The organism is Micromonospora sp. Utrum1 (assembly GCF_057197805.1).
The window spans coordinates 5,370,989-5,428,659 of record NZ_CM170071.1 but is presented as its reverse complement, the minus strand read 5'-3'; the positions used below and the strand labels follow the sequence as shown (position 1 = coordinate 5,428,659).

43 protein-coding genes (2 of these 43 running past the window's edge) are annotated in these 57,671 nt (G+C 71.9%); 23 read left to right on the top strand and 20 right to left on the bottom strand.

The window, feature by feature from the left end; genetic code table 11:
- The 5 genes from AC0OLQ_RS25475 to AC0OLQ_RS25455 form a co-directional block, all read right to left on the bottom strand.
- Window positions 1-460, bottom strand: partial view of an amidohydrolase family protein gene (locus tag AC0OLQ_RS25475; RefSeq protein ID WP_484528378.1) — the 5' portion only. 470 nt of this gene lie to the left of the window's left edge; only the first 460 of its 930 coding nucleotides appear in the window; it begins with the start codon at window positions 458-460; its stop codon lies beyond the left edge, outside the window.
- Window positions 457-1,266, bottom strand: coding sequence for a metal-dependent hydrolase (locus tag AC0OLQ_RS25470; RefSeq protein WP_357340091.1), 810 nt, complete (start codon window positions 1,264-1,266; stop codon window positions 457-459). The genes AC0OLQ_RS25475 and AC0OLQ_RS25470 overlap by 4 nt, the downstream gene beginning before the upstream one ends.
- Before the next feature lie 199 nt (window positions 1,267-1,465).
- Window positions 1,466-3,352 (bottom strand): serine/threonine-protein kinase, encoded by a 1,887-nt coding sequence (locus AC0OLQ_RS25465; RefSeq protein WP_484528377.1) that lies wholly within the window; start codon window positions 3,350-3,352, stop codon window positions 1,466-1,468.
- 78 nt (window positions 3,353-3,430) lie between these two features.
- A complete protein-coding gene (locus AC0OLQ_RS25460; RefSeq protein ID WP_484528376.1) occupies window positions 3,431-4,756 on the bottom strand; it encodes a glycosyltransferase family 4 protein in 1,326 nt (441 codons plus the stop codon).
- A 128-nt stretch (window positions 4,757-4,884) separates the two neighbouring features.
- Window positions 4,885-6,828 carry an amylo-alpha-1,6-glucosidase gene (locus AC0OLQ_RS25455; RefSeq protein ID WP_484528375.1) on the bottom strand — a complete coding sequence of 648 codons (1,944 nt, stop codon included), beginning with the start codon at window positions 6,826-6,828 and terminating at the stop codon, window positions 4,885-4,887.
- A gap of 42 nt (window positions 6,829-6,870) precedes the next feature.
- On the opposite strand from AC0OLQ_RS25455, the gene AC0OLQ_RS25450 reads away from it, so the two are divergent.
- Entirely contained in the window at window positions 6,871-9,573 is a 2,703-nt protein-coding gene (locus tag AC0OLQ_RS25450; protein WP_484528374.1) for an MGH1-like glycoside hydrolase domain-containing protein, read from the top strand.
- 93 nt (window positions 9,574-9,666) lie between these two features.
- Here the strand turns inward: AC0OLQ_RS25450 and AC0OLQ_RS25445 are convergent, their stop codons facing one another.
- Complete coding sequence (locus tag AC0OLQ_RS25445; protein ID WP_484528373.1) at window positions 9,667-11,004, bottom strand: hypothetical protein; 1,338 nt, start codon at window positions 11,002-11,004, stop codon at window positions 9,667-9,669.
- Window positions 11,005-11,218: 214 nt separating this feature from the next.
- Between AC0OLQ_RS25445 and AC0OLQ_RS25440 the strand changes: the two genes are divergently transcribed.
- The 9 genes from AC0OLQ_RS25440 to AC0OLQ_RS25400 all read left to right on the top strand — a co-directional run bounded on the left by AC0OLQ_RS25440 (window position 11,219) and on the right by AC0OLQ_RS25400 (window position 28,748).
- Window positions 11,219-11,917: an HAD family hydrolase gene (locus tag AC0OLQ_RS25440; protein ID WP_484528372.1), complete on the top strand. Its 699-nt coding sequence runs from the start codon at window positions 11,219-11,221 to the stop codon at window positions 11,915-11,917.
- Window positions 11,918-11,939: 22 nt separating this feature from the next.
- Entirely contained in the window at window positions 11,940-12,731 is a 792-nt protein-coding gene (locus tag AC0OLQ_RS25435; RefSeq protein WP_484528371.1) for a DUF4184 family protein, read from the top strand.
- 381 nt (window positions 12,732-13,112) lie between these two features.
- Window positions 13,113-13,751 (top strand): L,D-transpeptidase family protein, encoded by a 639-nt coding sequence (locus tag AC0OLQ_RS25430; protein ID WP_484528370.1) that lies wholly within the window; start codon window positions 13,113-13,115, stop codon window positions 13,749-13,751.
- Window positions 13,752-13,790: 39 nt separating this feature from the next.
- Window positions 13,791-14,723 carry a rhomboid family intramembrane serine protease gene (locus AC0OLQ_RS25425; protein ID WP_484528369.1) on the top strand — a complete coding sequence of 311 codons (933 nt, stop codon included), beginning with the start codon at window positions 13,791-13,793 and terminating at the stop codon, window positions 14,721-14,723.
- Between the two features lie 74 nt (window positions 14,724-14,797).
- Complete coding sequence (locus AC0OLQ_RS25420) at window positions 14,798-15,580, top strand: S1 family peptidase (protein ID WP_484528368.1); 783 nt, start codon at window positions 14,798-14,800, stop codon at window positions 15,578-15,580.
- A 169-nt stretch (window positions 15,581-15,749) separates the two neighbouring features.
- Window positions 15,750-24,335 carry a golvesin C-terminal-like domain-containing protein gene (locus AC0OLQ_RS25415; protein ID WP_484528367.1) on the top strand — a complete coding sequence of 2,862 codons (8,586 nt, stop codon included), beginning with the start codon at window positions 15,750-15,752 and terminating at the stop codon, window positions 24,333-24,335.
- 192 nt (window positions 24,336-24,527) lie between these two features.
- On the top strand, window positions 24,528-25,187 hold the full coding sequence (locus AC0OLQ_RS25410; protein ID WP_484528366.1) for a hypothetical protein: 660 nt from the start codon (window positions 24,528-24,530) through the stop codon (window positions 25,185-25,187).
- Window positions 25,188-25,980: 793 nt separating this feature from the next.
- Complete coding sequence (locus tag AC0OLQ_RS25405) at window positions 25,981-27,852, top strand: AfsR/SARP family transcriptional regulator (protein WP_484528365.1); 1,872 nt, start codon at window positions 25,981-25,983, stop codon at window positions 27,850-27,852.
- A 206-nt stretch (window positions 27,853-28,058) separates the two neighbouring features.
- Complete coding sequence (locus AC0OLQ_RS25400; RefSeq protein WP_484528364.1) at window positions 28,059-28,748, top strand: AMIN-like domain-containing (lipo)protein; 690 nt, start codon at window positions 28,059-28,061, stop codon at window positions 28,746-28,748.
- 60 nt (window positions 28,749-28,808) lie between these two features.
- Here AC0OLQ_RS25400 and AC0OLQ_RS25395 read toward each other — a convergent pair whose 3' ends face one another.
- On the bottom strand, window positions 28,809-29,084 hold the full coding sequence (locus tag AC0OLQ_RS25395) for a hypothetical protein (protein WP_357340044.1): 276 nt from the start codon (window positions 29,082-29,084) through the stop codon (window positions 28,809-28,811).
- A gap of 47 nt (window positions 29,085-29,131) precedes the next feature.
- Window positions 29,132-29,563 carry a RusA family crossover junction endodeoxyribonuclease gene (locus AC0OLQ_RS25390; protein ID WP_357340042.1) on the bottom strand — a complete coding sequence of 144 codons (432 nt, stop codon included), beginning with the start codon at window positions 29,561-29,563 and terminating at the stop codon, window positions 29,132-29,134.
- Between the two features lie 252 nt (window positions 29,564-29,815).
- Between AC0OLQ_RS25390 and AC0OLQ_RS25385 the strand changes: the two genes are divergently transcribed.
- Entirely contained in the window at window positions 29,816-30,199 is a 384-nt protein-coding gene (locus AC0OLQ_RS25385) for a VOC family protein (RefSeq protein ID WP_484528363.1), read from the top strand.
- Window positions 30,200-30,293: 94 nt separating this feature from the next.
- Here the strand turns inward: AC0OLQ_RS25385 and AC0OLQ_RS25380 are convergent, their stop codons facing one another.
- Window positions 30,294-30,872 (bottom strand): DsbA family protein, encoded by a 579-nt coding sequence (locus AC0OLQ_RS25380; RefSeq protein WP_484528362.1) that lies wholly within the window; start codon window positions 30,870-30,872, stop codon window positions 30,294-30,296.
- Between the two features lie 231 nt (window positions 30,873-31,103).
- Here AC0OLQ_RS25380 and AC0OLQ_RS25375 point away from each other — a divergent pair, with 231 nt between their 5' ends.
- From AC0OLQ_RS25375 to AC0OLQ_RS25360, 4 genes are read left to right on the top strand one after another with little or no spacing between them, the layout of a single operon-like run.
- A complete protein-coding gene (locus tag AC0OLQ_RS25375) occupies window positions 31,104-32,390 on the top strand; it encodes an ABC transporter substrate-binding protein (RefSeq protein ID WP_484528361.1) in 1,287 nt (428 codons plus the stop codon).
- Window positions 32,387-33,382 carry a carbohydrate ABC transporter permease gene (locus AC0OLQ_RS25370; RefSeq protein ID WP_484528360.1) on the top strand — a complete coding sequence of 332 codons (996 nt, stop codon included), beginning with the start codon at window positions 32,387-32,389 and terminating at the stop codon, window positions 33,380-33,382. Before AC0OLQ_RS25375 ends, AC0OLQ_RS25370 begins: the two co-directional genes overlap by 4 nt.
- 1 nt (window position 33,383) lies before the next feature.
- Window positions 33,384-34,220, top strand: a complete 837-nt coding sequence (locus AC0OLQ_RS25365) for a carbohydrate ABC transporter permease (protein ID WP_484528359.1) — start codon at window positions 33,384-33,386, stop codon at window positions 34,218-34,220.
- Between the two features lie 11 nt (window positions 34,221-34,231).
- Entirely contained in the window at window positions 34,232-35,440 is a 1,209-nt protein-coding gene (locus AC0OLQ_RS25360; protein ID WP_484528358.1) for an ABC transporter ATP-binding protein, read from the top strand.
- A gap of 52 nt (window positions 35,441-35,492) precedes the next feature.
- Here AC0OLQ_RS25360 and AC0OLQ_RS25355 read toward each other — a convergent pair whose 3' ends face one another.
- Window positions 35,493-36,596 (bottom strand): winged helix DNA-binding domain-containing protein, encoded by a 1,104-nt coding sequence (locus AC0OLQ_RS25355; RefSeq protein WP_484528357.1) that lies wholly within the window; start codon window positions 36,594-36,596, stop codon window positions 35,493-35,495.
- Between the two features lie 112 nt (window positions 36,597-36,708).
- Complete coding sequence (locus AC0OLQ_RS25350; RefSeq protein WP_484528356.1) at window positions 36,709-37,434, bottom strand: YsnF/AvaK domain-containing protein; 726 nt, start codon at window positions 37,432-37,434, stop codon at window positions 36,709-36,711.
- Window positions 37,435-37,620: 186 nt separating this feature from the next.
- Between AC0OLQ_RS25350 and AC0OLQ_RS25345 the strand changes: the two genes are divergently transcribed.
- Window positions 37,621-38,016 carry a hypothetical protein gene (locus AC0OLQ_RS25345; protein WP_357340011.1) on the top strand — a complete coding sequence of 132 codons (396 nt, stop codon included), beginning with the start codon at window positions 37,621-37,623 and terminating at the stop codon, window positions 38,014-38,016.
- 192 nt (window positions 38,017-38,208) lie between these two features.
- Here AC0OLQ_RS25345 and AC0OLQ_RS25340 read toward each other — a convergent pair whose 3' ends face one another.
- Window positions 38,209-38,694 (bottom strand): GNAT family N-acetyltransferase, encoded by a 486-nt coding sequence (locus AC0OLQ_RS25340; protein WP_484528355.1) that lies wholly within the window; start codon window positions 38,692-38,694, stop codon window positions 38,209-38,211.
- A gap of 98 nt (window positions 38,695-38,792) precedes the next feature.
- On the opposite strand from AC0OLQ_RS25340, the gene wrbA reads away from it, so the two are divergent.
- Window positions 38,793-39,410 carry an NAD(P)H:quinone oxidoreductase gene (wrbA, locus tag AC0OLQ_RS25335; RefSeq protein ID WP_484528354.1) on the top strand — a complete coding sequence of 206 codons (618 nt, stop codon included), beginning with the start codon at window positions 38,793-38,795 and terminating at the stop codon, window positions 39,408-39,410.
- A gap of 72 nt (window positions 39,411-39,482) precedes the next feature.
- Here wrbA and AC0OLQ_RS25330 read toward each other — a convergent pair whose 3' ends face one another.
- The gene (locus AC0OLQ_RS25330; RefSeq protein WP_484528353.1) at window positions 39,483-41,402 is read right to left on the bottom strand and encodes a chorismate-binding protein; all 1,920 of its coding nucleotides are present in this window, start codon (window positions 41,400-41,402) and stop codon (window positions 39,483-39,485) included.
- 259 nt (window positions 41,403-41,661) lie between these two features.
- Here AC0OLQ_RS25330 and AC0OLQ_RS25325 point away from each other — a divergent pair, with 259 nt between their 5' ends.
- The 3 genes from AC0OLQ_RS25325 to AC0OLQ_RS25315 all read left to right on the top strand — a co-directional run bounded on the left by AC0OLQ_RS25325 (window position 41,662) and on the right by AC0OLQ_RS25315 (window position 46,218).
- A complete protein-coding gene (locus AC0OLQ_RS25325) occupies window positions 41,662-43,065 on the top strand; it encodes an FGGY family carbohydrate kinase (RefSeq protein WP_484528352.1) in 1,404 nt (467 codons plus the stop codon).
- Window positions 43,066-43,174: 109 nt separating this feature from the next.
- On the top strand, window positions 43,175-45,799 hold the full coding sequence (locus AC0OLQ_RS25320; RefSeq protein ID WP_484528351.1) for a sensor histidine kinase: 2,625 nt from the start codon (window positions 43,175-43,177) through the stop codon (window positions 45,797-45,799).
- The gene (locus AC0OLQ_RS25315) at window positions 45,796-46,218 is read left to right on the top strand and encodes a roadblock/LC7 domain-containing protein (protein WP_013287300.1); all 423 of its coding nucleotides are present in this window, start codon (window positions 45,796-45,798) and stop codon (window positions 46,216-46,218) included. Before AC0OLQ_RS25320 ends, AC0OLQ_RS25315 begins: the two co-directional genes overlap by 4 nt.
- Before the next feature lie 51 nt (window positions 46,219-46,269).
- Here the strand turns inward: AC0OLQ_RS25315 and AC0OLQ_RS25310 are convergent, their stop codons facing one another.
- Window positions 46,270-47,754: a GH1 family beta-glucosidase gene (locus AC0OLQ_RS25310; RefSeq protein ID WP_484528350.1), complete on the bottom strand. Its 1,485-nt coding sequence runs from the start codon at window positions 47,752-47,754 to the stop codon at window positions 46,270-46,272.
- 849 nt (window positions 47,755-48,603) lie between these two features.
- On the opposite strand from AC0OLQ_RS25310, the gene AC0OLQ_RS25305 reads away from it, so the two are divergent.
- Window positions 48,604-51,501, top strand: a complete 2,898-nt coding sequence (locus AC0OLQ_RS25305) for a glycoside hydrolase family 48 protein (protein ID WP_484532426.1) — start codon at window positions 48,604-48,606, stop codon at window positions 51,499-51,501.
- 287 nt (window positions 51,502-51,788) lie between these two features.
- Here the strand turns inward: AC0OLQ_RS25305 and AC0OLQ_RS25300 are convergent, their stop codons facing one another.
- The gene (locus tag AC0OLQ_RS25300) at window positions 51,789-52,472 is read right to left on the bottom strand and encodes a DUF3159 domain-containing protein (protein WP_484528349.1); all 684 of its coding nucleotides are present in this window, start codon (window positions 52,470-52,472) and stop codon (window positions 51,789-51,791) included.
- A 91-nt stretch (window positions 52,473-52,563) separates the two neighbouring features.
- On the opposite strand from AC0OLQ_RS25300, the gene AC0OLQ_RS25295 reads away from it, so the two are divergent.
- Window positions 52,564-53,445: a phosphatase PAP2 family protein gene (locus AC0OLQ_RS25295; protein WP_484528348.1), complete on the top strand. Its 882-nt coding sequence runs from the start codon at window positions 52,564-52,566 to the stop codon at window positions 53,443-53,445.
- Window positions 53,446-53,479: 34 nt separating this feature from the next.
- Here AC0OLQ_RS25295 and AC0OLQ_RS25290 read toward each other — a convergent pair whose 3' ends face one another.
- The 5 genes from AC0OLQ_RS25290 to AC0OLQ_RS25270 all read right to left on the bottom strand — a co-directional run bounded on the left by AC0OLQ_RS25290 (window position 53,480) and on the right by AC0OLQ_RS25270 (window position 57,279).
- Window positions 53,480-53,932 (bottom strand): YbhB/YbcL family Raf kinase inhibitor-like protein, encoded by a 453-nt coding sequence (locus AC0OLQ_RS25290; RefSeq protein WP_484528347.1) that lies wholly within the window; start codon window positions 53,930-53,932, stop codon window positions 53,480-53,482.
- Between the two features lie 103 nt (window positions 53,933-54,035).
- Window positions 54,036-54,464 carry a protein-tyrosine phosphatase family protein gene (locus AC0OLQ_RS25285; RefSeq protein WP_484528346.1) on the bottom strand — a complete coding sequence of 143 codons (429 nt, stop codon included), beginning with the start codon at window positions 54,462-54,464 and terminating at the stop codon, window positions 54,036-54,038.
- Window positions 54,465-54,541: 77 nt separating this feature from the next.
- Window positions 54,542-55,186 carry a response regulator gene (locus AC0OLQ_RS25280; RefSeq protein WP_484528345.1) on the bottom strand — a complete coding sequence of 215 codons (645 nt, stop codon included), beginning with the start codon at window positions 55,184-55,186 and terminating at the stop codon, window positions 54,542-54,544.
- Window positions 55,177-56,283, bottom strand: coding sequence for a sensor histidine kinase (locus AC0OLQ_RS25275; RefSeq protein WP_484528344.1), 1,107 nt, complete (start codon window positions 56,281-56,283; stop codon window positions 55,177-55,179). The genes AC0OLQ_RS25280 and AC0OLQ_RS25275 overlap by 10 nt, the downstream gene beginning before the upstream one ends.
- Window positions 56,284-56,442: 159 nt before the next feature.
- A complete protein-coding gene (locus tag AC0OLQ_RS25270) occupies window positions 56,443-57,279 on the bottom strand; it encodes a DedA family protein (RefSeq protein ID WP_484528343.1) in 837 nt (278 codons plus the stop codon).
- A 234-nt stretch (window positions 57,280-57,513) separates the two neighbouring features.
- On the opposite strand from AC0OLQ_RS25270, the gene AC0OLQ_RS25265 reads away from it, so the two are divergent.
- Window positions 57,514-57,671 carry the beginning of a maleylpyruvate isomerase N-terminal domain-containing protein gene (locus AC0OLQ_RS25265; protein ID WP_484528342.1) on the top strand. It continues 514 nt past the right edge of the window, so the window shows 158 of its 672 coding nt (coding positions 1-158); the start codon lies at window positions 57,514-57,516; its stop codon lies off the right edge, out of view.

Here is a 57,671-nt window from a genome sequence, read left to right as displayed (position 1 = left end):
AGCCGCCCACCTGGACGTGCACCTTGAACACCCGGGCGCCGGCCGCCAGGGCGTCCGCCACGTAGCGCGCGGCCGCCGGCTCCGGGAAGAAGGTCGCCGAGGGCAGGCAACCCGGCGTACGCGCCGCGAACTCCAGCGTCCAGGCGTTCAGCGACTCGGCCATGCCGGGCCGGTGCGGGTACGCCAGCGCGGTGAACGCCCGCACGCCGAGCCGGCGCAGGTGCGCCACCCGCGCCGTGTCGTCCCACCGGTAGCGGATCGGCCACTCGGTGCCGACCAGCGGCCCGGCCGCGTCGAAGTACGCCCACACCTTGCGCAGCATGCGGGGCGGCAGGAAGTGGGTGTGCACGTCGGCGAGCCCGGGCAACCCGAGCCGCCGCCAGAACTCCGGCACGGCCGCGTCCTCGGCCGGCGGCCCGGTGTGGTCCGCCGGCCCTTCGCCGTCCACCGGGTCCCTCATACCTCGATGTTGAACCGGTGCAGCACCGAGGGCGCGACCAGCCCCACCGCGGCGAGCACGGCGAGCACGGTCAGCGCCGCGCGCAGCACGATCGTCTCGGCCTTGCTCCCGGTACGCAGCGCGATGCCGTTGGGCAGCCCGATCATCAGCCACATCCGCCGCTTGATCGGGATGGGCCAGAGGATCGGCACCCCCGCCTTGGTGATCATGTCGCCGAGGATGTGCACGAAGCAGCCCACCCCGACCGCGGTGCCGATGAGCGGATAGCCGCGGTCGCCGGGCAGGTTGGCGAAGGTGAACCAGGCCGCGGCCGCCGACAACAGGGTGACGACCACCCAACCGGCCCGCTCGGCCCACTCGTCGAAGAGCCCGCGCAGCGCCAGACCGATCATGAAGAAGAGGATGCTGACCACCGCCCACTTGCCGTACGCGGCGCAGAGCGCGGTGGTGCCCCAGCCGACCAGCAGGGTGAACGGGAGGGTGTGGGTCAGCGTCCGGTGCCCGTTGTTGCGGCGCGGATCCCGGCTGAGCTTGGTCGCGTAGTAGACGCCCAGCGAGATCTTCTCCATCACCTCGGCGATGAAGAGGCTGAACACCCCGAACGTCCGGGCCACGGTGGCGCCGCCCTGGTTGCGGGTCACCTTGCCGGAGAGGTCGAGGTCGGGGAAGAGCGCCCCGCCCGCGCAGACCGCGGTGCCGACCGCCAGCGCCAGTGGCGTCTGGTGGTAGTCGGCGAACTGGTCCAGCGCCCAGGAGCCGGCCAGCCACACGGCCGCGCCGGACAGCGCGTGGGACGGTCCCATCATCTCGGCTCGCCCTCCCCAGAGGTCTTGATCGACAAAAACTACGCCACTGTAGTTAGGCATCGGGCCGCGGGGCATCACCCGGACGGTCCACTGGGGAGGGGCTCGCGGGACCGTCCGGCGGGTGCCCCCGGATCACCAGGAAGTATGTCGTCCCGACCCGGCGGGGCCGGGGGATCTGTCGGTGATGAGACGCCGCGTGTCAGCCGGCCGGGCGGGTGGAGCGGCCCGGCCGGAAGCTGTCCCGGATCAGCGCGAGCTGCCCGGCCGAGGCGGACCAGTCGGCGTCGGAGGTGGTCCAGCCGAGCGTCCACCCGCCGACGTCGCCGGGCAGCAGCCGCAGCGCGTGCAGCCGCTCCCCGTACGGCGCCGTCCAGCGGCACTCCCACTCCGCGCCGCCGCCGTCGGCGGTCAGCCGCACCTGCTGGTAGCCGGGCAGCCGGCCGCCGGTGGTCAGGTCCCGCTCGGCCGCCCGCAGCTGGCCCACCGGGTCACCGCCGCCCGGGTACGGCTCGACGCCGAGGATCCGCCGGGTGACGGGGTCCTGGAAACAGGTGGTGCTGCCGGAACGCAACCGCAGCCAACCGGCCGGCACGGCGACCCGGAAGCCGGCGGAGTCGGCGTACCAGTTCCAGCCCGCCGGCAGGGTGAGCGCCGCGTCGGGCGGCGGCGGACCGGCCCCCACCGGCGTGCCCGTCGCCTCGGGCCGAACGCAGGGGAAGGGGGGCGGTGGCGGAGCGCCGGGCGGCGGACCACCGGGCGGGCCGGGAGGGTGCCCCCAGGGCTCGTCCTGCGCCTCGGCGTGCGGGTCACCCTGCGGCCGCCTGTCGTGGTCGTCGGTGACGGCCAGCGCGGTGCCGATCCCCGCCGCCACGGCGAGCGCGGCGGCGGTGACGGCCGGAGCCGCCGGCCCGTGCGTGCCGGAGACGTCGGTGACGGCGGGCGCGGGCGCCACCGGCTCCGCGCTCCCGCCGCTTCCGGCTGCTTCCGGTACGCCCGCCGCCTCGTCGCCCGAGGCGCGGCCCGCGCCGGTGGTGTATGCCGCCCACTCCGTGCCCCCGTCGCCGTCCCGCCCGGTGGCGGGTGGAACGTCACGGGTGTGTCGGCCGCGCGCGGCCCGGCTCCACGCCCGGGCGGCGGCGGCCGGCGGCATCACGTCCGGGAACCCGTCCTCCGGCGGTGGCGGCACCGCGCCCGCGTCGGTGCTGTCCCAGCTCGACGGGTGTACGTGGGGCGGCGTGGCGGCGGGGGACGGCCGGGCCGGCACGTCGACGCTCGGTGCGGTGGCGGCGGCCAGCAGCCGAGCCGCGCCGTCGTGGCCGAGCCGGTGCCGCGGATCGCGGCGGAGCAGCCCGGCCAGCGCCGGCGCCAGCGGGCCGGCGTGCGGCGCCGGGTCCGGCGGCTGGCTGGCCAGCGCGGTCAGGGTGGCCATCGCGGTGCTGCGGGCGTACGGGGAACGGCCCTCCACCGCCGCGTGCAGGGTGGCGCCGAGAGACCAGAGGTCCGCCTCGATGCTGGACACCCCCTCGGCTGCCCGCTCCGGGGCCACGTACTGCGGGGAGCCGAGGACCAGGCCGGGTCGGGTCATCATCCCGTCGCCGCCGTCGAAGACGGCCAGCCCGAAGTCGGTGAGCAGCACCCGGTCGTCCCGGGCCAGCAGCACGTTCGCGGGCTTCACGTCCCGGTGCAGCACCCCCGCCTCGTGCGCGGCGCGCAGTGCGGCCAGCACCGCCAGCCCGATCCCGGCGGCCCGGCGCGGGTCCACCGGCCCGTCCGTCTCGATGATTTCCTGCAGCGACCGGGATGGGACGTACTCCATCACCAGCCACGGGTCGTCGTCGACCCGGACCACGTCGTAGACGCGGACCACGTTGGGGTGGCTGAGCCGGGCGGCGGTGCGCGCCTCGCGGAGTGTCCGGCCGCGCACCTCGTCGCGCTCGGGCGCGGCGAGCCAGTTCGGCGGCACCACCTGCTTCACCGCCACCTCGCGGTGCAGCATCTCGTCCCGGGCTCGCCAGACCCGGCCCATCCCGCCGCGTCCGACCAGGTCGAGCAGGCGGTACCGGCCGGCGATCACTACCTGCTGCACCGCACTCCTCACCGCTGGTGGATGTCCACAATAGCCAACGGATCGGACAACACCTATCGCCCGTCAGGGCGGCGCGGCTCAGCTCGCGGCCCCGGCCAGCAGATTTCCGTCCGGGATGGCGATGGCGGATCGGCCACCGGGCGGCAGGGCCGCCGACCGGCGGGCCTGGAACGCGCCGTGCTCACGGCGGGCGGTGGCGTAGCTGCCGGCGGTCCGGGCGGCGATGGCGGACCAGGCGTAGCGCTCGGCGACCACGCTGCGGGCCCGGCGGGCCACCCGGCGGGCGAAGACCTCGTCGCCGAGCAGCCGGTCGACCGCGCCGGCCAGCGCGTCCGGGTCGCCGTGCGGGAAGGTCACCCCGGTCACTCCGGGCTCGACGATTTCGGCGAGGCCGCCGGTCTCCGCCACCGCGAGGGGCGCGCCGGCGGCGGCCGCCTCCAGGGCGACCATGCCGAACGGCTCGTAGAGGCTCGGGACCACCGTCGCGTCGGTGGCCCCGAGGACCGCCGGGAGGTGGGCGGCGTCCAGGAAGCCGGCGAACCGGACGGTGTCGGTGAGGTGCAGCCGGCGCGCCTGGTCGACCAGCTCGTCCCGGTAGGGGCCGTCGCCGGCGATCACCACCCGCAGGCCCGGGTGCCGGTCGCGCAGGTACGGCACCGCGTGCACCAGGTGCTGCACGCCCTTCTCGTACACCAGCCGGCCGGCGTACCCGACCAGCGGGCCGGCCCCGGCGAACCGGGCCCGGGCGGCGGAGACGGCCCGGGGGCGGGCGTGCCAGGCCCGGTGGTCCACCCCGTTGGGCACCACGTCGATCCGCCCGGCCGGCACGTCGAACAGCCGGGCCACCTGGTCGCGCATGTAGCCGGAGCAGGCGATCACCCGGGCCGAGGCGTTGCTCAGCCAGTGTTCGACGCCGTGGATGGTGCGGTTCATCTCCGCCGGCAGCCAGCCCTGGTGCCGGCCCGCCTCGGTGGCGTGGATGGTGGTGACCAGGGGCAGGTCCAGGTGCTCGGCGAGGGTGACCGCGGTGTGCGCCACCAGCCAGTCGTGGGCGTGGACGACGTCGTAGTCGCCGGCTTCGGCGGCGCGCAGGGCGGCCCGGGTGAGGGTGTGGTTGAACGCCATGGTCCAGGCCAGCAGCGAGTCGGTGGCGAGCGGGAACCGCACCGGGTCCTCGGCGGCCCGCAGGACGCGCACGCCGTCGGCGTACTCCTCCAGAGGGGCGCCCTCGGCGTGCCGGGTGACGACGGTGACCTCGTGGCCGGCGGCGGCCAGCGCGACGGAGAGCGCGTGCACGTGGCGGCCGAGGCCACCGACGAGCACGGGCGGGTACTCCCAGGAGAGGATCAGCACCCGCTGGCGCCGGGCGGGCTGGATGTCGATCACTTCGGCGTCAGCGGACATGCGGCCCCCTCTGGGTTGTGGTTTCCGCACCGCGACGGCACCGCGTGGGGCGCGTCGTGGAGTCGCAGCCCATCCTGCCCAGCGGTCGATAACCAGCGGAGACGCGCCGGTTGCCGGTCTGTAACGTGTTACCGGCGCAGCCGTCGGACGCGCAGCAGCTCGGCCACCGACCACGCCTGGAACGGGCAGCCGGTGGCGGCGTGCGGGGCGAGCCCGTCGGCCGTCTCGCTCACCGAGCCCAGGCCGTACTCGGTCAGGTGCCCCTCCAGCCCCACCAGCAGATCGTCGGTGGGCAGACCGGCCCGCCGGTACGCGTCGACGAACGGCCCGATCAGCCAGGGCCAGACGGTGCCCTGGTGGTAGCCGGAGTCCCGCTCGGCCGGGCCGCCCCGGTGCCGCCCGACGAAACCGGGGGAGTCGGGGGAGAGGCTGCGCGGCCCGAGCGGGGTGAACAGCCCTTCGGCGACCCGGCGCAGGGTGACCTCGTCCGGCTCCAGCGGCGCGTACGGCAGCGACCAGGCGAGCAGCTGGTTGGGGCGGAGCAGGTCGTCGTCGTGGTGCGGCGCCCCACCGAGCGGGTACGCGGGCGCCGGCGCGTCCACCACGTCGTGCAGCCAGCCGGCCGGCGTGGGGAAGCGCTCCCGGAACGCGGCGGCGGCCCGCGCGTGCCGCCCCCGGAACTCGGTGGCGTCCTGCCCGGCCAGCTCGGTCAGCTCGGCGAGCCCGGCCAGGCCGTTCACCCAGAGCGCGTTGACCTCGACCGGCTTGCCGGTGCGCGGGGTGACCGGCTCCCCGTAGACCCGGGCGTCCATCCAGGTGAGCGCGACGTCCGGCGGGCCGCCCTGGGTGAGCAGCCCGTCGGCCGGGTCGACGCCGATGCCGTAGCGGGTGCCCGCCACGTGCGCCGCCACCACGCCGTGCAGCGCGGGCAGCAGCTCCGCGCCGAGGTCGGTGTCGCCGGTGACGGTGACGTGCCGGCTGACCGCGTGCAGGAACCACAGCGTCGCGTCGACCGTGTTGTGCTCCACCCGCCCGGTGTCGGCGGTGTTCGCCAGCATCCCCTCCGACAGCGTGGCCGCGTACGCCCGCAGCAGCTCCCGGCCCTCGTCGCCGCGATTGGTGCGGAGGAAGAGCCCCTCGTAGGAGGTCATGGTGTCCCGCGACCAGGCCCCGAACCAGGGGTAGCCGGCAACCACGTCCGGGCCGGTGCGGGTGCGCACCACGAACGCGTCGGCCGCCAGGGCGAGGGTGGCGTCGACGTCGTCGTCCGGTTTCGCCGCCGCCACCACCGCCCGGTGGCGACGCCGGGCCGCCTCCACCAGCGCGGTTGCCGGCGGCGGCTCCTCGGCCAGGTTGTCCGCCCAGGCCAGTACGGACACCTCGGCGCCGGGCTCGTCGAGGGCGCCGGAGAACCGGCCCGCGTACCAGAGATCCTCGTCGGGGTGCAGCCCGCGCGCCGCCTCCTCCCGGTGGTGCGCGCCGAGCCACCACCGCCCCTCGGGGGTCCAGTCGGGCCCGGCCAGCCGGAACGCGCCCTCCACCACCGCCCCGCCGGCCACCTGCTCCAGTCGCGGGGTCGGGCCGTCCGCCCGCCGCTCGCCGTGGGCGTCCCGCCAGGTGCAGGCCGCGGCCAGGTCGAGCCGCACCGGGCCGCCGGAGATCAGCCGGTGCACCACCGCCACGCAGGACCGGCCGTACGCCATGGCGATCTCCCGCTCGATCACCACGTCGCCGACCCGCCAGCGCCAGCGGGGCACCCCCTCGGTGAGGTCGAAGCGCTCCAGCAGCTCGAAGCCGCGCGGGTCGACCACGCCGGAGGACCACTCGTGCGCGCCGAGGCGGACCTGCCGCCCGGACGGCAGGGTCACCGCCGGGTCGAGGCTGACCAGACCCACCTTGCGGGCGGCCGGCGTATCCCCGGCCACCACGAGCAGCCCGTGGTAGCGCCGGGTGCGCAGCCCGGCCACCGTGCCCATGGCGTAGCCGCCCCGCCCGTCGGTGACCAGCCACTCCCGGGTCGACGACGCGGACAGATCCCCGCAGACCTGCGGACCGAAGCGAATCTCGATCAACTTTCCTCCACCACCGGCGGGGTGTCACCCGCCACGACGACAATGGCCCCTGTGGTCAAGTACCCCGGCGGCGTCGAAGATGTGCAGGTGATCACCGACCGTCCGAACTCCGCGACCCCCGACCCAGAGCGGCACCGGCTCGCCCAGGCCGACGCCGGGGAGCAGGACTGGCGCGCATGGGGTCCCTATCTGTCCGAGCGGGCGTGGGGGACGGTACGGGAGGACTACAGCGAACACGGCACGGCGTGGGACTACTTCCCCCACGATCACGCGCGGTCCCGAGCCTACCGGTGGAACGAGGACGGCATGGCGGGCGTCTGCGACGACCGGCAGACGTTCTGCTTCGCCCTGGCCCTGTGGAACGGGCGGGACCCGATCCTCAAGGAGCGGATGTTCGGCCTCGGCGGCGACGGCGGCAACCACGGGGAGGACGTCAAGGACTACTGGTGGTACGAGGACTCCACGCCCACCCACTCCTGGATGCGCTGGCGCTACCACTACCCGCAGGCCGCCTTCCCCTATGACGAGCTGGTCGCGGTGAACGCGCTGCGCGGCCGGGACGACACCGAGTACGAGCTGGTCGACACGGGGATCTTCGACGACGACCGGTACTGGGCGGTGACCGTCGACTACGCGAAGGCGTCCCCGACCGACCTGTGCGTGCTGATCACGGTGGCCAACCGGGGGGACACCGACCAGACCCTGCACGTGCTGCCCACCCTCTGGTTCCGCAACACCTGGGCGTGGGGGCTGCCCGGCGGCGACCGGGTGCCCCGGCTGGTGGCTGACGGCTCCCGGCTGGTCGGCGAGCACTGGGTGCTCGGCCAGCTCCGGCTGGAGGGCGACGGCGCGCCGACGCCGCTGCTCTGCGACAACGACACCAACGCCGAGCGGCTGTGGGGGCTGCCGGGGCGGTCGGCGTACCCGAAGGACGGGATCAACGACCACGTGGTGGCCGGCGCGGACACCGTCAACCCCGACCGGGAGGGGACCAAGGGGGCGCTGCACTACGTGCTGGACGTGCCGGCCGGCGGGCAGCGGCAGATCCGGCTGCGGCTGACCCGCACCGCCCCGCCCCCGGCGAGCCCTCCGCCGCCCCCGGCGGATCTCGGCGACGGGTTCGACGCGGTGCTCTGGGCCCGGCGGGCCGAGGCGAACCGGTTCTTCGACAGTGTCATCCCGGCCGCCGCGAGCGCCGACGAGGCGCTGGTCGCCCGGCAGGCCATCGCCGGGCTGATGTGGGGCAAGCAGTTCTACCACTTCGACGTCAAGCGCTGGCTGGAGGGCGACCCGGGCTCCACGCCGCCGCCGGCCGGCCGCCGGCACGGGCGCAACAGCGCCTGGTGGCACATGAACAGCTTCGACGTGATCTCCATGCCGGACCCGTGGGAATACCCCTGGTACGCCGCCTGGGACCTGGCCTTCCACTGCGTGACCATCGCCCGGGTCGACCCCGGCTTCGCCAAGGAGCAGCTGCTGCTCCTGCTCCGCGAGTGGTACCTGCACCCGAACGGGCAGATCCCGGCGTACGAGTGGGCGTTCGGCGACGTGAACCCGCCGGTGCACGCCTGGGCGGCGCTCAAGGTGTTCGAGATCGACGGCTGCCGGGACCACGAGTTCCTGGCCCGGGTGATGCACAAGCTGCTGCTCAACTTCACCTGGTGGGTCAACCGGAAGGACACCGGCGGCAACAACGTCTTCGAGGGCGGCTTCCTCGGGCTGGACAACGTCGGCCCGTTCGACCGCTCGGCCGCGCTGCCGGTGGCCGGGGTGCTGGAGCAGTCCGACGGCACCGGCTGGATGGCCATGTACGCGCTCAACCTGCTCGACATGGCCGTCGTGCTGGCCGAGCACGACCGGGCGTACGTGGACACCGCGACGAAGTTTTTCGAGCATTTCGCGTACATCGCGGCGGCCGCATACGACCAGGGGCTCTGGGACGACGAGGACGCGTTCTTCTACGACGTGCTGCGGCAGGCCGACGGTACGAAGGTGCCGCTGAAGGTCCGCTCGGTGGTGGGGCTGCTGCCGCTGGCCGCGGTCACCCGGCTCACCGCGCGCACCCTGCACCGGCTGCCCGAGCTGGGCGCCCGGCTGCGCTGGTTCCTCACCAACCGTCCCGAGTACGCCGAGGTGATCGGCGCCCGCCGGCTCGGCCCGGACGGCCGGCAGCAGCGGCTGCTCTCCATGGTCGGCCCGGAACAGGTGGTCCGGCTGCTCGCCCGGATGCTCGACCCCGACGAGTTCCTCTCCGAGTACGGGCTGCGCACGCTCTCCCGCGCCCACCTGGACAAGCCGTTCACGGTGACCCTCGGCGGCCAGGAGTTCAGCGTCGGCTACGAGCCGGCCGAGTCGACCAGCGGCCTGTTCGGCGGCAACTCCAACTGGCGCGGCCCGATCTGGATGCCGACCAACTTCCTGCTGGTCAGCGCGCTGCGGGACTACGCCGCCTTCTTCGGCGACGACCTCCAGGTGGAGTATCCGACCCGGTCCGGGGTGAAGCGCACCCTCGACGAGATCGCCGACGACCTGTCGGCCCGGCTGATCTCGCTGTTCACCCGGGACGGCTGGGGCCGGCGGCCGATCTACGGCGCGGCGCAGCTCTTCCAGACCCACCCGGACTGGCGGGACCTGATCTGCTTCCCGGAGTATTTCCACGGCGACAATGGCGCCGGCCTCGGCGCCTGGCACCAGACCGGGTGGACGGCCCTGGTCGCCGACCTGATCCTCACCCTGCGCCGGTGACGGTGGGGCGCGGCGGAACCGCCGCGCCCCAACCGCTTCAGAGAGCCGTTGTTCGCGACTGCGGGGCTCGCGGATCCGGCGCACTCCTCGCGCTCACGGCAGCGGGAGGAACGCCACCCGGGCGTGGTACTCGCCGGCCATCGTGACGGTGTCGCTGCCGACCCAGAGCCCCCGGTCGGTGGCGTACAGCTCGGCGGTGCCGACGCCCCGGGTCTTGGTCGGGTTCCAGGCCAGCGCCTTGCCGGTGGTCGGGTGGATGGCCCCGATCCCCGGGCGGGACACCGCGCCCGCGCCGGCCGAGTCGTGCCCGTACGGGTTGTCCAGCCAGCGCTGGTGGCCGCCGACGTAGACCGCCGCGCCGGTGATCGCCACCGAGAGCAGCGTGTCGCCGCCGGTGTAGTTCACCCAGGTCGGCTGCTTGGCGGCGGTCTCCGTGCCGAACTCGAAGCGGGAGGCCGCGTCGCAGAGCGTGCCCGGGAACGCGGCGCCGGTGGTGACCGCCACGAACCAGGTGCCGTCCGGGGAGATGTCCACCCCGCGCAGGTAGGTGGGCGTGGATGCGGCGCACTGCGGCTGGTAGCGGAGCGTCGACCAGCCGGAGAGCGTCGCCCCGGTGTCGCTCAGGTTCGCCACCGCGAGCTGGTGGCGCGCCACGCCGGCGACCGAGCTGAAGTTGCCGACGAAGACCAGCCGGCGGCCGTCGGCGGAGACGTCCAGCGCCTCGATCTTGACCGGCGCGGTGACCCCGGAGGTGGTCCTCCGGGGACCCTCGATGCGCAGGTTGACCGACGCGTCGGCGGCGCCGGTGGTGGCGTTCAACGCGGCCAGCGCCCGCCGGGTCACCCCGCCCACGGTCTGGAACGCCCCGCCGACGATCAGCCGGTTGCCGACCAGCCGCATGTCGTTGACCTGGTTGTTGAGCGCGGCCGGGGCGAACCCGGCGACCCGCGCGCCGGTGGCCGCGTTGATCCGGGCCACCCGCGGCGCGGCCACGCCGTTGACCGTGGTGAACGCGCCGCCGATGTAGAGCGAGCGGCCGTCCGGCGCGGCGGCGAGCGCCTTCACCGTGCTGTTGACCACCGGCCGGAACGTGGTGTCGATCTTTCCGGTGGTGGCGTCGAGGGCCACCAGCCGCGGCATCGCCAGCTGGGCGGTCTGCCCGGCGTTGCGGACCTTGGTGAACGAGCCGGCCATATAGACCCGGTTGCCGATCTGGAGGATCCGGTACACGGTGCCGTCGAGCGCGTGCGGCGTCCAGTCCACCGGGTTGGTGCCGACCACTGTGGAGTGCACCGCGTTGACCGCGAGGGCCGGGGACGGGGGGAGCGCGCCGCCCGCGGCGGCGAGCGCGGCCACCACGGCGGTGGCCGCCCTCCGGCGACGCCGGCGCCGGGCCGGGGTCGCGCGGGGCTGATCGCGTGAGGTCGTCATCGATGAAGCATGCCGCCCGGGCCCTGGTCCGCGCAGTCGGGTTCCCGCCGCCCGTCGCACGGCTTTCGGCCAGTCCGGACGGTCCGTCCGTCCGGCTGGGGGTGATCTTGTCGGCCAGTCCCGGTGCGGGACCGCGGGGGTGCCGGAAACCGGGCTGCCGGGGCGACCGGCAGGCAGTACCGTGTCCCGGTCCGGCACACGGGAGGAGTTCGCAATGCCACAGCGCCGGGAGGCCGCGGTGCTGGTCTTCGACGCCGACGACACGCTCTGGGAGAACAACGTCCTCTTCGAGCGGGTGATCGACGACTTCCTCACCTGGCTGGACCATCCGACGCTGGACCGGATCCAGATCCGGTCGGTGCTCGACGACATTGAGCGGGCCAATGCGGTCGCGCACGGCTACGGCAGCAAGGTCTTCCTGCGCAGCCTGGGGGAGTGCCTGGAGAAGCTGCGCGCGCGCCCGGCCACCGACCGGGAGCGCGCCGAGATCGACGACCTGGCGGCGGCGCTCGTCGGCCACCAGGTCGAGCTGATGCCCGGCGTGGCGGAGACCCTGGACGACCTGGCCACCCGGCACGAGCTGCTGCTGCTCACCAAGGGCGAGCGCGAGGAGCAGCAGCGCAAGCTCGACGCGTGCGGGCTGCTGCACCACTTCCGCGCCGCGCACATCGTGCCGGAGAAGAACGCCGACACTTACCGCTGGCTGGCCCGGGAGCACGCCTTCGATCCGGCCACCGCGTGGATGGTCGGCAACTCCCCGCGCTCGGACATCCTGCCGGCCCGGGCCGCCGGCCTGAACGCGGTCTTCATCCCCAACGAGAACACCTGGGTGCTGGAGCACGACGAGCTGGACCCGTCCGACCCCGGGGTGATCCGGCTGGCCGCGTTCCCCGACCTGGTCCGGCACTTCTGATCCGGCGGGTAACGTCCCAGGCGTGCCGCTGACCTTCCCGTCGCACCTGGCGCCGGTGCTGCCGCTGAAGCTCTGGCGCCCGCACTGGTTCGACGGGGTGGCGCTGGCCACCGGCGCGGTCGCGCCGGACGTGGGCTACCTGTTCACCGGCACCGGGCTCGCGCTCGGGCTGCGCACGCACACCCTCGGCGGGCTGCTCTGGTGGTGCCTGCCGGTCGCCCTGGGCTACGCCTGGATCGTCCGCCGGGTGATCGCCGGGATCGCGGTGCACCTGCCCGGCCAGCGGCTGTTCGGCTGGCCCGACCACGCCGCGCTGGCCGGCGTCCGGCACCCCTGGCAGGTCACCGTCTGCTCGGCGCTGATCGGCGCGTTCAGCCACGTCGCCTGGGACCGGATCACCCACAGCGACCGGTGGCCGCGCCTGCTCGGCATCGCCGACTTCCACGCGCTGACCGGCCTCTACTGGTGGCAGGTGGCCGACGTGGCGGGCACCTTCGGCGGCGGGTTGCTGGTCGCCGCCCTGGCGGTGCGCGCCGCCCGCCGGCGTGAGATCTTCGACGGTGTCCGGCCGCTGGCGCCGCCGGCCCGGCCGGGCGTGTTCTGGGGGGTGGCCCTGGCGGTCACCGGGCTCGGGGCGCTGCTGCTGCCGGGCCTGCCGGCGGCCACCGTCGCGGCCCCGGCCGGGGTGCGCCTGCTGCACCTCGCGGCGGTTGCGATGATCGCCGGGGCGGCCGCGGCCGGGGCCCTGAACAGGCCTCCGCCGGACGCCGGGCGTGGTTATCGCCTCGACGACAAACAGCGCTGGTCCGGCTGACCCTGTTACGCCGACATGCCGTATTTCAACGTTGGTATCAATCACATTCTCCCGGGCCCGCCGAACCTTGTCCGGCCTGCGAGAACCTGCCTAACCTGAGCCCGCGCCCACGACTCTTCGGGGTGAGTCGGGGGCGCGCCGAAGTCCGGTAGTTGGGCACCGTGGAGCTGAGTGCAGGCGGGCCGGCTCGCCGTGTATGAGCCCGGCGTTGGCGGCGTGCCACGCCTGCCGCGCTCGCAACGGCGAAGACCGCTACCACGCCGGACGGCTGGGGGTCAGGACCGGGGAGTTGCGGACCCGGTCCTGACCCGTCCGGCCACCTCTCGGAGATCACCCGGGCGGGGCGGTGCGGACCACCGGCCACGTGCGAGGATCCTCCGCGTGAAGCCGTCGAGGGCCGCCCGGTTGACCTCCCTGCCACCGCACACGCGGCAGGTCGTCATCGTCACCGGCGAGGGTTGGCGCACCACCCACGCCACCCTGGAGACCTACGAGCGCGCCGGCGGCGACTGGCGGCCGGCCTTGCCTGCGCTGCCGGCCCGGATCGGCGCCGACGGGTTCAGCGACCGGCACGTCGAGGGTGTGCCGACCACCCCGACCGGCGTCTACGCCATCGGCCCCACCATCTACGGCATCGCCGCGGACCCGGGCGTGCGCTACCCCTACCACCGGGTGGCCGTCGACGACTGGTGGAACGCCGAGCCGGACTCCCCGCACTACAACAGCTTCCAGCGGTCCGCCGAGCCGTTGGGCGGCCAGAGCGAGGCGCTGTGGCGGGAGGATCCCGCGTACACCCATTTCGCCGTGATCAGCTACAACATGCCGCCGACCGTCCCGGCCCCGGTGCCGCACGCCGGCAGCGGCATCTTCCTGCACCAGTTCAGCCGCGCCGAGGGCAACCCGACGGCCGGCTGTGTGAGCCTCGCCCACGAGCACCTGGTCGCGGTGCTCACCTGGCTCGATCCCGTGGCGGTGCCGCACGTCGTGCTCAGCCCCGCCGAGCGGCTCGACCGTTACTGACCCCCCCGCCCCCCACGAGCCAGCCAGGACCGCATTCCGATGGACACGATCAGCACCGGCCAGTCGCCCGCCGAGAACGCCGCCAGCACCTGCTACCGACACCCCAAGCGGGAGACGCTGCTGCGCTGCACCCGCTGCGACCGCCACATTTGCCCCGACTGCATGCGCGAGGCGCCGGTCGGCCACCGCTGTCCGGAGTGCGTCCGGGCGGACAACCGCACCGTCCGCCAGGCCCGCACGGTCTTCGGTGGCCGGCTGGTCGCCCGACCGCTGGTCACGTACGCGCTGGTCGCCCTCATCGTGCTGGCGTACCTGGTCGAGTTGGTCCACCCGGCCGTCCTCGACCAGTTCGACAGCCTGGGCACCGGGCTGGTCGACGACGCCGGCCAGCGCTACGTCGACGACGGCGTCACCCGCCCCGGGTACGAGCCGATCGGGGTCGCGCACGGCGAGTGGTACCGCCTCATCACCTCGTCCTTCCTGCACCTGCTGCCCACCCAGGGCGCGCTCGGCATCCTGCACATCGCGTTCAACCTGTGGTGGCTGTGGCTGCTCGGCCGGGTGATCGAGGAGCGGCTGGGCCACGCCCGGTTCCTCGCGGTCTACCTGCTGTCCGCGCTCGGCGGGGGAGTGCTGGGGTTCCTGGTCGACCCGCACCAGGCGGCCGTCGGCGCCTCCGGCGCGATCTACGGCCTGGCCGGCTGCTACTTCATCCTCACCCGACGGTTGCACCACCACCCGATCGACCCCAACCGGGTGATCATCCCGTTCTTGATCTGGATGGTGTTCTCCGCCGGCTGGACGTCGTGGGAGGGGCACCTGGGCGGTCTGCTGGCCGGTGGTGTCGTCGGCCTTGGGCTCGCCTACGCGCCGGCGAAGCGGCGGACCGCCGTGCAGGTGGCGGTCACCGTGGTCGTCGCCGTGCTGCTCCTCGCGCTGGTGGTGCTGAAGTCGCTCGACCTCACCAGCTGACAGGGCCGGACCCGGCACATGGAAGTAGCTCGACGATAGCTGGCACCGTATCGGCCTTTCCTACCGTTCCCCGTATGAATCGTTCGTCCGGCCTTGCGCGGGTCCTCCGGGCCAGCGCCGCCACCGCACTTTTCGGCCTGTCCGCCGTGCTGACCGTCCCCGGCACCGCCCACGCCGTCGCCAACGGGTCCGACGTCGCCGAGGGGCAGTACCAGTTCTCCACCAAGCTCACCATGACCAACATCCCGCGTGCCGACGGCACCACGTACGACAGCGCGTGCTCCGGGGCGCTCGTCGCCCCGCAGTGGGTGATCACCGCGGGTCACTGCTTCCACAACACCTCCGGCGCCCGGGTCAGCGGTGCGGTGCCGTACGCGACGACGGCCACCCTGGGCCGCGCCGACCTGTCCGCCACCACCGGGCACGTCGTCGACGTGGTGGAGGTCCGGCAGGCGTCCCGGCAGGACGTGGCGCTCGTCAAGCTGGCCACCCCGATCACCGACATCGCGCCGCTCCCGGTGAGCACCACCGCGCCCAGGACCGGCACCATCCTGCGGTTGACCGGCTGGGGCGCCACCGGTTCGGTCGACGCCACTCCGACCACGCACCTGCAGACCGGTCAGTTCAAGATCAACCGGATCGCCGGCTCCGCTGTCATGGTCGTCGGTTACGCCCCGGCGGCGAACACCAGCGCCTGCCTGTGGGACTCCGGCGCGCCGTACTTCGTCGAGAACGCCGACGGCACCGAGGCGCTGGTGTCGGTGGAGTCCGACGGGCCGGCGTGCCCGCACTCCCAGGAGGAGACCACCGAGCGGGTCGACCGCCTTGCCGACTGGATCCACCAGACCGCAGCCTGACCCTCCGCTCGAACGACGCCGGTGGCGACCTCGCCACCGGCGTCGTTTCCGTTCGTACGCCCAAGTCGGCGCTCCGATCGACCGTGACGTATCGGAAACATAGCTGCGCGTGTATGCCTCGTCCCTAGTTTCCTACCCACATGTTTCACGAGGACGGGGAGGACGACGGGTGAGACAGAGATTGCGGGGGCCGCTGGTGGTGGCCCTGGTGCTGGCCCTCGTGGCCACACTCGGCGGGATGGAGGTGCTCCGCCGATCCGGGCCGGAGCGGTCGTCGACCGCCTCGTCCGGCAAGGAGGAGAGCTTCCTGGACCGGCTCGGGCGGGGCGCGCGGCAGTTGGTCAACGGCGGCCGGGCCAAGGCGCCGGCCGAGGGGGTCCGCGCCGGCCTGTACATGGCGCAGAAGCTTCCCACCGGTGTACGCAAGAAGCCCGTCAAGCGGGTGAAGGAGCTGACCGGGCGGCGGACCGCCACCACCCGAGTCTTCGCGATGTCCGACGGCCGGCTCCAGGCGGAGATCTCCGCCGCGCCGCGCCACTACCGGGACGCCAAGGGCAACTGGCAGCCGATCGACACCACCGTCTCGCCCTCGACGGCGGCCGGTTTCGCCGCCGCCAACACCACCAACACGTTCGCCAGCCGCTTCGGTGCCTCCACGGCGAAGCTGACCCGCTTCGAGCTCGACGGCGAGCAGGTCACCCTCGGCCTGGCCGGCGCGCCGCGCACGGTGAAGCCGGTGCTGACCGGCCACACCGCCACCTACCCCGGCATCGCCGACGGCGTCGACCTCGCGTACGACGTGACCGCCACCGCGCTCAAGGAGCGCCTGGTGCTGCGCGACGCGTCCGCGACCGCCGCGATGACCTTCACCCTCGACGCGGGACGGCTCAAGGTCTCCCAGCGCGAGGATGGGGCGATCGAGTTCCGATCCCCGCTGGACAACCGCGTGCTGCTGGTCATGCCGGCCCCGTTCATGTACGACGCCAAGGCCGACAAGTCGTCGCCGTACGGCTTCGCGTACAGCCTCAAGGTGGCCCAGAAGCTGCGGGCCGAGGGTGGCCGGTGGGCGATCGACGTGGCGGCCGACAAGGACTGGCTCGCCGACCCGAAGCGGGTCTGGCCGGTCACCGTCGACCCCACCATCAAGATCCAGCCGAGCGGGAGCAACGCCGTCGACGCGATGGTCACCCAGGACACCCCGGCGCAGCCGTTCGGCAACCTCTGGCGGCTGTCGGTGGGCACCACCACGGCCGGCGCCTCGCGCGCCCTGGTCCGGTTCGGGCTGGACGCGATCCCGGCCAACACCACGGTCGACTCGGCGTCGCTGCAGATGTACTACGACACCAGTCACACGACCGACGCGTACGACGTGCCGATGGAGGTCCGCGAGGTCACCAAGGACTGGGACGAGACGGTCACCTGGAACGCCATCAACGCCGAGATGGGCGCCGGTGCCGCCACGGTGACGATGGTCGACGACACCGACACTGGTCAGGTCGCGGCAAAGGGCGCCTGGCCGGCCTCCACCAGCAGCCTCACCAAGGACGCCGTCAAGGGGACGTACCTCGTCAACAACGACGCGGTGCTGGGGGACACCTACACCTGGATGCCCACCGTCCCCGAGGATGGCGACTACACCGTCGAGGCACACTACGTTCCGGCCACCGACCGCAACGCGAACACGGTCTACAACGTCACCTACGGCGACGGTACCGTCGCCAGCAAGACAATCAGCCAGAAGCAGCCCACCAACGCCGACTGGGCCAGCCTGGGCACGTACCCGTTCAAGGCCGGCACCGTCGGCCGGGTCGTGCTGACCGACGCCAACTCCGGCAGCAACGCGGCGGTGATCGCCGACGCGGTCCGGCTGACGAAGTCCGGTGGGCTGAAGAAGTCCAACGAGACCAACGTCTGGCACAGCTTCGCCGCCACCAACCTGGTCCAGAAGTGGCTCAACGACTCGACCAGCAACCACGGCTTCATGATCAAGGCCGTGGACGAGGCCCGGCTGGGCCACGGCGGCCCGCGCTACGAGTCGGGTGAGGACCTCTTCAACGGCGAGACCCAGAACATGCCGAAGCTGGTCGTCACCTACGGCAACCCCGGCGTCGTCCTCGACCCGCCGGGCACCCTGTACCCCACGGGCGCCGCGCTGCGCTGGTCGAGCTACTCCGGCGGGGACATCGCCGAGTACCAGGTGCACCGGTCGACCACGCCGAACTTCACCCCGACCGCGGCCACCCTGGTCGCGCCGGTGAACAAGGCGGTCACGTCGTACACCGACACCACCGCCACGCCGACCCCGGCGACCTCCACGGACCCGTACGGCCAGACGTACTACTACCAGGTGGCGGTCAAGACCACCGGTGGCGCGCTGGTGCCGTCCGCGGCCCAGGTCGCCAAGCTGCCCAAGTCCGGCCAGGTGGTGCAGACCATCCCGGCCGGCGCGGACGTCGTGCTCTCCTCCACCAAGCCGGACGCCAACTTCGACACCCTGGCCGGCAAGCCGCAGCTGATGGTGGGCAACAACTCCGCCACATACGGCTACACCCGGTCGCTGATGCGCTTCGACACCTCGTCCATCCCGGCGAACGCGAAGGTGCTCTCCAGCTCCCTGAACGTGTGGGGCTTCAGCACCGTCATCGGCACCTCGCAGGTGTCGACCTACCAGGCGTACCCGCTGAACACCGGGTTCGACCCGGCCGTGGCGACCTGGAAGAAGGCGACCAGCACCACCAACTGGACCGTCGCCGGCGGTGACTACGCGACGACGCCCATGGCCGCGGTGGGCCCCTTCGGCGTCGACGACCCGCCCCAGTGGCGGCGCTGGACGGTCAAGGACTCGGTGCAGAACTGGGTCACCAGCCCGGGCACGAACAAGGGTTTCCTGGTCAAGTACGCCGACGAGGCCGGCCGGCTGAAGGAGGACAGCCTCTTCCTATCCAGCGAGGGCACCCAGCCGCTGCGCCCGCAGCTGCAGGTGATCTACACCCAGCCGGACGCCGCGCAGACCTACTACGCGCCGACCACCCCGTCGACCATGACCACCGACGGCACCTACAGCGTCCCGGTCACCATCGCCAACACGACGTCCGCCACCTGGCTCAAGAGCGACTGGGCGCTGTCGTACAGCTGGACGCTGCCGGACGGCTCGCCGGTCCCGACGGCCGGGACCTCGCTGCGGACGCCGCTGCCCGTGGACGTGGTGCCGATCGGTCAGATCGGCACGAGCAGCGTGGACGTCACCGCCCAGGTGAAGGCTCCAGCAACCGGTGCCGACGGCAACCGGCGCAACAACTACACGCTGAAGTGGGAGCTGAGCAAGGCCGACGGCACCAAGTTGACCGGAGTCGGTGCACTGGCGCAGGACATCGCGGTGGAGGAGCCCACCTCCGACCAGCTCGGCCTGGAGAAGTTCTACTCGTACGCGGGCAAGAACACCGGTGCCGGCGGCACGCTGATGAACAACCTGTACGCCGGCAACAGCGTCTGGTCGTACAACGCGCTCAGCAACCCGTCGCGAGGCCTGTCCACGTTCGTGCGGATGTCCTACAACTCGCTGGACACCTCGGACTCCGCAGCCGGCTTCGGCTGGTCGCTGCAGGCGTCGTCGATGATGCGCCTGGGCACCCCGCTGGACTTCCACCCGAACCCGAACCCGAGGACGGTCACCCTTACCGACGGTGACGGCACGGCCCACCGCTTCACCCTGAACGACCAGACGGGGGAGTGGATCAGCCCGAAGGGCGTGCACCTCTACCTGCAGAAGGTCACCAGCCTCGACTGCAAGCCGAACACCGACGAGCCGCGGGCCTGGCGGCTGACGAAGCCGGACCGGACGCAGTTCTACTACGACTGTGAGGGCTTCCTCACCAGCACTGTCGACAACAACGGCAACGAGATGTCCTTCACCTACGAGGAGCGGCGGTCGAACAACAAGCCGACCAAGTTCCTGAAGTACATCACCGACCCGGCCGGCCGGACGACGCTGACCCTGGACTACTACGCCAAGGGGCAGACGTACGACTACATCGACGACACCACCTGGGCCAAGGTTCGGGCCACGGGCGGCCTGACCAACCCCAAGATCATCGACCACGTCTCGCAGATCACCGACATCTCCGGGCGGAAGCTGATCTTCACCTACACCGACAAGGGTCTGCTGGGCGAAATGATCGACGGTGCCGGGTCGACCAACGGCGCGCCGAAGACGTTCACGTTCGCCTACGACATGACCCAGGGCAACAAGAACGTCAAGCTGGTCAAGATCACGGACCCGCGGGCCAACGCTGCCAAGTCCTCCTACGCCACCAAGCTGGAGTACAACTACCCGAAGACCGGCGACGACCCGAAGTTCCACTGGACCACCAAGTCCTACACCGACCGGCTCGACAAACTGACCCAGTTCGGCTACGTCGACCCGGACGGCCCGCAGGGCACCAAAATCGATGCCACGGTGACCGACGCGGAGAACCACGCGACGGCGTACCGGATGGACGGCTATGGCCGCCCGTACCAGACCACCAACGCGAAGAATCAGGTCACGACGCTGGGCTGGGACGACGACCACAACGTCACCACGCTCACCGAGGACAACGGCGCGGTGTCGAGCTGGAAGTATGACCCGAAGACCGGCTATCCGACGGAGATCAAGGACGCGGAGGCGGTCAAGAACGGCTGGCCGGGCACGACGCTGACCTACCAGTACCAGCTGGGCGGCTACGTCGCCGACCTGGTCAGCAAGACCAGCTCGAAGGGTCGCAAGTCAACCTTCGGCTACGAGGCCGACGGTGACCTGTCCTGGGTCGTCGACCCGATCGGCAACACCACGACCGACCCGGACGACTACAAGACCACATACACGTACGACGCCTGGGGTCAGATGCTGACGGCGACCGACGCCAACGGCAACACCACGGGGTACAACGGCTTCGACCCGAACGGCTACCCCCAGACCATCAAGGACGCCGACCAGAAGCAGACGAAGTTCGTCTACGACGTACGTGGCCAGGTCCTCAAGGTGACCGACGCGCTTACCCACGACACCACGCAGACGTACGACACGTTCGGCCGTCCGCTGGAGAACAAGGTCGCGAAGGACCAGCTCGGCGATGACTGGATCACCACCCCGGCACCGACGTACGACGCGAACGACAACGTCACGGAGTCGACCGCGCCGAACGCCGCCGTCACAACGGCCTACTACGACGAAGCCGACCAGCTCAAATGGACCAAGGCGCCGGTGGATGTCGCGGGCGACCCAGAGCGGAAGGCGTCGTTCACCTACGACAAGGTCGGCAACCTGCTGACCACCACCGAGCCCAAGGGCAACCTTTCGCTGGATGTCGGTGACTACGCCACCACCAACGGCTACGACGAGATCTACCAGCTCACCAGCGTCACCAACGCCAAGGGTGACAAGATCACCTACGAGTACGACAACGTCGGCAACGTCGTCACCGTGGTCGACCCGCGCAAGAACGCGACGGCCGACACCGCCGACTACACCACCAAGCTGGCGTACGACCAGGCGCACCGGGTCACCAAGAGCACCGACGCGCTCGGCAAGTCCACCAGCAGCACCTACGACCGTGACGGCCTGGTCACGGCCACCACCGACCAGCTCGGCAACACCACCGAGGTCACCCTCGATCCGCGTGGCAAGCCGTCCGAGGTCAAGGTGCCGCACAAGAACGACAACGGCACCATCACCTACCGCACCACAAGGTACGAGTACGACGAGGTCGGCAATCAGACCAAGGTAATCACCCCCCGCGGCGTGGCCACCGACCTGGATGCGAACGACTTCGCCACGGTCACCGTCTACGACAAGCTCAACCGGGTCAAGGAGACCCAGAGCGCGTACGACCAGGACGACAGCCGTTACAAGACGGCGGATGTCACCACCTACCAGTACGACGCCGTGGGTCGCCTGACGACTCTGTCGGCGCCCCCGTCGGCCGGGCAGACGGACCGCAACGACACCACGTACACCTACTACGACAACGGCTGGACGAAGTCCTCGTCCGACCCGTGGGACATCGTCACCTCGTACGACTACAACGACCTGGGTGCCCAGACCGAGCGAACGGTCACCTCGGCCGGCGGGTCGTCGAACCGGACGATGATCTGGTCGTACTTCCCGGACGGCAAGCTCAAGTCCCGCTCGGACGAGGGCGTGCCGGTCGGCAAGCAGGTCGTCCTCGTTGACAACTCCGAGTTCAACAACGCGTCGGCGACCGGGACCTGGACCGTCGCGAGTTCGGCCACCGGCGAGTACGGCACCAACTACGCGACCCGCCCCGCCGGGACCGGTTCGAACACGTTCACCTGGCAACTCAACGTGCCGCAGTCCGGCACGTATGAGGTCTTCGCCCGCTACCCGCAGGTCACCGGCGCGGCGATCGACGCGAAGTACACGGTGAGCCACGGCGGCGGCAGCACCCCGAAGACGGTCAACCAGAGCACCAACACCGGGACCTGGGTGAGCCTCGGCTCGTACAGCTTCACCGAGGGCAACAGCCACAAGGTGTCGCTGTCCGACCAGGCGACCGGCACGGTCGTCGCCGACGCCGTGAAGCTCGTCCGCGACAACACAGGTGAGGCGGACAACGAGAAGCACGACTACCGCTACCGCTACGACCCGAACGGCAACCTGGAGAAGATCACGGACTCCTCTCCGGGCGCCCGGGTGGACGACTACTCGGTCGTCTACACCGGATTGAACCAGGTGAAGACGGTCACGGAGAGCAAGTCCGGAACGGTCACCAACGCCACCTCGTTCAGCTACAACGAGAACAGCGCACCGCTGACCACCACCCACGACAAGCAGTACGCCGGCTACACCTACGACCCGCGCGACCTGGTGTCGGAGGTGGTGAACGGCAAGTCCGCCACGGACTCGGGCAGCAAGACCACCACCTTCACCTACACCGACCGTGGCGAAAAGCTGAAGGAAACCAAGGGCAACGGCAACACCGTCGACTACACGTACTACCTCGACGGGCTGCTGAACACCCAGGTGGAGAAGAAGTCCAACGCGACGGTGGTGTCGGAGCACACCTACACCTACGACCTGAACGGCAACCGCACCCGCGACGTCGCCAGGAAGATGAACGCCGACAACCACTCGGCGTACCTCAGCACCACCAGCATTTACACCTACGACCCGCGGGACCGCCTGGCCACCCTGACTAAGACCGGGGACGGCGCCGGCATGGAAACCTACATCCACGACGCCAACAGCAACGTCATCGAGCAGACCCTCAAGGGCACCACGACGAGGTTCAACTACGACCGGAACCGGCTCCTCACCGCCAGTGCGGCTGGCGCGACCTCGTCGTACAACTACGACCCGTTCGGGCGCCTCGACACGGTGACCGCCGCGGGCACGGTTCTCGAGCGCAACGTTTATGACGGTTTCGACCACGTCGTCGAGAACCGCAAGAACAACGGCACGAGCACGTCGACGACGAAGTACACGTACGACCCGCTGGACCGGACCGCCACCAAGACGACCGACGCCGGCGGCACGAAGGAGAAGACCACCACGTTCAGCTACCTCGGCCTGTCGAGCGAGGTGCTTGACGAGGAGGTCGCCGGCAAGCTGACCAAGTCGTACCAGTACTCGCCGTGGGGTCAGCGCCTGTCCCAGATCACGCACAAGGACGACGGGACCGAGGAGAACGCCTACTACGGCTACGACCCGCACACCGATGTCGAGCAGTTGACCGATGACACCGGCGATACGAAGGCCACCTACGGATACACCGCGTACGGCAAGAACGACGACGCCCAGTTCACGGGTATCGACAAGCCGGACGCGCAGGATCCGACCAAGGAGCCGTACAACGCCTACCGCTACAACGCCAAGCGGTGGGACCAAAGTTCCGGCTCGTATGACATGGGCTTTCGGGACTACGACCCCGGCCTGAACCGGTTCCTGTCACGCGACAGCTACAACGGCGCGATCTCCGACCTCAAGCTCGGTCTCAACCCATGGACTGGCAACCGCTACGCCTTTGGTGGCGGCAACCCGATCAGCAGGATCGAGGACGACGGACACAAGCCATGTGGCGACGACACATGTCAACTGTACGAACTTCCCGACGGGCAGACGGTGGATGCAAGACCGCTCAGCTCCCTCAAGGCGCAAGTTGAGGAGATTGCGAAGACGAACAACACAGAGGAGGCGGGTCTTTGCCTTACCGACGACGCCCCTTCATGGATGTGCGCCCGGCAAGGCGATGGTCCTAAAGGTAACAAGCTCGGGCCACACGAGATCGCCGTTTGTAACGACGTTGGGCTAGATTGTCTTGCGGTTCAGAAGGCTTCGGAATGGTCTTGGGCGGAAGTTGCAAAGATGAAGGAAAAGTACGGTTGGGACAAAAGGGAAATGAATGCCTACCAGCATGGGCTCTGGGTTGGGGCTATGCGTGTGCTGGGTGTCTCTGAGCACGATGCCATGATGTTCGCGGTCGCTCATGAACTTGATCACTCCTCGGCTAAAGCCGGCGATCTGCCTCTTTACGGTCCAGAGTCGAGCAAGGACATGCGCAACAACTTTGTCAGTATACGACTTGGAGAGACGGCTAGGAACGAGATCAATTCCACGAGTACAAAGGGGTCTTACACTGGGGGACGCGCTGGAGTGCCGACCTTCAGGCATGACCCTCTGTATGAGTTGGAACAACTAGCGCTTAAGGCGATGAACCCGAACACGTGCGGCAGTAACTGCCTGACCGTGGAGTACTAGACGAGTGGCCGCCGCGGGCGAGTTTTGGACCTCTGACGGTCGTCAGAGGGGCGGGGCTTGCCCGTGGCGGTCCATGTCTGCGACAGTGCCCCCGGGCACGATCGATCGCTGCGAAATTTCCTTACCCGTCGTCCGACGGGAGGCGCGAAGTGCGCTTGATGCGAATCTGGATCTGCGAAGGATAGTGTTCGGATGGTTGAGGATGACCACGGATTGGCTGGCCCGCGCGGCCGTCGTGTGATCGCACGATTTCTCGCCGGCATAGTGGCCGTGGCTGTGTCCACCGTCCTGCTTGCGGCATACAATCCATGGCACTACGTATATTTGATCCCGTTTGGCCGGGCCTCGCACGCTTTGCCCGTGTTGGTCCTGTCTCCGACGCTGCTCGGCGTTGCGGCCTTGTTGCTGATGGGAAAAAGGCGGATGGTGCGGGTGATAGCAGGCGCCGTAGTTGCCATGACGGTCTTTATGTGTGCAGTTGGCTACCGGATTTCGGCGACGGAGTCGATCTTGGACGAAGTTGATTCGAACGGTACACGAACCGTGGTGGCCGTATCGCCAGAGGGAGGGTTTGATCTGGTGGTTGTGCAGCACGTCATCTTCACAACACGTTACGAGCTTGTGCGGGTTCGTTCGCGGGCCGGTCTGATGAGCCGGGAGGCGGACCAGGACCTCGTCTGTTTTGCGGAGACGTTGGGCCAACTCGATCCGGATAACACTTTTGAAAGTGCTCGGTTCGTGGGCGAACACGAGGTGGAGGTGCGTACGGAAACTGGGGATCCTTGGAAAACTACGTTTGATTCGCGCACCCTGCTAGGGGCCAGAACCGTCTCCCGCGGCTGCGAAGAATAGGCGGGGTGTTCTCAGCGAGCCACTTCTGCAGCGGCCGGATGATGTAGCGCTACTGCGCGAGGCAGCGGTGGATCTGTACAACCACGACCTGGAGTTGAACGACCTGGCGCTTGGTTTGAAGAGCAGAGCGGATGATATAGAGGAGAATCGTTTGACGAACCGGTCGTGAAACCGCAGGCCGATCCCGAAATATGCATGTCTGCCCCGCGGCTGCGCATTTCGGTGCGCAGCCGCGGGGCAGACGCCTCAGCCAGCGCAGCGTTTCGCGCTTGGGATCTGACGCGGCGTCCCCGGGCTGACGGCCGACGATGACAAAAGCCTGAACATGCCGCATGACCCGAGAGAACTTGCGGTGAGCTGGTTTGGCCACAGGACTGTCAGCAGAATGAGGGTGTCCGTGACCGGTTACGCGTGTCAACGAAGAGGCCGGCGCGCTTTGATGAGGCGGAATCGCGGATGGTTGCCCAGGACTGGCCGGACGGCAGCCTGCCGGCAGCCTGCGGAGGGGTCGTGTGGCCGACCGGCCGGTTTCCTGTTGGCTCGCCGAACCGATGACTGCTCGAATCACACCAATCGCCTCAAGGCGCAGTCCGGATACGATGACGTCATAAGCGATATCGGCCAAGGCGATTGGAAGGAGGTCTTCGCAGCGTTCGGTCCCTTCTTCTCGTTACAGAGACGCGCCGTCTGATCAATTGACTTTCGTCACCTTTTCCGTTCCGCCCTTCTCCTTGTTGCGTACACGGGTGGTCGCCTAGCGTGAGCGGCGCTCAACGTCAACGGGGGAGAAGGCATGCAGATTCGTATCGGGCTACTGGGGACGATGGAGCTGTGGGTCGACGGCCAGCGGCTCACCCCTGGGGCGGCGAAACGCCGTACCGTCCTCGCGGGTCTGGCCCTGGAGGCCAACCGGCCGGTGTCCCTGCAGCGACTGGCGGGCGAGGTGTGGTCCGACCCGCCCTCTTCGGCGGTGGCCAACCTTCGCTCGCACGCCGCCGCCCTCCGCCAGGCCGTGGGGGACCGGCTGGTCGCCCGACCGCAGGCGTACGAGCTGCGACTCGCGCCGGGCGAGCTGGACGTCATTGATTTCCAGCGGCTCGCCGAGGAAGGTCGGGCTAGCTTGAGCGCGGGCGATCCGGCGGGCGCGATCCAGGCGCTGAGCGCGGCGCTGGACCAGTGGCGAGGGTCGGCCGGTGACGGCCTGTCCCGTGGTACCCGGTTGGACAACCGCTGGGCCAGCCTCGACGAGCAGCGGCTCCAGGTGTTCGAGGACCTCGTGGAGGCTCAGCTCGCGGTCGGCGCGCACGGTGACGTGCTGCCCCACCTCCGCCAGGCGCTCTCGGCCCAACCGCTCCGCGAGCGGGGCTGGGGACAGCTGATGGTGGCGCTCTACCGCAGAGGCGATGTGCCGGCAGCACTGGGCGCGTACCGGGATGCGCGAGCGGCGTTGCAGGAGCAGCTGGGAATCGAGCCGGGGGAGGAGCTGCAGCGCCTGCACCGAGCGGTGCTCGAACGTTCTCCCGAGCTTTCGTACGAGGCGCCGGCTGCCACGGTGACGGTCCGGGAGGACGTGAGGCAGCGCGACGGCCGGGAGGTACCGCGGGAGTTGCCGGCGGCGCTGGGGGCGTTGGTCGGACGTACGCGAGAGCAGGCGGAGGTGATGGCGGCCTTGTCCGGTCGCACCTCGGTTGCCGCGGTGGTCAGTGGTGCGGCCGGCAGCGGCAAGACTGCGCTCACGGTGCGGGTGGCGCACGCCGTAGCGGCCGACTTCCCCGACGGTCAGGTCTACGTCGACCTGAGCTATCAGCCGTCCTTCACTGGGGACGAGGTTCTGGCCCGCGTGCTCCGGGCGCTCGGCGTCGACGGCGCGGCGATCCCGCAGCGGACCTCCGAGCGGGCCGGCCGGATGCGGTCGCTGCTGGCCGAGCGCCGAATCATGATCGTGGTCGACGGGGTCACCCACGCCGCCCAGGTGCGCGCGCTCGTCCCGGCCGGCCCCGGCTCGGCGCTGATCGTGGTGACCCAGCGGCACCTGCGCAGCCTGGACGGCGTACTTCGGGTGGACCTTGACCCGTTGCCGGCCGAGGATGGGCGGGCGCTGCTTCACACACTCGGGTGCGAAGAGCGGCTGGCCAGCGCCCCCGTCGCCGCCGACGAGCTGGTCCGGCTCTGCGGTGGGTCTCCCCTGGCCCTGCGCATCGTCGCATCCCGGCTGGCCGCGCGGCCGACCGCCACGGTCGCCGGGCTGCTGGTGGAGCTGCGCGACCCCCGCCGCCGGTTGGATTGGCTGGCCGACGACGACCTGTCGGTGCGGCAGCGCATCGACCTCGGCTACGCAGCCGTCCGCGCCGACGACGACCTGGCCGGGCGGCTGTTCGCGCTGCTCGGCGGCGACCCGGAGGCGGCGGTGCCGCCAGAGGACACTGCGGAGCGGCTGGGCGTGCCGGCTGAGCGGGTGTGGCGGGCACTGGAGATGTTGCTCGATGCCCACCTGGTCCGCCTTGATGCCTCCGGCGGGTACCGGCTGCCGCCGCTTGTCCGGGACTACGCGGCCGAGCTGGCCGAGCTGTCCGAAATGCCCGCGCTGCACCCGCTGCCGACGTGGCGGGAGGAGTCGGCGGCGGACCCGATGGCGGTGGCGGGCCGGCGCGGGGTGCCGCGTTGAGCCGACGGCCGGACCAGCCCGATGGGCCGGGTCCCCGACACGGGACGACCGGTTCTGGTAGGGCGTCGATCGGAACCGACCGCACCGGCCCGGGGCCGGCGGACCGACGGTCACTTGCCGTAGCGGGGTTCGACCGATCCGGTCGGCTCCCTGACCGGGGACGATCGGCTCTGGCAGGCGAGTGCCGGCCAGAGCGACAGTGACTCATGGCACCTCAGCGCGTACCACTGCTCGTCGGCCTGGTCGTGCTGCTCGCGGCGGCCTGCACGACGACCGACCACGACGGCGCGGCCGCCCCGACCGCGACGGCGCCGGCTTCCGGCGCGACCGCCGCGACCACGCCCGCCGCCACTCCGGCGGCGCCCACCAGCGGGGCGCCCGTCGAGGGCTCCTGGCGGGTGACCTACGGCTGGGCGGTGCCCGCCACGTCCGCCCGGGTGACCCACCAGGTCCGGGTGCCGGTCACCCCGGCGCCAGGGGAGCCGCTGCCCGTCCTGGTTGAGGTGCGGTTCGGGGACCATCCGGCCGAGGGGTTCAGCCGGATCACCTTCGCCGTCCGCGGCCCGACGCCCTCATACCAGGTCGGCTACGTCCCGCAGGTGTCGACCGAGGGTCGTGGCGCGCCTGTCGAACTGCCTGGCACCGCCTACCTGTCGGTGCGGTTCGACCCGGCGCAGGCGCACGACGCGCGCGGCGTCGCCACGGCCGACCTGCCGCCGTCCCGGATCGGTTACCCGACGCTGCACGGCTGGGCCGCGGCCGGCGATTTCGAGGGGCACCTCAGCTTCGGGCTCGGCCTCCGGCCGCCGGCCGGCGGGACGCTGCCGGTGCGGCTGGGCGAGTCCACCCGCCCCGACGGCACCCACGTCGTCGCCGTCGACGTGCGACGCGGCTGACCGGGCCGCGCGGAACGACCGCGCCGGCCGTGTTGGCCGACGCGGTCGGGCGCGCGTGGGTCAGGAGACCTCGCCCCGGACGATGGCCACCGCGACCCGGCAGAACTCGTCCATGTCCGGGTTGAAGCCGGCGGCGATGTCCGGGTGCAGCCCGGCGCGGGTCTCGTCGAGCAGCCGACGGCAGACCTCCTCCACGGGCTCACCCGCGTAGCCGCCGCGGACCCGGTCGGCGGCCGCCTGCAGGGCCGAGGTCAGCTGATCCTCCAGCGGGCCGCGCAGCTTCTGCTGCACAGGATCGAGCCCGCTCGGATCGAGCGTGACATGTGGCTCCGACATCGGCGCTCCCTTCGTCGGCGATCGCGGTACCCCACCGCGCTCGTCGGTCAAACCATCCTCGGTACGGCCGCCACCCGGACCTGGTACGAGAAGTTCTCCGCCGGCTCCTCGACGTAGGACAGCCGGCGGATCTGCCGGTCGTCGGACCAGAGGGCGACGTCGACCAGCACCCCGAGGTGGGCCAGGCCGATGTTCGCCACCCGCTTTTTGTCCTGGAGCACGGAGCAGACCCCGCCCAGCAGGGTGCTGGCGTCGGAGGTGCGGTGCCCGGGCGGGCAGCGCATGATCATGTCCACCTCGATCGGACCGGTGAGCGGGGTCCACCCGGTGCGCTGGGCCGCCGTGCAGGCGGCCTGGAGCAGGGCGCGGACCCTCGTCGCCTGCCGGTGCCCGGCGGCGAAGATGGACAGGGCCTCGGTCTTGACCGGGGGCAGGCCGCTCACCTCGAACGTCAGGGCGAGAGCGCGGGTGTCCTGCACGACGGCACCTCCTCATGGGGATCCTGCCGAACCGGTGGGACCGCAAGAGGGAGTTCGCGCGAGAACCAACCGATCGGACGGGCTGGGGGTCGGCCGGAGGCGTATCGACTTCGACGGCGACGCGCTGGCTGCGGGGCTAGGGAAACGCTAGTCGACCGGGCGCACGCTGGGTAGCCTCGCCGTTCATTGCGTGGGACGGGCCGGGAAGGCGGGGCGTCCTCATGTTCGTCTTTCGGCTTGTAGGGTCGGCCCATGATCGCTGACCTGCAGTGTGTGGTGCTGGACTGCTTTCACCCGGCCCACCTTGCGGAGTTCTACCAGGCACTCCTTGGCGGTGCCGTCAACCAGCGGGATCAGCGATGGGCGCTCAGTGACGACTGGGCGACGCTGCACACGCCGTCCGGCCTCGTCCTGGCCTTCCAGCGGGTGGCGGACTACCGGCCACCGCTCTGGCCCGACCCGGCCCGGCCCCAGCAGTTCCACCTGGACTTCGGTGTTGCCGACCTGGACCGCGCCCAGGAGCAGGTGCTGACCCTGGGCGCAACGGTGTTGGACGAGGGTGCCGGACGCAGTTGGCGCATCTATGCCGACCCCGCAGGGCATCCCTTCTGCCTGGTCCGTCACTTACCCAGGTAATCGACGAGGGTCGGCCCGTTGTCGGCAGAGGTCCTTGAAGCGCGCGATCAACCGGCCATCATGCCGGGCGGGTCCGGACCCCGCGCCGGGGTGATCAGTGCCGACCGCGCTTGACCTCGTGGAAGGTCTCCAGGCGCAGCAGCGGCAGCAGCGAGTCCCAGATGGTCAGGGCGTCGTCGACGCCGGGGACCTCGGTGAGGATCGGGCCGTGGATGCCCCGCCGGGCGCCGGGGACCATCAGCACCGGCGAGCCGATGTCCGGGCCCGCCGAGGCGTACGCCAGGGCGTGCGACTCGTGCACCGCCCGGTCCCAGCGCTCGTCGTCGAGCGCCGGCGCGGCGGGCTCCAGGCCGGCCGCCGCCACGGCCGCCGCCACGATCTTGTCGGAGAGCGGGTTGCCGGCGTCGTGGCTGCGGGCGCCCAGCTCGGTGTAGAAGCGGGCCACGTCGTGGTGCCGCCCCTCGGCACGCAGCGCCTCGATCAGACGCAGCGCCCGGCCGGAGGCGGCCATCAGCTCGGCGTACTCCGGGGCGACCCGGCCCTCGTTGAGAATGCCCAGGCTGAACGCCCGCCACTCGACGCGCAGCCCGCGCGCCTCGGCCACGGCGGCCAGCCAGCGGGAGGCGCGCCAGGTCCACGGGCAGGCCGGATCGAAGAAGAAGGTGGCGTCCATGGGCCGAGCGTAGGCCGGGGCCGCCCGGCCCGCAGCGCGGTGACCGACGCCACGGTGTCGACCGTCGTATCCGTCTCGTGACCGTCAGGTTTCGCAGCGTCGCAGCCAGGGCACTGTCTGCCGCACGAAACGTCCCGGGGCGCGGGGCGACGGCCGGCGTCCCGACCGTCTCGCCGTGCGCCGGGGCACGGGTGATCTCCCCGGCTCTTCGCCGAAGAGAGGGGGAGGGCGATGACGACAGACCCCGACACGGCCCCGCGGCGGCGGCCGGCCCGGCGTGCGGCGGCGGCAGCCGCCGCACTCGCGTTGACGGCCCCGCTGGCCGCCTGCGGATCCGGCGGCGAGGGAGGCCCGCCCACCATCAACCTGTACTACCCGCCGGAGCAGAACCTGCAGAAGGTGGTCGACGACTGCAACGCGCAGGCCCAGGGGCGCTACCGGATCGTCTACCGGGTGCTGCCGCGGCAGGCCGACGAACAGCGGGTGCAGATGGTGCGGCGGCTCGCGGCGGGGGACCGCGGGATGGACGTGCTCGGCCTTGACGTCACGTGGACCCAGGAGTTCGCCAGCGCCGACTGGATCCGGGAGTGGACCGGCCAGGACAAGGCCGAGGTGGAGCAGGGCACCCTCGCCGGGCCGCTGGACACCGCCCGCTACGAGGACAAGCTCTACGCCGCGCCGAAGAACACCAACGTGCAGCTCCTGTGGTACCGCAGCGACCTGGTCCAGGAGCCGCCGAAGAGCTGGGACGAGATGATCTCCGCGGCCCAGCAGCTGAAGCAGCAGGGGAAGCCGTACCAGGTGCTCACCATGGGGGCGCAGTACGAGGGTCTGGTCGTTCTCTACAACACCCTGGCCGAGAGCGCGGGCGGGAAGATCCTCAGCGACGACGGCAAGCGGGCCGTGATGGACGCCGGAACCGTGCGGGCGCTGGACCAGCTCAAGAAGTTCGCCACCTCGGGCGTGACCTCGCCGTCGTTCAGCAACGCCATCGAGGACCCGGTCCGGCTGGAGTTCCAGTCCGGCGCCGGCGCCTTCGAGGTCAACTGGCCCTTCGTCTACCCGGCGATGCAGGAGGCGGCCCCGGACCTGGCGAAGAAGGTCAAGTGGGCGCGGATGCCCGGCATCGACGCGAACACCCCGAGCAAGGTCACCATCGGCGGGGTGAACATGGCGGTCAGCACCTACTCGAAGCACCCGACGGAGTCCTTCGAGGCGGCGAAGTGCATCCGCAACGCCGAGCACCAGAAGTTCTCCGCGGTCAACGACGGCGTGCCGCCCACCATCGAGGCCGTCTACGCCGACCCGGAGATGGACAAGGCGTACCCCATGAAGGAGACCATCCTGGAGGAGCTCAAGGAGCCGGCGGTCCGGCCGCTGACTCCGGCGTACCAGAGCATCTCCACGGTCATGTCGGCGATCCTCTCGCCGCCGTCGGCCATCCGGCCCGAGCAGACCGCGAACGAACTGCGCGACGCCATCGCCGACGCCCTCGAGTCGAAGGGGGTCCTGCCATGAGCATCAACGCCACTCCCGCCGGCGCGGACGTCGCCGCCGAGGCCGAGCGCCCCGCCGGCCGGCACGCCGCCGTGCCCACGCAGCGGGCCCGCCGCCGGGCGAGACCGCCGCTGAGTGAGAACAAGCGCGCCGAGCGGCGCCTCGGCTGGCTGCTCTGCGCCCCGGCCGCGCTGGTCATGGTGCTGGTCACCGCGTACCCGATCCTCTACTCGGTCTGGTTGTCGCTGCAGCGGTTCGACCTGCGCTTCCCCGACCAGCGCGAGTTCATCGGGCTGGAGAACTACGCGACCGTGCTGACCAACCAGTTCTGGTGGACGGCGTTCGGGGTGACCGCGCTGATCACAGTGGTCACCGTCGCGGTCGAGCTGGTGCTCGGCATGGGCCTGGCGCTGATCATGCACCGGACGCTGGTCGGCCGGGGCATCGTCCGCACCTCGGCACTGATCCCGTACGGCATCGTGACGGTGGTGGCCGCCTTCTCCTGGCGGTACGCCTGGACGCCCGGCACCGGCTACCTGGCCAACCTCTTCGACGGCAGCGCCCCGTTGACCGAGCGGGCCAGCTCGCTGGCGATCATCATGCTGGCCGAGATCTGGAAGACCACCCCGTTCATGGCGTTGCTGCTGATGGCCGGGCTGGCGCTGGTGCCGGAGGACCTGCTCAAGGCCGCCTCGACCGACGGCGCGACCGCCTGGCAGCGGTTCACCAAGGTGATGCTGCCGGTGATGAAGCCCGCCATCCTGGTCGCCCTGCTGTTCCGCACCCTCGACGCGTTCCGGGTGTTCGACAACATCTTCGTGCTCACCGCCGGCGGCAACGAGACCTCGTCGGTGTCGATGCTCGCCTACAACAACCTGATCCGGGGGTTGAACCTCGGTATCGGCTCCACGATGTCGGTGCTGATCTTCCTCACCGTGGCGGTCATCGCGTTCGTGTTCGTGAAGCTGTTCGGCACCGCTGCCCCCGGCAGCGACGACGGGGAGAGGCGCTGAGATGGCCACCGAAACCACCCCGCGGGCGAAGCTGCGCTGGGGCCTGCTGGACGTCATCGTCGTCGTCTTCGCGCTGGTCCCGGTGCTCTGGATCGCCTCGTTGTCGTTCAAGACCTCGGCCACGATCACCGACGGGAAGTTCTGGCCCCGGCAGTGGACGCTGGACAACTACCGGACGATCTTCGACACCGACCAGTTCGTCCGGGCCCTGGTCAACTCGATCGGCATCGCGCTGATCGCCACCCTGGTCGCTGTGGTGCTGGGCGCGATGGCCGCGTACGCGATCTCCCGGCTGGACTTCCCCGGCAAGAAGCTGCTGGTCGGGGTGTCCCTGCTGATCGCCATGTTCCCGCAGGTGTCGCTGGTGTCGCCGCTGTTCGAGATCGAGCGGCAGGTCGGCCTCTTCGACACCTGGCCGGGGCTGATCCTGCCGTACATCACCTTCGCCCTGCCGCTGGCGATCTACACGCTCTCGGCGTTCTTCAAGCAGATCCCGTGGGACCTGGAGAAGGCGGCGAAGATGGACGGGGCCACCCAGGGCCAGGCGTTCCGGCGGGTGATCGCCCCGCTGGCCGCGCCCGGGTTGTTCACCACGGCCATCCTGGTCTTCATCTTCTGCTGGAACGACTTCCTCTTCGCCATCACGCTCACCTCGACCGAGCGGGCCCGCACGGTCCCGGTGGCGCTGTCGTTCTTCACCGGCGAGTCGCAGTTCGAGGACCCCACCGGGGCGATCTGCGCCGCCGCCGTGGTGATCACCATTCCGATCGTCCTGTTCGTGCTCTTCTTCCAGCGCCGCATCGTCTCGGGCCTGACCTCCGGCGCAGTCAAGGGATAGGTGGTGTTGTCATGGCCGACATCGTGCTGGACAAGGTGAGCAAGCGGTTCCCGGACGGGACCACCGCGGTGCAGGACGTCGACCTGGAGATCGCCGACGGCGAGTTCGTCATCCTGGTCGGCCCCTCCGGCTGCGGGAAGTCCACCACCCTGAACATGATCGCCGGGTTGGAGGACATCAGCTCCGGTGAGCTGCGCATCGCCGGGGAGCGGGTCAACGACAAGGCGCCCCGCGACCGCGACATCGCCATGGTGTTCCAGTCCTACGCGCTCTACCCGAACATGACCGTGCGGGAGAACATGGCCTTCCCGCTCCGGCTGGCGAAGCTGGACCGGGAGACCATCCAGCAGAAGGTGGAGCAGGCGGCGAAGGTCCTGGAGCTGACCCCGTTGCTGGACCGCAAGCCGGCCAACCTCTCCGGCGGGCAACGGCAGCGGGTGGCGATGGGACGGGCGATCGTCCGCCAGCCCAAGGCGTTCCTCATGGACGAGCCGCTGTCCAACCTGGACGCCAAGCTGCGGGTGCAGATGCGCACGGTCGTGTCGCGGCTGCAGAAGCAGCTCGGCACCACCACGGTCTACGTGACCCACGACCAGACCGAGGCGATGACCCTCGGCGACCGCGTGGTGATCATGCGGGGCGGCGCCGTGCAGCAGGTCGGCCCGCCGCAGGAGCTCTACGACCACCCGCGAAACCTCTTCGTGGCCGGGTTCATCGGCTCGCCGTCGATGAACTTCCTGCACGCCGCCGTCGAGGACGGTCACCTGCGCACGGCGTTGGGGGACGTGCCGATCGGGGACCGGGTACGCCGGCAGCTCGACGGCGCGGACGCCCCGCGCGAGCTGATCCTCGGCATCCGCCCGGAGCACTTCGAGGACGCCGCGCTGATCGACGACGAGACCCGCCGCCGAGGCCTGGAGTTCGACGCGCCGGTCGACATCGTCGAGTCGATGGGCTCGGACAAGTACGTCTACTTCACCGTCGAGGGGGAGCGGGCCAGCGCGGCCGAGCTGGAGGAACTGGCCGCCGACGCGGGGGCCGCCGACTTCACCGGCACCGGGTCGAGCCTGGTCACCCGGCTGTCGGCGGAGTCGCCGGTCAGCGAGGGCGAGCCGCGGCGGGTCTGGTTCAACCTGGAGAAGATCCACCTTTTCGACCCGTCCACCGGGCGCAACCTCACGCTGCACGAGGGTCGGGCGGCCGGCGCGCTGGACGACTGACGCGGCACCCGGATCCGGGCCGGTGGGCAACGCTCACCGGCCCGGATCCGTGCTACCAGGCGAGCCGCAGCGGCAGGCCCAGGAAGTCGGCGTAGCCGGCGAGGGCCGACTCGACGCGGGCCCGCAGCGCGGCGTCGAACGGCGTCAACTGCTGAACGGTCACGGTGACCGCCCGCTTGCCGACGGTGCGCTTCCAGGTGCCGACCGTCCGGCCGCCGCGCACCAGCGTGGCCTGGAAGATCCCGTTGTTGCCGGGGACGACGGCGTTCGCGTGCGCCGGATCGAGCATCAGCGTGCGGTCCTTGTAGCCCAGCAGGTATTCGTCGAAGCCGGGCAGGGCGTGTACGTCGTCGACCGGTGTCCGGGGCGCGTCGAGCAGGGCGGCGTCGACCACGCCCGGCACCCCGTCCACCTCGACCGGGGCGAGCGCGTCGCCGGCCACCGCGATGCCCCGGGTGGCGTCGGTGACCGTCAGGCCGGTCCACCGAGCCAGCTCGTGGCGGGTCACCGGGCCGTGGCCGCGGACGTAGCGGTGGGCCAGCAGGCCGAGGGCCTCGTCCCGCTCGGGGCGGTGCGGATCGGGTGCCCACTCGTCCAGCAGCGCGAACGTCTGCTCGGTGCCGACGTGCGGGGCGATGCAGGTGACGCCGCGCTGGCTGGCGTACCAGAGCAGGTGGTAGCCGCGCTGGCCGGTGGTGTCCAGGCCGGCGTCGCGCAGTGCGGCCAGGCACTCGGCGCGGGTGAGCCGGCCCGCGCCCGCGAGGGCCCCGCCCAGCACGTCGGCGGCGCGGTCGGCGTCGGGCTCGGTCAGGCCGAGCTGCGCCCAGCGGCCGGCCACGCCGGCCAGCGCCCGGACGCCGGTCACCGCCAGCATCCACCGCGCGTCCCGGGGCGGCACGAGGTGCACCGTGCCGCGCATCGGCCAGGTGCGCAGCGCCTCGCGCCGCTCCAGCGCCGCGCGCACGTCGTCCTGGGTCCGGCCGGGCAGGCGTACGCCGAGTGACCAGAGCCCGCTCGCCGCGTCCTGGGCCTGCATGGCGCCGAACCACTCGACCACCCCGGCCACGCTCTCGGGGCGCGCGGTGGGGTGCGGGCGCAGCAGCAGGCTGGTCATCCGCAGCGCCAGCGCCTCGGCGCCGGTGAGGCGTACGGTCACCTGGGTGCTCCCGTCGTCGGTGGACGGTCAGCATAGGTGGCCGGTGCGACGTTCCCGGGAGACGGACGACCGGACGGGTGGGCCGTGCCCACCCGTCCGGGATGCCGTCGCGTCAGCGGTTGCGGCGTGCCCGCTCCGGCACGTCGGCGTCCACCAGCTCCCGGCGGACCTGCGCGTTGACCGGCTGCTCCTCGACGACCTCGTCCTTGTTCAGCCGGACCCGCTCGACCGGGACCTGGTCCTTGGCGACCACCGGGTGCTCGGCGCGCAGCTCCATCTCGCGCTGCTCCTCGCCGATGCCGGCCCGGACATTGCCCCGGTCGGCGTCGAGGATCGGCTCGTGGACCACAGTTACCTCGTCGTGCTCGACCGGCACGGTGGTCTGGACGTTCTCCGTGACCACGCGCTTGCTCAGCCGCGCGGCGCCGGCCGGCTCGCTCTCGGTGCCGACCCGCAGCCGCTCCTCGGAGCGGGTCACCTCCGGCGCGCCCGGCTTCTTCTGCGGCGGCGCGGCCTGCTCCCCGATCTGGTAGTGCTGGTAGAGCTCGGCGAGCTGCTCGGTGCTGAGCGGCTGGTTGGTGCCGGTCTCCACGCTGGGAGCGCTGCGCACGGTCGCCTTGTCGTACTGCACCTGAAGCCGCCCGTCCTGCTGCATCCGGGCCGCCTGCAGCGGTGCCATCGACTCGTGGTGGCCCATCACCCCGGTCTTCACGCTGACCCAGGTCGCCTCGCCGCTGGGATCGGCCCAGACCTGGCCCACGCTGCCGATCTTCGCGCCCGAGCGGTCCTGGACGTCCTGCCCGTACATCGAGCGGACCTGCTGCTCCGTGAGTCGCATGGTTCGTCCTTCCTCTCGTGGGTCACCGCCTGGATCCCCGGGCGGGGCCGCGGGCATGCCCCGGAAGTGGGACGAATAGGAGTAGGAGCAGCAGCGGTGCCGGAAACGACCGGCCCCGACGCATAAGCGTGGCCAGAGCGGGGATGCGCCGCCGGCAACCAGTGCGAGGAATGTGAGGTGTGGGTGATGACAGCGTCCAGTGAACCGATGCGAGGCGGCGGCGGAGCCGCCCCGGCCCGGCCGGCGGGACCGGCGGGCGGGGCGAAGACCAGCGCCGCGGCGACCTTCTCGCTGGTCTTCGGCGTGGCGGCCCTGCTCAGCGTGCTCACCGCGATCCTGGCCTCGGTCGGTCTGCTGCTGGGGATCATCGGGCTCATCCTGGGTATCTTCGGGCTGCGGATGAGCCGGCGCCCCGGCGTCACCGGGCGCGGGGTGGCGATCGGTGGTCTGGTGCTCAGCGCCTTGGCGGTGCTGATCGGGCTGGCGCTCGCCGCCGGCATCAGCACGTTCATCAACAACGAGCAGGCGGTGGACCGGCTGGAGAAGCGGGTGACCGACCTGCGGGACAAGCTCAACGACTGAGCGGGGACAACGCCCCTGATCGCGCTACGCCAGCCACGTTGCCGGCGGAGCGCGATCCCCCGTTCAGGCTCCCGGTGCGGGGCGGCGGCGGTACACCGGCACCGGTGGCACCAGGATCCTCGGGCGTCCCGGCCCGGGGAAGCGGTTTCCATCGGAACTTGCGCAAATCTTGAGCCGCGGCAAGGAATCGACTCAGCTCAGTCGCCGGTACATCACCAGCAGGTCCACGTACCCCTGGCTCGGGTGCCGGAAGCCCTCCGGCACCCGGCCGACGACCTCGAAGCCCAGCGAGCGCCACAGCTCCACCGCCCGGGTGTTGCTGGCCACCACCGCGTTGAACTGCATACCCCGGTAGCCCTCGGCGCGGGCCAGCGCCAGCACGTGCCCGGCGAGCGCCCGGCCCACGCCCCGGCCGGCGGCGGCCGGGGCGACCATGAAGCTGGCGTTCGCCACGTGGTCGCCGGGCCCGGCCTGATTGGGCACCAGCTTGGCCGAGCCGAGCACCGCGCCGTCCACCGCGACCACCGTCCGCCCCGGCGGACCCACCAGCCACAGCTCGCGGGCCCGGGCTTCGGTGACGTCGCGGGGCCAGGTGTACGTCTCACCGGCCGCCACGATCTCGCGCAGGAACGGCCAGATCAACGGCCAGTCGGCGGCGGTCGCCTCGCGGATCTCCATTCCGCCGAGCATGCCACGGGCCGTCCGTACCCGGCGTTTGACGGCGCAAGCGCCGGGTAGTCGCCGGAGCTGACCCGACACCGAGGAGGAAACGTCTGATGGATGGCCAGGTCAAGGTCGCGGTGATCTACTACAGCGCGACCGGCATCACCTACCAGATGGCGCAGGCGGCGTACGAGGCTGCTGGGGAGGCCGGGGCCGAGGTGCGCCTGCGCAAGGTACGTGAGCTGGCGCCGGACGAGGCGATCCGCTCGAACTCGGGCTGGCAGGCGCACCGCCTGGAGACCCAGGACGTGATGGAGGCGCAGCCGGACGACCTCTCCTGGGCCGATGCCGTGATCATGGGCTCGCCCACCCGCTACGGCATGATCGCCGCTCAGCTCAAGCAGTTCATCGACACCACCGGCCCGCTCTGGTCCCAGGGCGCGCTGGCCGACAAGGTCTACAGCAGCTTCACCTCGACCGCCACCTCGCACGGCGGCCAGGAGTCCACGTTGCTCTCGCTGTACACGATCTTCTACCACTGGGGCGGCGTCGTGGTGACCCCCGGCTACACCGATCCCAGCCAGTTCGTCGCCGGCAACCCCTACGGCGCCTCACACACCAGCAACAACGGGGAGGTCCCCCCGGACCACGTGGCCCTCACCGCCACCGCGCTGACCGCCAAGCGGACCGTGCAGATGGCTGCCGCGCTCAAGAAGGGCATGGCCGGCTGACCCCTGGGCACAAGGTGACCGGTGGCCGGACGGGGGCTCTCGACCCGTCCGGACCACCGGTCGCCCTTGGCCCTACCCCTGATCGGCCGGTCCATGCCCGGTCAGCGCCGGATGGGCCAGCAGATGCCCGAGCAGGTCGGCCAGGACCGCCATGCCGTCCCGGCTGAGCACCGACTCCGGGTGGAACTGCACCCCGGCGAAGCCGGGCCCGCGCAGCGCGTGCACCGCCCCGTCCGCCGGGTCCCGGGACAGCTCGACCGGGCCGTACCCGGTGGCGATCCGGTCCGCGCCGGCGCGGGCGGTGAAGCTGGAGTAGAAGCCGACCCGCCGGGTCGCCCCGAACACCGGCACCTCCCGGGGCAGCCCCTGGTAGGGCGCGTCCCGGCGGTGCAGCGGCAGCCCGAGCAGTCCGGCGAGGAGCTGGTGGCCCAGACAGACCGCCAGGGTCGGCCGGCCCGCCGCGAGCAGCTCCGCCAGCAGCGCCCGCATGCTAGCCATCTTCGGTTCGGCCAGGTCGTTCGGGTCGCCCGGGCCCGGACCGACCACCACCAGGTCGTACCCGTCGAGCGGGCCGGCGTCGTGCCAGTCCCGCCGGGTCACCCCCAGGCCGAGCGCGGCGAGCTGGTGGGCGAGCATCCCGGTGAAGGTGTCCTCACCGTCCACGATCAACGCGCGCCGGCCGGCCAGCCCGGGCAGCGCGGTCGCCCCCGGGACGCGCTGGTCGAGCCAGAACCGGGCCAGCGGGGTGTTCCGGGCGGCCAGCGCGGCGCGCACCTCGGGGTCGTCGGCGTACCGCAGACCGGGTTCCCCGCCGCCGGACGGGGCGTCCGGGCCGAGGCCGAGCGCGGCCAGCACCCCGGCCGCCTTGGCGTGCGTCTCGGCCACCTCGCCGGCGGCCGTGGAGTGCCGGACCAGAGTGGCCCCGACCGGCACCCGCAGCTCGCCGCCGGGGGAGAGCTCCGCGGTGCGGATCAGGATCGGCGCGTCGAGGGTCTGCCGGCCGTGCTCATCCCGGCCGAGCAGGGCGAGCACCCCGGCGTAGTAGCGCCGGCCGGTCCGCTCGTGGCGGGCGATCACCCGGCAGGCGTTCTCCATCGGGCTGCCGGTGACCGTGGGCGCGAACATGGTCTCCCGCAGCACCTCCCGGACGTCCAGCGAACCCCGCCCGGCCAGCAGGTACTCGGTGTGCGCGAGGTGCGCCATCTCCTTCAGGTACGGCCCGACCACCTGGCCGCCGTGCTCGGCGACGGTGGCCATCATCTTCAGCTCCTCGTCGAGCACCATGTACAGCTCCTCGACCTCCTTCGGGTCGTCGAGGAAGCGCAGCAGCGCGTCCCGGTCGGCCGCCGCGCCGGTGTGCCGGAAGGTGCCGCTGATCGGGTTCATCATGACCAGGCCGTCGTCCACGCTGACGTGCCGTTCCGGGCTCGCCCCGACCAGGATCCGGGTGCCGGTGTGCACCACGAACGTCCAGTACGCCCCCCGCTCGCGCAGCAGCAACCGGCGCAGCGCGGCCAGGGCGGCCACCAGCGGCGCGCCCTGGACGGTGGCACGCAGCGTGCGGTGGATGACGAAGTTGGCGCCCTCACCCCGGCCGATCTCGTCGCTCAGCACCCGGCCGACGGTGTCCGCGTACTCGGCGTCGGAGATGTCGAAGGCGGCGTCGCGGGTCACCACCGGCGCGTCGGGCAGCGCGGCCAGCACCTCGCCGAGCGGGAGCCGCCGGTGCTCCGCGACCAGCATGAACTCCAGCGGCAGGCCGTCGTCCACGCAGGCGAAGCCGCGCTCGGCGATCTGCCGGTAGGGGACCAGGGCCAGCGTGCGCGGCCCGGGAGCGTCGTCGGGCAGCGGCAGGTCGGCGAGCCGGTCGGCGGTGCGTACCGGACCGGTGAACAGGTCGACGTGGTCGGCGCCCTCGCGGCGGACGAGCGCGAACGGGCCGGGGTCGCGGCCGGCCGCGACGGCGGCGAGCGGGTCGTGCGGGCGGGTCATCGGGTCTCCTCGGCGGGCCGGAGGCCGCCGGCGGGGCGGCCCGGGTGCCGGGGGAGAGACCGGCGGCCGCCTCGTCGGGCGGCCGCGTGGGGAAGCTACGCGCGGAAGTGGGCCGCCGGGTCGGCGGGCCACCAGCAGGACAGGTGCGCGGGCATGGCGATCACTGTACGCGAGCGGGCCGTGCCGGGGAACCCGATCGCCGTGCCGGCCCGGCGGATCTTGGCTTCACCGCGGCTCCCGGCGGGTAGGTTGACCCGCGATGGACATTCTCGCTCTGGACCTGGGCACCTCCTCGGTGCGCGGGCTCGTGCTGGACGGGGACGCCGTCCCGCGCCCCGGCGCGCTGGCCCGCCGGAAGCTGCACTTGGCGGCCGGCGACGACGGCAGCGGCACCCAGGACGGCCCTCGCTACCTGAACTGTCTCGTGGAGTGCCTGGACGAGCTGGCCGCCGGGGGGCACCTGCGGGACGTCGAGCTGGTGGCCACCTCCGCGCAGTGGCACTCGGTGCTGCCGCTGGGCGCCGACGGTGCGCCGCTCGGCCCGGTGCTCACCTGGATGGACACCCGGCCCGAGGCCGTCGACGGCCTCACCGGACCGGCCGATCCGGACGCCTTCCACGAGCGCACCGGCGCGTGGTGGCACCGCTGCTACTGGACCATGCGTCTGCCCTGGCTGCGGGAGCACTGCGGCAGCCCGGTCGCCCGCTTCAGTGGGCTGGTCGAGTACGTCCTCGGCGTGCTGCTCGACGAGGCGCCGATGTCCGTGTCGATGGCCTCCGGCACCGGCCTGCTCGACCTGCGGCGGCTGGAGTGGGACGCCGAGGCCTGTGAGCTGGCCGGCGTACGCCCCGAGGAGCTGCCGCCGCTGGCCCCGCAGCGGTGGCGCGGCCGGCTCCGCGTCGAGTACACCCAGCGCTGGCCGCAGCTCGCCGACGCCCGGTGGGCCGCCCCGGTCGGCGACGGCGCGGCGTCCAACGTCGGCTCCGGCTGCGTCGATTCGTCCCGGGCCTCGGTCACCGTCGGCACCTCCGCGGCGGTACGCCTGGTCCAGGCGGTGCCGGCCGGGGCGGATCTGCCGCACCTGTCCGAGCAGCTCTGGCGCTACCGGGTCGACCACGAGTACGTGGTGACCGGGGCGGCGTACTCCAGCGGCGGGAACCTGTTCGCCTGGGCGTCCCGGGAGCTGCGGCTGCCGCCCGGCGCCGAGCTGGAGGCCGCGCTGGCCCGGGCCGGCGCGAAGCTGACCGTGCGGGCCAACCCGCGGCTCGGCGGAGACCGTCCGCCGGGCGTCGCCCCGTCCGGCTCCGGGAAGCTGTGGGGCCTGAGCTTCGGCACCACCGCGGTCGACATCCTCGCCGGGCTGATGACCGAGCTGTGCCGGCTGGTCGCCGACGACCTGGCCCTGGTGGAGGCCGACGTGGGCGAGCGGACCGAGGTGGTCCTCGGCGGCGGCGCCATGGCCGCCTCGACCTGGTGGCGGGGGGCGTTCGCCGACGCGCTGGCCCCCCGTACGGTGTGCTACCAACGCAACCCGGAGATCGGGGCGACCGGGGCCGCGCTGGTGGCGCTCGGCCGGGTCGCCGAGGCGGCGCGCGTGGGCGGCATCGTCCGGACGGACGACGGGGACACGCCGAACACCGTAGGCGCCCGCCCACCGCGCTGACCTTCCTGGTCCTGCGACTGGCCGTTCCGTTTGACACCGCCCGGCGGCCTGGTTGGATGGACTTCCGCTCCCCGTACCGGTGGAGCCGATCGGGACCGAGGAGGAACGTGTGGGCGCAGGTCCCGACCCGGCTCGCGGAGCGGCGCCGCAGCCGCGCCGGAGCCCGCCCGGCGACCGGGTGGCGCCGCACCGGCGGCGGCGCTCGCGCTTCCGGTTGCGGGACTGGCGGATGCGCACCAAGCTCGCCACCGTGCTGGTGCTGCCCTCGGTGGCGTTCCTGGTGCTCGCCGGGGTGCAGACGCGGGGGCTGGTGGGGCAGACCACCGCGCTGAGCGACTTCGCCCAGCAGGTCGGCATCGGCCGGCAGATCAGCACCGCGGTGGACCGGCTCCAGCAGGAGCGGGACCGGTCGGCCGGGGAGCTGGCCGCGCTGCGCAAGGCGCGCGGCGGCGCGGACCGGGACGCGGCGGTCGCCGCGCTCAAGCCGCTCCAGGACGCCTCCGACCGGGCGATGAGCGAGCTGCGCGCCGCGGCCGAGCCCCTGGCCGACGCCGACGCGGCCTGGCGGGTGGCCTACTCGGAGGTGCTGGAGGCCTACGACCAGGTGGTCTACATCCGGGCCGCCGTGGCGCCGGCGGTGCTCTCCAGCGACACCGTGCTGAGCAACTACCACCGGGCCATCGCCGCCCTGCTCAACCTGCTGGCCGAGCCGTCGCCCGGCGACGACCAGCGCGCGCTGACCAACGCGGTGCTGCGGTACGTGCAGCTCTCCCGCGTCAAGGAGCTGTCCTCGCGGATCCGGGCGGAGCTCTACGCCGCCGCCCGGGCCGGCCGGTACGAGGTGGACGATCAGGTCTCCCTGACCGACCTGCGCGCCCAGCAGCTCACCGCGCTGGGCGCGTTCCGGGTCGCCGCGACCGCCGACCAGGTCCGCCGCTACGACGAGACCTCGGTGGACCCGGCGTTCGTCTCGGCCGCCCGCCTGGAGGAACAGACCCTGCCCAACGGGGCCGCCGAGCCGGCGCTGCTGCCCGCGACGCAGTGGTGGGCGGCCAGCGAGCAGCGGCAGGAGCTGCTCCGCCAGCTCGAGAACACGGTCCTCGACGACGCCGTACGCCAGGCCGACGACGCCAGCGCCCGGCAGCTGCGGGACACCCTGCTGGTGGTCGGCGGCATCGTCGGCGTGCTCCTGGTGGCCGTGCTGGTCTCGCTGCTGGTCGGCCGGTCGGTGGCCCGCTCGATGCGGCTGCTGCGCAGCCAGGCGCTGCGGATCGCGCAGGTGGAGCTGCCGCACACCCTGGACCGGCTGCGCGCGGTGGACCGCCCGGCGGGCACGATCGACGTGCCGCCGGCGGTGGTCGACTCGCAGGACGAGATCGGTGAGCTGGCCGAGGCGTTCGTGGCGGTGCACCGCAGCGCCGTCGACGTCGCGGTCGAGCAGGCGATGATGCGGCGCAACGTCAACGCCATGTTCGTCAACCTGGCCCGGCGCAGCCAGGTGCTGGTCGAGCGGCAGCTCGAACTCCTCGACGAGCTGGAACGCGAGGAGAGCGACCCGGACCAGCTGGAGAACCTGTTCAAGCTCGACCACCTCGCCGCCCGCATGCGCCGCAACGACGAGAGCCTGCTGGTGCTCGCCGGCACCGAGTCCAGCCGGCGGTGGAACCGGCCGGTCGGCCTCGGCGCGGTGCTGCTGGCCGCCAGCGCCGAGATCGAGCAGTACCAGCGGGTGCGCCACGACTCGCGGTCCGACCTGTACGTCGTCGGCCACGCGGTGGGCGACCTGGTGCACCTCTTCGCCGAACTGCTGGAGAACGCCACCGCCTTCTCCCGGCCCGACACGTTGGTGCGGGTCGTCGCCGGGGGCGACGGCACGGGCGCGTTCGTGGAGATCGTCGACCAGGGGCTCGGGATGAGCCCGGCCGCGCTGGCCGAGGCGAACGCGGTGCTGGCCGAGCCGCCGGCGGCCGACGTGGCCGCCTCCGAGCGGATGGGCCTGTTCGTGGTGAGCCACCTGGGCGCGCGGCACGGCGTGCAGGTGCGGCTGCGCAGCGGCCACGAGGGCCTGGTGGCCCGGGTCAGCATCCCGGCCGAGCTGCTGGCCCCGGCGCCCGCGCCGGGACTGGACCAGCCCGCCGCGCCGCGGATGCTGACCAGCCAGGCGGCCGCCGCGTCCCGGCTGACGCCCGGCGCCGGCGCGCTGGCCACGGCGACCGCTGAGCTGCCGGTGGCCGGACGCCGCCCGCTGGCGCCGCCGGCGGAGCTGCCAGTGTCGCCGTTGACGGGGCTTCCGCTCGGCGCGCCGCCGCCCGGGATGGAGCCACCGCTGGCGGGCCGGCCCGACCTGGCGCCCGGCGGAGCGGCCGTGCCGAGGCCGCGCCCGGTGCCGGGCCGGGCCGAGGACGTGCTCGCCCCGGCGGCCGGGTCGCCGGCCGGCGGTGGCTGGTTCAGCCGCCAGGGCCCGTCGTCGGCGGTGCTCGGTGTGACGCCACCGCCCGCCGCGACGCCGGTCACCGGAGGCACCAACGAGCGGGGTCTGCCGGTACGCGTACCGATGGCCCAGCTCAGCGCGGTCACCCAGCCCGCCGGCTCGAACCGGCCCGCCCGGCACGAGCCGGACCCGGAGGCGGTCGGCGGCATGCTCTCCCGCTACTACGGCGGGGTGCGGCGGGCCGAGGCCGAGGAGACCACCGAGATGTACCTGCCGCTTGATGAAGGAGGACGACGACAGTGACGACGTTGAGCCAGGAGGCACGGGACCTGAGCTGGCTGGTGAACGCGTTCGCGGAGCGGGTGCCGGGGGTGGCGCACGCCGTGGTGGTCTCCTCCGACGGCCTGCTGGTGGCGATCTCCGCGCACCTGCCCCGCGACCACGCGGACAAGCTCGCCGCGGTGACCTCGGGGCTGATGAGCATCACCGCCGGCGCGGCGCAGATGTTCGACGGCGACGTCGTGAAGCAGACCGTCGTCGAGATGGGCCGGGGCTACTTCCTGGTCATGCAGATCAGGGACGGCTCGATCCTGGCCACGCTGGCCGGGGCCGACGCCGACATCGGCGTGGTCGGCTACGAGATGGCCCGGCTGGCCAAGCAGGCCGGCGAGATGCTCACCCCCGCGCTGCGCGCGGAACTCCAGCAGGCGCTGCCCCGCTGAGCCGGGGCGGGACCCTGCCCGGCCGGCGTCGCGCCGGCCGGGCCGGTCCGCCTAGAGACCGTTGCGGCGGATCACGTCGCGGTACCAGTGGGCGCTGCGCTTGAGCACCCGGCGCTGGGTCGGGTAGTCCACGTAGACCAGGCCCCAGCGCTGCTCGTACCCCTCGGCCCACTCGAAGTTGTCCAGCAGCGACCAGACGTGGTAGCTCTCCAACGGCACCCCGTCCCGGATCGCCCGGTGGGCGGCGGCGAAGTGGTCGCGGAGGAAGTCGACCCGGGCGGCGTCGTCGACGGTGCCGTCCGCGGCGAGGGTGTCCGGGCAGGGCAGGCCGTTCTCGGTGATGGTGATCGGCATCGGCCCGTAGTCCCGGGTGACCCGGGTCAGGATGTCGTACATCCCCTCGGGGTAGATCTGCTGCCACTCCGCCTCCGAGGTCGGCCACCGGCGGACCGTGTCGCCCTGGGCGGTGACGTAGATCGGCGTGTAGTACTGCACGGCCAGCAGGTCGACCGGACTGGAGATGATCTTCAGGTCGCCGTCGCGCACGCCGCGGACCAGCCGGCTCTCCGCGCCCAGGTCGGCCAGCACGTCCTCCGGGTACGCGCCCTTGAAGATCGAGTCCAGGTAGAGCCGGTTCTCGTAGCCGTCGTACAGCCGGGTCGCGGCGGCCGCCTCGGCGGTCTCGTCCGCGGGGTAGCAGGGGTGCAGGTTGAGCGCCGGGCCGATCCGCCCCTTGACGCCGGTGGCGCGCAGCGCGCGGACGGCCAGGCCGTGGGCGAGCTGGAGATGGTGGGCGACCAGGTACGCCGCCGCCGGGTCCTGCCGGCCGGGCGCGTGGTGCCCCCAGAGGTAGCCGTTCTGCACCACGGTCTTCGGCTCGTTGACGGTCAGCCAGACCGGCACCCGGTCGCCGAGGGCGCCGAACACGGCGTCGGCGTAGTCGGCGAAGCGCTCGGCGGTATCCCGGTTCTCCCAGCCGCCGGCGTCCTGCAGGGCCTGGGGCAGGTCCCAGTGGAAGAGCGTGGCCATCGGCGCGATGCCGCGCTCGTGCAGCCCGTCCACCAGCCGCCGGTAGAAGTCCAGGCCGCGCTGGTTGGGCCGGCCGGAGCCGTCGGCCTGGATGCGCGGCCACGAGATGGAGAACCGGTAGCTGCGCAGCCCGAGGTCGCGCATCAGGTCGAGATCCTGGGCGTAGCGGTGGTAGTGGTCGGCTGCCACGTCGCCGGTGTCGCCGTTGCGGGTGCGGCCCGGGGTGTGGCTGAAGGTGTCCCAGACGGAGTCGCCCCGCCCGTCCTCCTTGGCCGCCCCTTCGATCTGGTAGGCCGAGGTGGCCGCGCCCCAGCCGAAGCCGGGCGGGAAACGCAGCGCCCCGTCGGGGTCCGCGTCGGGGTCGGGCTCGTCGTCGCAGCCGGCGACGGCGGCGGACGCGACGGTCCCGGCCACGGCGGCGCCGACCAGCCCGGTCCGGGCCGCGCCGGCGGCGGTCGCGGAGAGGGCGGCACGGTGGAGCAGGCGCCGTCTGGTGAGTAGCGACATGGGCGTTCTCCTCGGAATGACTGGCCGCCCTGAGGGCCGGGAGCGCTCCCAGCATAGGCCAGGGGCGGCCGGCCGCGTCCCGAGGGCGGACCGCGGCTGGGCGCGGTCCGACCGCCGGGCGGCCGGAAATGTGGGTGGGCGGGGTGCCGCTCGGGGGCGGGGGCGAGCGGCGAAGGGTGGGGCAGATAGCGAAGGAGGCCGTCCGGGCGGCGCGTCGCGCCTGTCCCGTCGGCCTCTTTCCCGTCGACAACGGGGGTTTAGTGTGGGGACGGGGGAGGGCAACCCCCGTCCCCACCTGTGATGCACACACGCACGAGTGGAAATGGCGTCCGGTCGTGCGTGTCGCGCGGGAGCCGGGCCACGCGAGTGGCTCTGGTTCCACCTCCCTCCATGTCGGTGGGTGAGGGCTGACGGCGGCGTCCGGGCTGGCCCGCCGTCAGCCGCTGGGGCTGGCGCGCCGGGCACACGGGGTCCCCGGCGATCTTGTACTTGCATCTCCGTCGATGGAAGCGCTCCCATCGGCGATGCTGCGACTGTAACCCCCGTCACGGGTTTGTGAAAGCCCCTAAACGAGATCGAAACATCGACCTGGATGTCTGCCCCGCCCGTTGTGGTGGGAGCGCTTCCATGGCACACTCTCAACCGCGACGCGGAGCCAGCTCGCGCGAGTGAGGGCAGCCGAGGGCACCCGGTAGCACCGGTGCGGCGCCCCGATCCCCGGCACGGCCGGGTCGACCACCTTTCCGGGCGCCTCCGTCCCCCCGCGCCGGCCCCGTCGACGCATGGAGGTGCCCCGCCGGGGCCCCGCGTCCCGGCCCGGTCCGAGGAGACACCGCGCACATGAGACTCATGGCCAGACGTCGCCGGACGGCGATGCTCGCCGCCACCACCCTCGCCATCGGCGGGGTGGCCCTGCCGGCGGGCGCCGCGCAGGCCGCCCCGGCCTGCGACGTGACCTACGCGACGAACGACTGGGGCACGGGCTTCACCGCCAACGTGACCATCAAGAACCTGGGTGACGCGCTCACCAACTGGACGCTCAAGTTCGCCTTCCCGAACAGCACCCAGAAGCTGATTCAGGGCTGGTCGGCCAAGTGGAGCCAGTCCGGCAGCGAGGTGACCGCCACCAACGAGTCGTGGAACGGCAGCCTCGGCACGGGCGCCTCCACCACCATCGGCTTCAACGGCGCCTACTCGGACAGCAACCCGAAGCCGACCGCGTTCACCCTCAACGGCGTCGCCTGCAACGGCACCCCGGCCAACCAGCCGCCGACGGTCTCGCTGGCCGTGCCGGCCGGGCCCTTCGAGGCGCCCGCCGACGTGCCGCTGACGGCCACCGCCAGCGATCCGGACGGCACGATCAGCAAGGTCGAGTTCTACCGCAACGGCCTGCTTGTCAACACCGACACCAGTGCCCCCTACGGCTACACCCTGGAGGACCTGCCGGCCGGCAGCTACACCGTGCAGGCCAAGGCGTACGACAACGCCAACGGCATCGGGGTGGCCGAGAAGTCGTTCACCGTCAACCCGGCCTCCGGCCCGGTGCTGGTGGCCACCCCGTCCGCCGTGAGCGTCAACGAGGGCGGCACCTCGTCGGTGAAGTTCACCCTCAGCGCCGCCCCGACCGCCAACGTCCCGGTGACCCTCGCCGTCACCGGGGACAGCGACGTGACCGTGTCGCCCGCGACGCTGACCCTGACCCCGAGCAACTGGAACACCGGGGTCAGCGCCACCGTCGCGGCCGCGGAGGACGCCGACACCACCGGCGGCACCGCCACGATCACCGCCTCGGCCACCGGCTTCGCCCCCGTCGCGGTCACCGCCACCGAGATCGACAACGACACCCCGGGCGGGGACAACGCCTACATCAAGAAGTTCCTCGACCAGTACGGCAAGATCAAGAACTCGGGGTACTTCAGCCCCGAGGGAGTGCCGTACCACTCGGTCGAGACGCTCATCGTCGAGGCGCCCGACCACGGCCACGAGACCACCTCGGAGGCGTTCAGCTTCTGGCTCTGGCTCGAGGCGCAGTACGGCCGAGTCACCCAGAACTGGGCCCCGTTCAACAACGCGTGGACGGTGATGGAGAAGTACATCATCCCGTCGCACGCCGACCAGCCCACCGCCGGCGCCCCGGGCACCCCCCAGTACGCCGCCGAGCACAACCTGCCCAGCCAGTACCCGTCGGCGCTGGAGCCCAACGTCCCGGTCGGCCAGGACCCGCTCCGCTCCGAGCTCCAGTCCACCTACGGCACCGGCGACATCTACGGCATGCACTGGCTGCTCGATGTCGACAACACCTACGGCTACGGCCGCTGCGGCGACGGCACCACCCGCCCCGCCTACATCAACACCTTCCAGCGGGGCACCCAGGAGTCCGTCTGGGAGACCGTGCCGCAGCCGTCCTGCGACACCTTCAAGCACGGCGGCCAGTACGGCTACCTCGACCTGTTCGTCAAGGAGTCGGCCGCCCCGGCCAAGCAGTGGAAGTACACGAACGCCCCCGACGCCGACGCGCGCGCCGTGCAGGCCGCGTACTGGGCCCTGACCTGGGCCAAGGCGCAGGGCAAGGAGGCCGACGTCGCGGCCACCGTGGCGAAGGCCGCCAAGATGGGCGACTACCTGCGCTACGCGCTGTTCGACAAGTACTTCAAGAAGATCGGCAACTGCGTCGGCGCGTCCACCTGCCCGGCCGGCAGTGGCCGCGACTCGGCGCACTACCTGCTCTCCTGGTACTACGCCTGGGGCGGCGCGTACGACACGTCGCAGAACTGGTCGTGGCGGATCGGCTCCAGCCACAACCACTTCGGCTACCAGAACCCGCTCGCGGCCTGGGCGCTGACCAACGTGCCGGAGCTCAAGCCCAAGTCGTCGACCGCGACCGCGGACTGGCAGAAGAGCTTCGACCGGCAACTGGAGTTCTACACCTGGCTGCAGTCCGCCGAGGGCGGCATCGCCGGCGGCGCCACCAACAGCTGGGACGGCAGCTACGCCCAGCCGCCGGCCGGCACCGCCACCTTCTACGGCATGTTCTACGACGTCGACCCGGTCTACAACGACCCGCCGTCCAACCAGTGGTTCGGCATGCAGGCCTGGTCGATGCAGCGGATCGCCGAGCTGTACCTGCAGACCGGCAACGCGAAGGCCAAGGCGCTGCTGGACAAGTGGGTGCCGTGGGCCATCGCCAACACCACGCTGGGCACCACCTGGTCGATCCCGTCGGACATGAAGTGGACCGGCCAGCCGAACAACTGGGACCCGGCCAACCCGCAGGCGAACACCAACCTGCACGTCGAGGTGACGGTGAAGGGCCAGGACGTCGGCGTCGCCGCCGCCTACGCCCGGACCCTCATCGCGTACGCCGCCAAGTCCGGCAACGCCGCGGCGAAGAACACCGCCAAGGGCCTGCTGGACGCGCTGTCGGCCGCCGCCGACACCAAGGGCGTCTCGATGCCGGAGAAGCGCGGCGACTACAAGCGCTTCGACGACGTCTACAACGCCGCCGACGGCCAGGGCCTCTACATCCCCGCCGGCTGGACCGGGAAGATGCCCAACGGCGACGCGATCGCCGCCGGCAAGAGCTTCCTGGACATCCGCTCGTTCTACAAGAACGACCCGGACTGGCCGAAGGTGCAGGCGTACCTCAACGGCGGCGCCGAGCCGGTCTTCAACTACCACCGGTTCTGGGCCCAGGCGGACGTCGCCATGGCGTACGCCGACTACGGCACCTACTTCCCGGCGGGATGAGGTGACCACTCCGCCGCGGGCGGGCAGGCCCTGCCCGCGGCGGAGGCCGACCCGGGCCGAAGGGGGAGGGAGCGGCCCGGTCGGCGGGCGGCCTGACTCCCACGGTCAGGCTGGGTGGGCCGGCCGTCCGGCCGACGCAGCGGACGGACCGGCCCACCGAACCGCCCGGAGACGAACTTGCCGCGAAAAAGCTCGGGAAAATCGGCGCTCCACGGGATCACACGAAAGCCGTGGACGGAGTAACGTAATTCACCGGAGAGGCCGCTCCCCCCGTGGCGGCCTCTCTTTTACTTTGCCGGTGCGTCGTCCCGTTCGGACAGCACGACCGGGTGCCGCAACCCCGGGTGCTCCGCCGGCAGCGACCGCCGGATCACCAGCCAGCTCACCGCCAGCGCCGCGGCGACCAGCGGCCAGGTCAGCGCCACCCGGGCCACCACCAGCGCGACCACCTGCCCGCCGAGCCACAGCGGCACGAACACCGCCAGCCGCAGCAGGTAGGTCGCCGCCCACACCCAACTGCCCCGCCCGTACGCCCGCAGCAACGCCGGGTCGCGCCGCCACCGCCCGCGCTGGCCCAGCGCCGCGCCGACCAGCACGCCCAGCAGTGGCCAGCGCACCACGATGCTGACCATCCAGGCCAGCGCGCTCGCCGCGTTGGAGACCAGCTGCACCAGGAAGAAGTCGGTGGCCCGTCCGGTCCGCAGCGCGATCAGGGCGGCCACGCAGACGGCGAGCAGCCCGATCAGCACCGACCGCGGCCGGTCCCCACGCCGCCACCGCCAGCCCGCGACCGCCGTGCCGGTCAGCACCGCGGCGATCACCCCGCCCCACAGCCCGGCGGCCAGCCAGCCGATCGCGAAGGCCACCGGTGGCAGCGTCGCGTCCACCGCGCCCCGCCGGCCGCCGAGCAGGTCGGCCAGCGACTCCGGCCGTTCCCCGGACGGCCGGTCCGGTTCCGGCGTGCTGGTCACGCGCCACCCCCTCCCGTCGCGTCCACAACCTAACCCGACGGGCGCGCTGCTCCGACGAGCGCCGGACCCCGCCGACCGTTACGTTGTCCGGGTGCGCGAGACGGCGAGGGGTTGGACGGCGGTCTGGTTGGTCGTGTTGGCGCTGGCCCAGACGGCGGCGTTCCTGGTGGTGTGGCGCTTCGCCGTGCACACCCAGCTCGGCCAGTGGCTGGACACCGTCGCGCTGACCGGCAACCGGATCGGCCAGGATCGCATCGACGGCCCGGTGGACCGCATCCTCAACGCCATGTCGGTGGTGTCGCTGCTGGTCGCCACCGCCGTGATCGGCTTCATCGCGCTGATCCGTGGCCGCAAGGCGCTCGCCGTCACCGCCACCCTGCTCATCGCCGGCGCCAACGTCAGCACCCAGCTGCTCAAGCGCTACCTGGACCGCCCCGACTTCGGCATCGACCCGGAACGGGCCGCGGCCGGCAACAGCCTGCCCAGCGGACACACCGCCGTGGCCGCGTCGGTGGCGGTCGCGCTGATCCTCGTGCTGCCGCCGAAACTGCGGGTGGCCGGCGCGTTCCTCGGCGCCGGCTACGCGGCCGCCGCCGGGGTGGCCACCCTCTCCGCCGGCTGGCACCGGCCCAGCGACGCCGTCGCCGCGTTCCTCGTGGTCGGCGCCTGGGCCGCGGTCGCCGGCCTGGTGCTCCTCTTCTTCCAGCGGGAGCAGGCCGTGGTCTCCAGGGCCGACGCGCACCGGGTCGCCGCCGCCGTGCTCGGCCTCGCCGGGGCCCTCGCCCTGGTGCTCGCCGCGCTCGCGCTGTCCTGGCTGGTCGACCGCTCCACCACCCCCGTCGAGGAACTCACCCGCCGTGCCCTCTTCATCGGGTACGCGGGCAGCGCGGCCGGCATCGCCGGCACGATCGCCGTGGTGGCCGCGCTGGTCCTCGCGATGGTGCACCGCCTGGTGCCCCGCTGGAAGGGCTGACCGGCCGGGGTCGCCGGCCGGTCCCCGGAGCGGGTCAGCGGTAGTAGGTGCCGACGGTGTTGCCGCTGGCGATCTCCCGGCCCTTGAGCGCGCGGTGCACGTCGGCGGCCTGCGGCGCGCCGGACAGCTCCAGCGGACGGTTCAGCGCGTAGAGGCGGAAGAAGTAGCGGTGGGCCTCGTCGCCCCGCGGCGGCAGCGGCCCGCTCCAGCCGGTCTCGCCGAAGCTGTTCGGCCACTCCTGGCCCCCTGGCGGCACCCCGCCCTCGGGCACCTCGCCGGGCTCCGGGGAGATCCCGGTGACCAGCCAGTGCAGGAACGGTTCCTTGCCCGCGTCCGGGTCCTCGACGAGCAGGACCAGCTCCTCGGTGGAGTCCGGCACGTCCGACCACTGCAACGGCGGTGACACGTTGTCGCCGTCCTTGGCGAACCGCCCCGGCAGCAGGTCGTGGTCGTTGAACGCGGTGCTGCGCAGCATGATGCCGGCCATTCGGCGCCCCCTCTCCTCGTCGACCGGCGCGTACCCGGCCGGTGGGCGACGAAACGACGGCGGCAGAGGTGCGCGGGCCGGAGCGGAAGCGGTCTTCGGGGGGCTATCGGAACCGGAGTACGAAACGGCGTTGCCAGGGAGTCTCGACGGCTTGCCGGGCGTAGTGCTGCCGGACGTAGGCGACCGCCCGGTCGTTGGGCACCCCGTCGAGCACCGCGAGGCAGGCGAGGGCGGTGCCGGTGCGCCCCTTTCCACCGCCACAGGCGATCTCGACGCGTTCGTCCCCGGCGCGAGCCCACGCCTCCCGCAATGCGTCGGCGGTCGCGGCGCGGTCGGACGGCAGCCGGAAGTCGGGCCAGCGCAGCCATCGATGCTCCCACGGCACCGTCGGTGGCCGGCGGCCGAGGAGGTAGAGCGCGAAGGTGGGCGGCGGGCAGGGCGGGAGGGGGCGGCGGAGCGCCCGGCCGCGGACGAGTCGACCGGAGGGCAGCCGCAGTACGCCGGTCGCTGCGGGGTCCCATGGCGTGGTCATGTGTCGTCAGGGCCACCGCGCCCCGCGGGCGGGGGTACCCGTCCTCCCTTCGATGGCTGCGCAGGCCCGCCGGCCGGCTAGGAGCCGAGGTACCGCAGGATCGCGAGGATCCGGCGGCTGTAGCCGGTGGTGTGGGTGAGGTCAAGCTTGTCGAAGATGGTGTTGACGTGCTTCTCGATCGCGCTCTGTGAGACGTGCAGGCGCTCGGCGACGGCGGCGTTGGTGTGCCCCTGAGCCATGTGGTGCAGCACGTCGCGCTCCCGCGGGGTGAGGCGGCTGAGCGGATCGGCGTGACTGGTCGCGGAGATGAGCTGCCGGACGACCTCGGGGTCGAGCGCGGTGGAGCCGGCGGCGACGCGGTCGAGCGCGTCGAGGAAATCCTCGACCTGGGCGACCCGGTCCTTCAGGACGTAGCCGACACCTTCGGACCGGTCGGCGAGGAGCTTCGCGGCGTAGCGCCGCTCGACGTACTGGGAGAGGACCAGCACGGCGATGTCGGGCCAGCGGCGGCGGATCTCCAGCGCCGCCCGGAGCCCGTCGTCGGTGTTGGTGGGCGGCATGCGGACGTCGGTGACGACGACGTCGGGGCGGTGCTGCTCGACGGCGGTGACGAGCTGCTCGGCGTCCGCGGCGGCGGCAACCACCCGGTGTCCCTCGTCGGCGAGCAGGCGGACCAGCCCTTCCCGGAGCAGGGTGGAGTCTTCGGCGAGCACTATGCGCATGGCAACTCGACCCGGATCGTCGTCGGGCCGCCGGGTGGGCTGTGCAGGTCGAATCGTCCGTCCAGCGCGGTGACCCGGCGGGCGAGCCCCTGCAGGCCGCTGCCCTGCGGGTCGGCGCCGCCGCTGCCGTCGTCGCGCACGCGCATCTCGATCCTTGCGTCCCGCGTCTCGATCTCGATGGTGACCAGGGTAGCTCCCGCGTGTTTGGTGCTGTTGGTGATCGCTTCGCGGGCGACGAAGTAGAGCACGGTTTCGATCGGCCGGGCAGGCCGGACGGGCACGTAGTAGCTGATCCTGACGGGGATCGCCGATCGTTGCGCCACCATGGTGAGCACCTCGTCCAGGGTGGTGTGCTCGAGCGCCGAGGGATAGACCCGCCAGGCCACGTCCCGCAGCTCGTCGATGGCGCGTTGAGTGCCCTCATGGGCCTGCACGAGGAGTTCGCGCGCCCGGTCGGGGTCCCGGCTGCGGCGCGCGCGCCCGAGCAGCATGCCGAGGGCGACGAGGTGTTGCTGCAGCCCGTCGTGGAGGTCGCGTTCGATGCGCTGACGTTCGGCGTCGACCGCGGCCAGCACACCGGCCCGGCTGACGGTCAGTTCGCTGATCCGCAGCTGCAGCGCCTCGCGGGTGGTGGATTCGAGCAGTCTGCGGGCCAGCCACCGGTCCAGCGCCGCCACGCTGACCATCGCCTGCAGGTTCAGCAGCAGCAGGGCCGCTCCGATGACCCCCTGGAGCAGGACGGCCGCGGTCATGGTGCCCGCGACGAAGGAGCGCACCACGATGGCGGCCAGTACGACACCGACCACGAGCAGGCCGACGGTGAGCAGGCCGAGCGCCGCCGGCAGGAGACGGGCGGTGAGATAGCCGAGTACGCGCGGTCCGCTCACCCGGACCGGTGGCGGCGGTGGTGCCGAGGCGACGACGGCGAGGCGGTGCCGCTCCCACTCGGTGATGCGTCGGGCGTACCGGAGGGTGGCGGTGCCGAGGCGGCGTCGGGTCGCCGGGACCGGTGCGACCGCGACCACGGCGAGCCCGGCGAGTAGCAGGAACAGCGCCTCGGCCGCGGCGGTGAGGACGCCGAGCGCCACGCCAGCCACGGGTCGGCTCCACCCCACGGTGCCGGCCCAGGACCGCCGACCGTGCACCGCGCGCTCTGCCACCCGGCCGTCCCCTCCCCAACTCGTGGCGTCTCGGATCCCCGTCGTCCGATCGATGGCGGCCGGTCACCGGCAATGCGTGGCAGCCCCGCCCTCGCGCTACCGGTCGACACGACCTGAGTCCGACCGGCGCGGGGTGCCGTACAGTCTGCCGCGTACGGCGTGGGGCGGGCGATCGGCCCCGGGGTGCCCGGATGGCGCGACGCGCGCCCCCGGCCCGTACGGCCCGGGCGTACTCGGTACCGGCTCGGCGTCCAGGGCCGATCGACTCCGGCGCCTCCCGACCAGGCGCGACACCACGAAGAACCCCACGGCGAGCGCGCAGACCGCGATGACGGCGTTCTGGAACGTCCCCACGTACGGCTCGACGGAACGCCAGTTCTCCCCGAGCGCGTAACCGGCCATCACGAACACGGTGTTCCAGATCAGGCTGCCCAACGTGGTGTACAGCAGGAACGTGGCGAACGGCATCCGCTGCACACCGGCCGGAATGGAGATCAGGCTGCGGAAGATCGGGATCATCCGCCCGAAGAAGACCGCCTTCCCCCCGTGCCGGGCGAACCACGCCTCCGTCCTGTCGATGTCACTCAGCTTGATCAGCGGCAGCCGCGCCGCGATCGCGCGAATCCGGTCCCGACCGAGCGCGACGCCGATGGCGTACAGCGCCATGGCGCCGACCACCGAGCCGATCGTGGTCCAGACGATCGCGGCGAACAGGTTCATCCTGCCCTGACCCGCGGTGAAGCCGGCCAGCGGCAGGATCACCTCACTCGGGATCGGCGGGAACAGATTCTCCAACGCGACCGCCAGGCCGGCGCCCGGCGCACCGAGTCGCTCCACCAGGTCGGTCACCAACCCCACCAGGCCGCCCGGCGGCGGATCGAACTTCTCGGCCCACGGACCAGCATGCGTCGAGGCGTGCCCCAAAAGGATCATGTCAACGACCCTAGGAACCCACCCGCGGCCCCACCATGAGGTCGACCGCCGACTCCGGACGGCCGACCCCAGTAAGCGCAGGTGTGGCAAACCGCAGCTCCCGCGCCACCCCCGCGGGTAGGTCTCGTCGTGACGTGGCTGCCAGCGGTCGACCCCCAGCCCGGCCGGTCCGGGCGGCGAGCGAATAATCCGACCGCACACCCATGAGTTCGAAAGCGGAAGCAGGACGGGCGGATGGACACGGTACGGGCGGCGTTCGGCGACGAGTGCGCACGGCTGGAAGGGGTGTTGCGCGACCTCGACGAGGCGGACCTGGACCGGCCCACGCCGTGCCTGCCCTGGGCGGTGCGGGACCTGCTTGCGCACGTGCGCACCGGCGCCGGGCGGCTGGT

What these genes read in the sequence shown, in the direction of transcription:
- AC0OLQ_RS25470 (WP_357340091.1), bottom strand. Translation starts at nt 1,266, where the DNA reads ATGATGGGACCGTCCCACGCGCTGTCCGGCGCGGCCGTGTGGCTGGCC.
- AC0OLQ_RS25460 (WP_484528376.1), bottom strand. Translation starts at nt 4,756, where the DNA reads ATGTCCGCTGACGCCGAAGTGATCGACATCCAGCCCGCCCGGCGCCAG.
- AC0OLQ_RS25450 (WP_484528374.1), top strand. Translation starts at nt 6,871, where the DNA reads ATGGCCCCTGTGGTCAAGTACCCCGGCGGCGTCGAAGATGTGCAGGTG.
- AC0OLQ_RS25445 (WP_484528373.1), bottom strand. Translation starts at nt 11,004, where the DNA reads ATGACGACCTCACGCGATCAGCCCCGCGCGACCCCGGCCCGGCGCCGG.
- AC0OLQ_RS25440 (WP_484528372.1), top strand. Translation starts at nt 11,219, where the DNA reads ATGCCACAGCGCCGGGAGGCCGCGGTGCTGGTCTTCGACGCCGACGAC.
- AC0OLQ_RS25425 (WP_484528369.1), top strand. Translation starts at nt 13,791, where the DNA reads ATGGACACGATCAGCACCGGCCAGTCGCCCGCCGAGAACGCCGCCAGC.
- AC0OLQ_RS25420 (WP_484528368.1), top strand. Translation starts at nt 14,798, where the DNA reads ATGAATCGTTCGTCCGGCCTTGCGCGGGTCCTCCGGGCCAGCGCCGCC.
- AC0OLQ_RS25410 (WP_484528366.1), top strand. Translation starts at nt 24,528, where the DNA reads ATGGTTGAGGATGACCACGGATTGGCTGGCCCGCGCGGCCGTCGTGTG.
- AC0OLQ_RS25405 (WP_484528365.1), top strand. Translation starts at nt 25,981, where the DNA reads ATGCAGATTCGTATCGGGCTACTGGGGACGATGGAGCTGTGGGTCGAC.
- AC0OLQ_RS25400 (WP_484528364.1), top strand. Translation starts at nt 28,059, where the DNA reads ATGGCACCTCAGCGCGTACCACTGCTCGTCGGCCTGGTCGTGCTGCTC.
- AC0OLQ_RS25395 (WP_357340044.1), bottom strand. Translation starts at nt 29,084, where the DNA reads ATGTCGGAGCCACATGTCACGCTCGATCCGAGCGGGCTCGATCCTGTG.
- AC0OLQ_RS25385 (WP_484528363.1), top strand. Translation starts at nt 29,816, where the DNA reads ATGATCGCTGACCTGCAGTGTGTGGTGCTGGACTGCTTTCACCCGGCC.
- AC0OLQ_RS25380 (WP_484528362.1), bottom strand. Translation starts at nt 30,872, where the DNA reads ATGGACGCCACCTTCTTCTTCGATCCGGCCTGCCCGTGGACCTGGCGC.
- AC0OLQ_RS25375 (WP_484528361.1), top strand. Translation starts at nt 31,104, where the DNA reads ATGACGACAGACCCCGACACGGCCCCGCGGCGGCGGCCGGCCCGGCGT.
- AC0OLQ_RS25370 (WP_484528360.1), top strand. Translation starts at nt 32,387, where the DNA reads ATGAGCATCAACGCCACTCCCGCCGGCGCGGACGTCGCCGCCGAGGCC.
- AC0OLQ_RS25365 (WP_484528359.1), top strand. Translation starts at nt 33,384, where the DNA reads ATGGCCACCGAAACCACCCCGCGGGCGAAGCTGCGCTGGGGCCTGCTG.
- AC0OLQ_RS25360 (WP_484528358.1), top strand. Translation starts at nt 34,232, where the DNA reads ATGGCCGACATCGTGCTGGACAAGGTGAGCAAGCGGTTCCCGGACGGG.
- AC0OLQ_RS25350 (WP_484528356.1), bottom strand. Translation starts at nt 37,434, where the DNA reads ATGCGACTCACGGAGCAGCAGGTCCGCTCGATGTACGGGCAGGACGTC.
- AC0OLQ_RS25345 (WP_357340011.1), top strand. Translation starts at nt 37,621, where the DNA reads ATGACAGCGTCCAGTGAACCGATGCGAGGCGGCGGCGGAGCCGCCCCG.
- AC0OLQ_RS25340 (WP_484528355.1), bottom strand. Translation starts at nt 38,694, where the DNA reads ATGGAGATCCGCGAGGCGACCGCCGCCGACTGGCCGTTGATCTGGCCG.
- wrbA (WP_484528354.1), top strand. Translation starts at nt 38,793, where the DNA reads ATGGATGGCCAGGTCAAGGTCGCGGTGATCTACTACAGCGCGACCGGC.
- AC0OLQ_RS25330 (WP_484528353.1), bottom strand. Translation starts at nt 41,402, where the DNA reads ATGACCCGCCCGCACGACCCGCTCGCCGCCGTCGCGGCCGGCCGCGAC.
- AC0OLQ_RS25325 (WP_484528352.1), top strand. Translation starts at nt 41,662, where the DNA reads ATGGACATTCTCGCTCTGGACCTGGGCACCTCCTCGGTGCGCGGGCTC.
- AC0OLQ_RS25310 (WP_484528350.1), bottom strand. Translation starts at nt 47,754, where the DNA reads ATGTCGCTACTCACCAGACGGCGCCTGCTCCACCGTGCCGCCCTCTCC.
- AC0OLQ_RS25305 (WP_484532426.1), top strand. Translation starts at nt 48,604, where the DNA reads ATGGCCAGACGTCGCCGGACGGCGATGCTCGCCGCCACCACCCTCGCC.
- AC0OLQ_RS25290 (WP_484528347.1), bottom strand. Translation starts at nt 53,932, where the DNA reads ATGGCCGGCATCATGCTGCGCAGCACCGCGTTCAACGACCACGACCTG.
- AC0OLQ_RS25285 (WP_484528346.1), bottom strand. Translation starts at nt 54,464, where the DNA reads ATGACCACGCCATGGGACCCCGCAGCGACCGGCGTACTGCGGCTGCCC.
- AC0OLQ_RS25280 (WP_484528345.1), bottom strand. Translation starts at nt 55,186, where the DNA reads ATGCGCATAGTGCTCGCCGAAGACTCCACCCTGCTCCGGGAAGGGCTG.
- AC0OLQ_RS25270 (WP_484528343.1), bottom strand. Translation starts at nt 57,279, where the DNA reads ATGATCCTTTTGGGGCACGCCTCGACGCATGCTGGTCCGTGGGCCGAG.